Origin of the sequence: Pseudomonas sp. QLc11A (genome assembly GCF_052112305.1) — a bacterium.
GTDB lineage: Bacteria > Pseudomonadota > Gammaproteobacteria > Pseudomonadales > Pseudomonadaceae > Aquipseudomonas > Aquipseudomonas laurylsulfatiphila.
Window position 1 is genome coordinate 57,672 of record NZ_JAVAJJ010000018.1, and the last position, 57,247, is coordinate 114,918.

52 protein-coding genes and 2 pseudogenes (1 of these 54 running past the window's edge) are annotated in these 57,247 nt (G+C 53.7%); 35 read left to right on the forward strand and 19 right to left on the reverse strand.

Translation table 11 applies throughout. The features are described from left to right. Together Q8X48_RS23320 and Q8X48_RS23325 are read left to right on the forward strand one after the other, a co-directional pair. Positions 1–106 (forward strand): annotated as a pseudogene (locus Q8X48_RS23320) (histone-like nucleoid-structuring protein, MvaT/MvaU family); its annotated part reaches 68 nt to the left of the window's first position; the annotation flags it as partial. 145 nt (positions 107–251) lie between these two features. Then, a complete protein-coding gene (locus Q8X48_RS23325; protein ID WP_407801422.1) occupies positions 252–1,028 on the forward strand; it encodes an SDR family NAD(P)-dependent oxidoreductase in 777 nt (258 codons plus the stop codon). A gap of 151 nt (positions 1,029–1,179) precedes the next feature. On the opposite strand, the gene dctA is transcribed toward Q8X48_RS23325, so the two are convergent. Both dctA and Q8X48_RS23335 read right to left on the reverse strand, forming a co-directional pair. Next, positions 1,180–2,481 carry a C4-dicarboxylate transporter DctA gene (gene dctA / locus Q8X48_RS23330; RefSeq protein WP_407801336.1) on the reverse strand — a complete coding sequence of 434 codons (1,302 nt, stop codon included), beginning with the start codon at positions 2,479–2,481 and terminating at the stop codon, positions 1,180–1,182. A 71-nt stretch (positions 2,482–2,552) separates the two neighbouring features. Next, positions 2,553–3,908 (reverse strand): class-II fumarase/aspartase family protein, encoded by a 1,356-nt coding sequence (locus Q8X48_RS23335; RefSeq protein ID WP_407801337.1) that lies wholly within the window; start codon positions 3,906–3,908, stop codon positions 2,553–2,555. A gap of 116 nt (positions 3,909–4,024) precedes the next feature. On the opposite strand from Q8X48_RS23335, the gene Q8X48_RS23340 reads away from it, so the two are divergent. Beyond that, positions 4,025–4,765, forward strand: a complete 741-nt coding sequence (locus Q8X48_RS23340) for a GntR family transcriptional regulator (protein ID WP_015095466.1) — start codon at positions 4,025–4,027, stop codon at positions 4,763–4,765. 173 nt (positions 4,766–4,938) lie between these two features. Here the strand turns inward: Q8X48_RS23340 and Q8X48_RS23345 are convergent, their stop codons facing one another. Beyond that, positions 4,939–6,138, reverse strand: coding sequence for an MFS transporter (locus tag Q8X48_RS23345; RefSeq protein WP_407801338.1), 1,200 nt, complete (start codon positions 6,136–6,138; stop codon positions 4,939–4,941). A 179-nt stretch (positions 6,139–6,317) separates the two neighbouring features. Continuing rightward, the gene (locus Q8X48_RS23350; RefSeq protein WP_407801339.1) at positions 6,318–7,244 is read right to left on the reverse strand and encodes an alpha/beta hydrolase; all 927 of its coding nucleotides are present in this window, start codon (positions 7,242–7,244) and stop codon (positions 6,318–6,320) included. Between the two features lie 121 nt (positions 7,245–7,365). On the opposite strand from Q8X48_RS23350, the gene Q8X48_RS23355 reads away from it, so the two are divergent. The 5 genes from Q8X48_RS23355 (at position 7,366) to Q8X48_RS23375 (ending at position 13,079) form a co-directional block, all read left to right on the forward strand. After that, entirely contained in the window at positions 7,366–8,301 is a 936-nt protein-coding gene (locus tag Q8X48_RS23355) for a LysR family transcriptional regulator (protein WP_407801340.1), read from the forward strand. A 651-nt stretch (positions 8,302–8,952) separates the two neighbouring features. Then, the gene (locus Q8X48_RS23360) at positions 8,953–9,723 is read left to right on the forward strand and encodes an SDR family oxidoreductase (protein WP_407801341.1); all 771 of its coding nucleotides are present in this window, start codon (positions 8,953–8,955) and stop codon (positions 9,721–9,723) included. Positions 9,724–9,799: 76 nt separating this feature from the next. Continuing rightward, positions 9,800–10,891 (forward strand): glycerol dehydrogenase, encoded by a 1,092-nt coding sequence (locus Q8X48_RS23365; protein WP_407801342.1) that lies wholly within the window; start codon positions 9,800–9,802, stop codon positions 10,889–10,891. 47 nt (positions 10,892–10,938) lie between these two features. Next, positions 10,939–11,901 carry a cyclase family protein gene (locus tag Q8X48_RS23370; protein ID WP_027620510.1) on the forward strand — a complete coding sequence of 321 codons (963 nt, stop codon included), beginning with the start codon at positions 10,939–10,941 and terminating at the stop codon, positions 11,899–11,901. A gap of 161 nt (positions 11,902–12,062) precedes the next feature. After that, a complete protein-coding gene (locus Q8X48_RS23375; RefSeq protein ID WP_407801343.1) occupies positions 12,063–13,079 on the forward strand; it encodes a LacI family DNA-binding transcriptional regulator in 1,017 nt (338 codons plus the stop codon). 18 nt (positions 13,080–13,097) lie between these two features. On the opposite strand, the gene Q8X48_RS23380 is transcribed toward Q8X48_RS23375, so the two are convergent. Further along, entirely contained in the window at positions 13,098–14,045 is a 948-nt protein-coding gene (locus Q8X48_RS23380; protein WP_407801344.1) for a nuclear transport factor 2 family protein, read from the reverse strand. Next, positions 14,042–15,046, reverse strand: a complete 1,005-nt coding sequence (locus Q8X48_RS23385; protein WP_407801345.1) for an LLM class oxidoreductase — start codon at positions 15,044–15,046, stop codon at positions 14,042–14,044. Before Q8X48_RS23385 ends, Q8X48_RS23380 begins: the two co-directional genes overlap by 4 nt. 353 nt (positions 15,047–15,399) lie before the next feature. On the opposite strand from Q8X48_RS23385, the gene Q8X48_RS23390 reads away from it, so the two are divergent. From Q8X48_RS23390 to Q8X48_RS23425, 8 genes are all read left to right on the forward strand, one after another. Then, on the forward strand, positions 15,400–15,936 hold the full coding sequence (locus Q8X48_RS23390; RefSeq protein WP_105162269.1) for a 2,4'-dihydroxyacetophenone dioxygenase family protein: 537 nt from the start codon (positions 15,400–15,402) through the stop codon (positions 15,934–15,936). Positions 15,937–16,019: 83 nt separating this feature from the next. Beyond that, positions 16,020–16,946, forward strand: coding sequence for a LysR family transcriptional regulator (locus tag Q8X48_RS23395; RefSeq protein ID WP_407801346.1), 927 nt, complete (start codon positions 16,020–16,022; stop codon positions 16,944–16,946). Between the two features lie 391 nt (positions 16,947–17,337). Next, positions 17,338–18,726 (forward strand): MFS transporter, encoded by a 1,389-nt coding sequence (locus Q8X48_RS23400; RefSeq protein WP_407801347.1) that lies wholly within the window; start codon positions 17,338–17,340, stop codon positions 18,724–18,726. A gap of 65 nt (positions 18,727–18,791) precedes the next feature. Continuing rightward, complete coding sequence (locus Q8X48_RS23405) at positions 18,792–20,012, forward strand: alpha/beta fold hydrolase (RefSeq protein ID WP_407801348.1); 1,221 nt, start codon at positions 18,792–18,794, stop codon at positions 20,010–20,012. Positions 20,013–20,330: 318 nt separating this feature from the next. Continuing rightward, entirely contained in the window at positions 20,331–21,293 is a 963-nt protein-coding gene (locus tag Q8X48_RS23410; RefSeq protein WP_407801349.1) for a 3-hydroxyacyl-CoA dehydrogenase, read from the forward strand. 50 nt (positions 21,294–21,343) lie between these two features. Next, the gene (locus Q8X48_RS23415; RefSeq protein ID WP_407801350.1) at positions 21,344–22,270 is read left to right on the forward strand and encodes a 3-keto-5-aminohexanoate cleavage protein; all 927 of its coding nucleotides are present in this window, start codon (positions 21,344–21,346) and stop codon (positions 22,268–22,270) included. A gap of 114 nt (positions 22,271–22,384) precedes the next feature. After that, positions 22,385–23,755, forward strand: coding sequence for an MFS transporter (locus Q8X48_RS23420; protein ID WP_407801351.1), 1,371 nt, complete (start codon positions 22,385–22,387; stop codon positions 23,753–23,755). Beyond that, entirely contained in the window at positions 23,752–25,278 is a 1,527-nt protein-coding gene (locus tag Q8X48_RS23425; protein ID WP_407801352.1) for a UxaA family hydrolase, read from the forward strand. The genes Q8X48_RS23420 and Q8X48_RS23425 overlap by 4 nt, the downstream gene beginning before the upstream one ends. Positions 25,279–25,341: 63 nt before the next feature. On the opposite strand, the gene Q8X48_RS23430 is transcribed toward Q8X48_RS23425, so the two are convergent. From Q8X48_RS23430 to Q8X48_RS23450, 5 genes are all read right to left on the reverse strand, one after another. After that, positions 25,342–26,052 (reverse strand): GntR family transcriptional regulator, encoded by a 711-nt coding sequence (locus Q8X48_RS23430; RefSeq protein WP_407801353.1) that lies wholly within the window; start codon positions 26,050–26,052, stop codon positions 25,342–25,344. A 253-nt stretch (positions 26,053–26,305) separates the two neighbouring features. Further along, positions 26,306–27,094 carry an SDR family oxidoreductase gene (locus Q8X48_RS23435; protein WP_407801354.1) on the reverse strand — a complete coding sequence of 263 codons (789 nt, stop codon included), beginning with the start codon at positions 27,092–27,094 and terminating at the stop codon, positions 26,306–26,308. Between the two features lie 1,183 nt (positions 27,095–28,277). Further along, complete coding sequence (locus Q8X48_RS23440; RefSeq protein WP_407801355.1) at positions 28,278–28,520, reverse strand: AbrB/MazE/SpoVT family DNA-binding domain-containing protein; 243 nt, start codon at positions 28,518–28,520, stop codon at positions 28,278–28,280. A 53-nt stretch (positions 28,521–28,573) separates the two neighbouring features. Beyond that, complete coding sequence (locus Q8X48_RS23445; RefSeq protein WP_442085989.1) at positions 28,574–28,714, reverse strand: DUF7693 family protein; 141 nt, start codon at positions 28,712–28,714, stop codon at positions 28,574–28,576. Positions 28,715–28,823: 109 nt separating this feature from the next. Further along, a complete protein-coding gene (locus Q8X48_RS23450) occupies positions 28,824–30,647 on the reverse strand; it encodes an NAD(P)/FAD-dependent oxidoreductase (RefSeq protein WP_407801356.1) in 1,824 nt (607 codons plus the stop codon). 244 nt (positions 30,648–30,891) lie between these two features. Here Q8X48_RS23450 and Q8X48_RS23455 point away from each other — a divergent pair, with 244 nt between their 5' ends. Further along, a complete protein-coding gene (locus Q8X48_RS23455) occupies positions 30,892–32,787 on the forward strand; it encodes a sigma-54-dependent Fis family transcriptional regulator (RefSeq protein ID WP_407801357.1) in 1,896 nt (631 codons plus the stop codon). A gap of 102 nt (positions 32,788–32,889) precedes the next feature. Here Q8X48_RS23455 and Q8X48_RS23460 read toward each other — a convergent pair whose 3' ends face one another. After that, positions 32,890–33,021, reverse strand: coding sequence for a hypothetical protein (locus Q8X48_RS23460; protein WP_256585992.1), 132 nt, complete (start codon positions 33,019–33,021; stop codon positions 32,890–32,892). Between the two features lie 1,202 nt (positions 33,022–34,223). On the opposite strand from Q8X48_RS23460, the gene Q8X48_RS23465 reads away from it, so the two are divergent. Beyond that, positions 34,224–34,955, forward strand: coding sequence for a hypothetical protein (locus Q8X48_RS23465; RefSeq protein WP_407801358.1), 732 nt, complete (start codon positions 34,224–34,226; stop codon positions 34,953–34,955). Between the two features lie 396 nt (positions 34,956–35,351). Next, positions 35,352–36,533, forward strand: coding sequence for a hypothetical protein (locus tag Q8X48_RS23470; RefSeq protein WP_407801359.1), 1,182 nt, complete (start codon positions 35,352–35,354; stop codon positions 36,531–36,533). A 467-nt stretch (positions 36,534–37,000) separates the two neighbouring features. Here the strand turns inward: Q8X48_RS23470 and Q8X48_RS23475 are convergent, their stop codons facing one another. The 3 genes and pseudogenes from Q8X48_RS23475 to Q8X48_RS23485 form a co-directional block, all read right to left on the reverse strand. Beyond that, complete coding sequence (locus Q8X48_RS23475; RefSeq protein WP_407801360.1) at positions 37,001–39,940, reverse strand: DEAD/DEAH box helicase; 2,940 nt, start codon at positions 39,938–39,940, stop codon at positions 37,001–37,003. Positions 39,941–40,060: 120 nt separating this feature from the next. Next, positions 40,061–40,255: pseudogene (locus Q8X48_RS23480) on the reverse strand (hypothetical protein); the annotation flags it as partial. 92 nt (positions 40,256–40,347) lie between these two features. After that, positions 40,348–40,536, reverse strand: a complete 189-nt coding sequence (locus Q8X48_RS23485) for an AbrB/MazE/SpoVT family DNA-binding domain-containing protein (RefSeq protein ID WP_407801361.1) — start codon at positions 40,534–40,536, stop codon at positions 40,348–40,350. A 250-nt stretch (positions 40,537–40,786) separates the two neighbouring features. Here Q8X48_RS23485 and Q8X48_RS23490 point away from each other — a divergent pair, with 250 nt between their 5' ends. Further along, on the forward strand, positions 40,787–41,137 hold the full coding sequence (locus tag Q8X48_RS23490) for an ArsR/SmtB family transcription factor (protein WP_407801362.1): 351 nt from the start codon (positions 40,787–40,789) through the stop codon (positions 41,135–41,137). A 37-nt stretch (positions 41,138–41,174) separates the two neighbouring features. Next, complete coding sequence (locus Q8X48_RS23495) at positions 41,175–42,245, forward strand: flavin-containing monooxygenase (RefSeq protein ID WP_407801363.1); 1,071 nt, start codon at positions 41,175–41,177, stop codon at positions 42,243–42,245. Positions 42,246–42,298: 53 nt separating this feature from the next. Here Q8X48_RS23495 and Q8X48_RS23500 read toward each other — a convergent pair whose 3' ends face one another. After that, a complete protein-coding gene (locus tag Q8X48_RS23500) occupies positions 42,299–43,516 on the reverse strand; it encodes an MFS transporter (RefSeq protein ID WP_407801364.1) in 1,218 nt (405 codons plus the stop codon). Positions 43,517–43,638: 122 nt separating this feature from the next. Between Q8X48_RS23500 and Q8X48_RS23505 the strand changes: the two genes are divergently transcribed. The 11 genes from Q8X48_RS23505 (at position 43,639) to arsJ (ending at position 52,271) form a co-directional block, all read left to right on the forward strand. Beyond that, positions 43,639–44,136 (forward strand): MarR family winged helix-turn-helix transcriptional regulator, encoded by a 498-nt coding sequence (locus Q8X48_RS23505; protein WP_407801365.1) that lies wholly within the window; start codon positions 43,639–43,641, stop codon positions 44,134–44,136. A gap of 64 nt (positions 44,137–44,200) precedes the next feature. Next, entirely contained in the window at positions 44,201–44,704 is a 504-nt protein-coding gene (locus tag Q8X48_RS23510) for an arsinothricin resistance N-acetyltransferase ArsN1 family A (protein WP_407801366.1), read from the forward strand. A 14-nt stretch (positions 44,705–44,718) separates the two neighbouring features. Further along, positions 44,719–46,074: an FAD-dependent oxidoreductase gene (locus Q8X48_RS23515; protein ID WP_407801367.1), complete on the forward strand. Its 1,356-nt coding sequence runs from the start codon at positions 44,719–44,721 to the stop codon at positions 46,072–46,074. Between the two features lie 321 nt (positions 46,075–46,395). Further along, on the forward strand, positions 46,396–46,809 hold the full coding sequence (locus Q8X48_RS23520) for an arsenate reductase ArsC (protein ID WP_407801368.1): 414 nt from the start codon (positions 46,396–46,398) through the stop codon (positions 46,807–46,809). A 9-nt stretch (positions 46,810–46,818) separates the two neighbouring features. Continuing rightward, positions 46,819–47,190, forward strand: coding sequence for a metalloregulator ArsR/SmtB family transcription factor (locus Q8X48_RS23525; RefSeq protein WP_010455862.1), 372 nt, complete (start codon positions 46,819–46,821; stop codon positions 47,188–47,190). Between the two features lie 27 nt (positions 47,191–47,217). Next, a complete protein-coding gene (locus Q8X48_RS23530; RefSeq protein WP_407801369.1) occupies positions 47,218–47,688 on the forward strand; it encodes an arsenate reductase ArsC in 471 nt (156 codons plus the stop codon). A 17-nt stretch (positions 47,689–47,705) separates the two neighbouring features. Further along, entirely contained in the window at positions 47,706–48,779 is a 1,074-nt protein-coding gene (gene arsB, locus Q8X48_RS23535) for an ACR3 family arsenite efflux transporter (RefSeq protein WP_407801370.1), read from the forward strand. Next, positions 48,772–49,488, forward strand: coding sequence for an arsenical resistance protein ArsH (gene arsH, locus Q8X48_RS23540; RefSeq protein ID WP_407801371.1), 717 nt, complete (start codon positions 48,772–48,774; stop codon positions 49,486–49,488). The genes arsB and arsH overlap by 8 nt, the downstream gene beginning before the upstream one ends. A 12-nt stretch (positions 49,489–49,500) precedes the next feature. Next, positions 49,501–50,013 carry a cyclin-dependent kinase inhibitor 3 family protein gene (locus Q8X48_RS23545; RefSeq protein WP_407801372.1) on the forward strand — a complete coding sequence of 171 codons (513 nt, stop codon included), beginning with the start codon at positions 49,501–49,503 and terminating at the stop codon, positions 50,011–50,013. Positions 50,014–50,036: 23 nt separating this feature from the next. Then, complete coding sequence (locus Q8X48_RS23550) at positions 50,037–51,041, forward strand: ArsJ-associated glyceraldehyde-3-phosphate dehydrogenase (RefSeq protein WP_407801373.1); 1,005 nt, start codon at positions 50,037–50,039, stop codon at positions 51,039–51,041. Between the two features lie 9 nt (positions 51,042–51,050). Then, complete coding sequence (arsJ, locus tag Q8X48_RS23555) at positions 51,051–52,271, forward strand: organoarsenical effux MFS transporter ArsJ (protein WP_407801374.1); 1,221 nt, start codon at positions 51,051–51,053, stop codon at positions 52,269–52,271. Positions 52,272–52,505: 234 nt separating this feature from the next. On the opposite strand, the gene Q8X48_RS23560 is transcribed toward arsJ, so the two are convergent. Continuing rightward, positions 52,506–52,994 (reverse strand): GNAT family N-acetyltransferase, encoded by a 489-nt coding sequence (locus Q8X48_RS23560; protein ID WP_407801375.1) that lies wholly within the window; start codon positions 52,992–52,994, stop codon positions 52,506–52,508. Positions 52,995–53,247: 253 nt separating this feature from the next. Here Q8X48_RS23560 and Q8X48_RS23565 point away from each other — a divergent pair, with 253 nt between their 5' ends. Together Q8X48_RS23565 and Q8X48_RS23570 are read left to right on the forward strand one after the other, a co-directional pair. Beyond that, complete coding sequence (locus tag Q8X48_RS23565) at positions 53,248–53,652, forward strand: hypothetical protein (protein ID WP_407801376.1); 405 nt, start codon at positions 53,248–53,250, stop codon at positions 53,650–53,652. Further along, positions 53,649–54,104, forward strand: a complete 456-nt coding sequence (locus Q8X48_RS23570; protein WP_407801377.1) for a hypothetical protein — start codon at positions 53,649–53,651, stop codon at positions 54,102–54,104. Before Q8X48_RS23565 ends, Q8X48_RS23570 begins: the two co-directional genes overlap by 4 nt. A gap of 217 nt (positions 54,105–54,321) precedes the next feature. Here Q8X48_RS23570 and Q8X48_RS23575 read toward each other — a convergent pair whose 3' ends face one another. Beyond that, a complete protein-coding gene (locus tag Q8X48_RS23575; protein WP_407801378.1) occupies positions 54,322–55,104 on the reverse strand; it encodes a hypothetical protein in 783 nt (260 codons plus the stop codon). Beyond that, on the reverse strand, positions 55,104–56,063 hold the full coding sequence (locus tag Q8X48_RS23580; protein WP_407801379.1) for a hypothetical protein: 960 nt from the start codon (positions 56,061–56,063) through the stop codon (positions 55,104–55,106). The genes Q8X48_RS23575 and Q8X48_RS23580 overlap by 1 nt, the downstream gene beginning before the upstream one ends. 714 nt (positions 56,064–56,777) lie before the next feature. On the opposite strand from Q8X48_RS23580, the gene Q8X48_RS23585 reads away from it, so the two are divergent. After that, the gene (locus Q8X48_RS23585) at positions 56,778–57,047 is read left to right on the forward strand and encodes a helix-turn-helix domain-containing protein (RefSeq protein ID WP_407801380.1); all 270 of its coding nucleotides are present in this window, start codon (positions 56,778–56,780) and stop codon (positions 57,045–57,047) included. Positions 57,048–57,247 lie beyond the last annotated feature (200 nt).

Here is a 57,247-nt window from a genome sequence, read left to right on the forward strand (position 1 = left end):
TCACACCGGCGAAGTCGTCGAAACCAAAGGCGGCAACCACAAAACGCTGAAGGAATGGAAAGCTGAGCACGGTTCCGACACCGTTGAGTCCTGGCTGACCAAGTGATTTTGGTTTGAGTACAACAGGGCCCTTCGAGGGCCATTTTTTATGGGCGTGGCGAAGTCAGCGACCAAATACTCAACCGGCGTTTCCGGCTATCTGCTACATCTCCATTCGTGTGATTCGCAAACCTTCAACAGAGGCAAGGATGATGAATTCAAGCTGGGCAGATCAAGTGGCGCTTGTGAGTGGAGCGGGCAGTGAGCTGGGAATCGGTATGGCTATTGCCCATCGTCTTGGGGCTCAAGGGGCCAAGCTGATCGTCACGGCAAGCAGCGCACGCATCAATGAGCGGGTTGCGGAGTTACGCGCCGCCGGCTTCGAAGCAGAGGGTCGACCAGTAGACTTAACTCAGGAAACTCAGGTTCGTGAGTTCGTCGCTTGGGCTGAGGCCGTCTGGGGCCGCATCGATATTCTTGTAAATAATGCCGGTATGGCGATGCAAGGTAGTCCAGAACCGTTCGCCGAGTTCACGAATACGAGCCTCGAAACCTGGAATCTTTCCATCGCTAGAAATCTGACAACTGCGTTCCTGTTAACTCAAGGGGTGTTGCCTGGGATGCGGGCTAGAGGATATGGCCGCATAGTGAACATCAGCTCAACCACCGGCACACGAGCCAGTAATCCAGGAGAGGCTGCTTATAGTGCAGCAAAGGCCGGAATGGTAGGGATGAACATGAGTCTAGCTCTTGAGGTTGCTCATCAAGGTATCACTGTGAATTCAGTTGCCCCTGGTTGGATAGCTACAGGGTCGAGTACTCCTGATGAAGTCAAAGCAGCACGCTCTACACCTCTCGGGAGAGCGGGTCGGCCAGAGGAAGTGGCCGCAGCCGTTGTATTCTTGGCTTCACCTGAAGCGAGTTACATCACCGGTGAGTTGCTCGTGGTGGATGGAGGCAATTGCTTGGTTGAGAACAAAGCTAATTAAGACTTTTTTACTCCCTTCTGCGACCGTTCAGTCCTGGCTGACCAAGTGAGTTTGGTTTGAGTACAAGAAAGGGCCCCTTCGAGGGCCCTTTTTGTTATCGATTTTTAATCAATCTAGGGTGTTGGTATTTTCAGTTACCACCTTAGACCAGTTAAAGCGCTGCCTCCACATTACGCCCAAACACTCTGTTGTATTCGGCCTTGGCAGTCTGTTCGGTAAACTCCCCCGACCACTTCGACACCACAACGGTCGCTACGCTGTTGCCGATGGTGTTGCAGGTCGCGATGGCCATGGACATGAAGCGATAGACCCCGAACAGCAATGCCAGTCCTTCCACTGGCAGTACGCCGATTGCCGTCACCGTGGCGGCGAACACAACGAAACTCCCACCGGAAACCGCTGCTGCACCCTTGGACGTGACTAGCATGATGGCGATAGTACCCAGTTGTTGCTCCCAGCTCATCGGCACGCCGTAGGCGTTGGCGATGAACAACACGCAGAGCGACATGTAAATGGAGGTGCCATCGAGGTTGAAGGCGTAACCGGTAGGCAAGACCAAACCGACGCTCTGTTTGGAGCAACCGAATTTTTCCAGTTTCTGCAGCAGGCGTGGCAGGGCGCTTTCCGAGGACGCCGTTCCCAAGACAATGAAAATCTCATCCTTGATGTACTTGAGGAATCGCCACAGGCTGAAGCCTGAAATACGGCAGACGGCACCCAGCACCACGAAAATGAAGAATGCGACACAGACGTAGAACATCAGCACAAGGTTGGCCAGCGACATCAGCACCGCGCTGCCATTGCTGCCAACGGCGTAGGCTACCGAGCCGAAGGCACCCAGCGGAGCGAACTTCATGATCAAGTTGATGAACTCGAAGAAGCATTCGGAGACGCGGCTCAAGCCGTCCTCAATCACGCTGCGACGCTCGGGCTTGAGGGCCAGCAGGGCGAATCCGAATAGTACCGAGATCACCAGCACCTGCAGTAGTTGTCCGCCAGCGAAGGCACCGACAAAGTTGTCCGGGAAAATCCCGTAGATGAAATCCATCGTCGAGGCAGGTGCGTGACCCTTGGCGACTGCCGCACTGGCCGCCGCTGCTGTCGCGCTGCTCGGATGAGCATCGTGCATGCCAGAGCCGATGTTCAGCAGATTGCCCCACAGGAGACCGATGGCCAAGGCAATGGTAGAAACGATTTCGAAATAGATCAGCGCGCGCAAACCGACCTTGCCAACCCGCTTGATATCGCCTGCCGAGGCGATGCCATGGACGACGGTAAAAAACACGAGGGGGGCAACGGCAGTCTTTATCAGCTTGAGGAAGATATCGCCGAGGATCTTGAACTTGGCCGCCAGTTCCGGAGCCATGAAGCCGAAGGCAATACCCAGCACCATGGCGGCAATGACCTGGAAGGTCAGGTCTTTGTAGAACGGCTTTTTGTTGATAGTGGTCATGTCTGCGGTCTCGTTGTTGTTATTTGCGAGCGGTAGGCAGAAGGGCTCGATGCTGCCGAGCCCCGAAACAATCAGCGTTTGACGCTACCCTCACGAGCTAGGGCGATATCGACCATCTGCGGCGCAAGACCCAAATAGTTGGACGGGTCGGTCAGGCGCTTGAGTTCCTCGATATCCAGTTGTGCGGTGGCTTCTCCCTGGGTGAGCAAGGCATCGAGCAAACTGGTGCCTTCATCGTTAGCCATGCGGCAGGCGGCATATACCACGTCATGCGCCACTTGGCGTCCGAGCGCTGGGGCCAAGCCCATCATCACGGCTTCAGCCACAATCAGACCTTGGGTCATGTCGAGGTTTTTGCGCATGCGCTCAGTGCGGACTTCCAGGCCGGCGAGCATGAACTTCGCCTGGCCGAGGGAGGCCGCGCTCAAGGCGAACGCTTCAGGAATGGCGATCCATTCGGCCTGCCAAGGGCCGGTGGAACGTTCGAAGTCCTGAATCATTGCATCAAGCATCAGGCCTGCGTGCTGACGCACACCTTTGGCTGCGGCATACATCAATTCACAGGAGATCGGGTTGCGTTTCTGCGGCATGGTGCTGCTTGCACCGCGACCTTTGACGAAGGGTTCGTACACTTCACCCAGCTCGCTGGTCATCATCATCATGACGTCCAGGGCAACCTTGCCCAGGGAACCGGTGACCAGCCCGAGGAAGTTCAGGGTTTCAGCCAGGCCGTCACGTGCGACATGCCAGGTGGCTTGCGGAACGCCCAGACCCAGTTCCGCCATCAGGGCTTCCTGGACTTCCAAACCCTTGTCGCCCAATGACGCCAACGTGCCCGCCGCGCCGGCGAATTGACCGATCTCTACTCGCGGGCGCAATTCCACCAGGCGCTCGGCGTGACGGTCGAACATGCTTAGCCACACGGCACATTTGTAGCCGAAGGTGATCGGCAGTGCGTGTTGCAGGTGAGTACGGCCAGCCATCGGGGTATCGCGGTAGCGTTTGGCCAGGTCGGCCAGCAAGCCGCGTACAGCCTGGATGTCGCGCTCGACCAGTGCCAGCGCCGCGCGCACTTGCAACACAACAGCAGTGTCCATGATGTCCTGGGTGGTAGCACCCCAGTGAACGTAGCGACCGGCTTCACCACAGCTTTTCGACAGTTGTTCAACCAACGGCAGGATCGGGTAACCGACAATTTCGGTTTCGTGCTGCATCAGCGACAAGTCGAGAGAAGCATAGGTAGCGAGTTCGGCGATCTGTTCAGCGGCCTGGCTCGGGATTACGCCACAGCGTGCTTCGGCGCGGGCCAGCGCCACTTCCACTTCGATGTAGCGTTCGATCAGGGCTTTGTCAGAGAACACGCCGCGCATCTCGGCAGTGCCGAACATGTCGCGAAAGAGGGCGGAGTCGAAGACAGTGCTGGACATGAGGTAATCCTGATATGTTTGTTATTGAACGGACATATTTAATATGTCCGTACATAATTCTTACGTGCTCACTGATACACTGTCAACTCGGTGAACGCTCGGGACTGATGAAAGGTATGAACCAGACGCGCTATGCGGTCGTTGCAAAAGACTTGATGGAAGGGATTTCAAGCGGGAAATTCCCGGTCGGGACGTTGCTACCAACCGAATTTGAGCTGTGCGAGCTGTATGACGTGAGCCGCCATACGGTGCGTGCCGCCATCACCCAATTGCAGAACCAAGGGCTGGTGTCACGGCGAAAACGGGTGGGCACGCGGGTTGAGTCCGCCACACCAAAGGGCGGCTATTCGCAGTCGCTGGCCTCGGTATCCGACCTGGTTCATCTGGCCGAAACCCAAGTGCGCAGTATTCAGAGCGTGCAGCACTTTGTGGCCGACATCGCGTTGGCCAAACGCCTGGGCCTGGAACCTGGCGAGCATTACTTTTGTGTGTCGAGCATCCGGGTCGACCAGGAGAACCTGCGTGCGCCACTGTGCTGGACTGACGTGTATGCCCAGGATATTTACTCTGAGGTCATTGAATTGGCCGAGCAGCATCCTGACGAGCTGATTGCCGCTTTGATTGAGCAACATTTTGGTCGTCACATTGATGTGGTGGATCAGCAAGTGCGTGCGGTATTGCTGTCACCCGAGATTTCCAAGAGCCTCAATGCTGAAGCCGGTTCCCCGGGTTTGAACATACTTCGCCAGTACCGTGACGAGGAGGGGGCAGTGATGGTGGTGTCGGAAACCACTCATCCTCAGGATAGATTTACATTGGTTTCTCAGATGAGAAGAGAAAGGAATCTGCCCACGTAAAAGGTAGATTTTGACCGCAAGATCTGAGTCTTCAGTTTTATGACGGGGCGGCTTACCACGTAGCTGTTCTCATGATCGATTGTTGATGCAGCTCCGCAACTATCGAGTCCTGGCTAACCAAGTGATTTCGGTTTGAGTACAAAGAGCCCCAGAGGGCCCTTTTCATTAGTGCGTTACCAGTGCGGGCATCGGTCTACGACGCAGCCATTGCGCTGTTCGTAGCTGCGTTCGATTTTCCATCGGACACACAGCGCCAGAGCAATGAAGCATGCGCCGACCCAACCTACGGTACTAACGCCCACCCGATCGACAAGCAATCCAGTGATAACTGCACCGATGCCGATGCCTAGATTTATCATTGATACGTTGATGGCGTTGATCAACTGACCAGCTTTCCCAGCCCTTTTTAGCACGTCGATTCCGATAAGCAGGCTGACACCAGCGTGGCTGCTGGCAACGATGATGACGGCGAGTGGTACAGCCCATGTGAGATTGCCAAACACTGACAGGGCGCACATGCCGACGGCAATGGTCACCAAGACCCGTCTGAACAGGGGCTCAAGATCATCCTTCACACGTTTGGATAGGATCAAATTGCTCGCAATGTCTGCGACGCCGTAGAAGCATAAGATCAGGGTGACGCTCATCTCACCGAAGCCGGTCTGCCTTTCCAGGAAGGTAGCCAAGAAGTTGAATACCGAGGCTACGCCAGCAAACATTAAGCATGAACTGAGCAAGGTCATTGAGACGTCAAGCTTGAAGGCCACACGCACGGTGTCGCGCAGGTTTTCTTTCTGCCGTGCTTCCTCTGAGGGCCTGACCCAAATCCAGACGGCTAGCAGTGCCGTGCTGCTCAGCACCGTCATAATCCACATCGCCATCCGCCAGTTGGTCGCGTCTGCGATGAGCTTACCTACCGGGACGCCTACAACAGATGCGATTGAGATCCCCACCAAGACTCTACCAATCGCCATGCTTTGATTGCGGCCTTGTGACAGTGACTTCGCGGCCAGAGCAGCGTTCGTCCAGAAAACAGCGACACCGATCCCACCCAGCACGCGACCAGCGAGGATTACGTAGTAATCGTTAAACACTGCGGAAATCCCATTCCCGATAAGCAATGCCAAACAAGCGTATATGAGAAGGGATCGTTTCGAAGCCCGGTGTGCTATCACACCAATAATTGGCGCGCTGATGCCCATGCCTAAAGCAAAAGCAGTCACGAGCCCACTCGCCGCACCGATAGTGATGGCCAGCGATGTAGCAATTTGAGGCAGTAAACCTGCAACGATAAATTCAGAGGAGAGCATTACAAATGCAGTGAAGGTCAGCGCATAGACCCTGGGGTTAATCGTGCTGCGGTCTTGTGTCATCGGAAAAACCATCTTCTGAGTTCATTGGACACGACCTGCCAAGAAGGGCGTTTGGTGAAATTTTGCTTGGGTTGGGCAGGGCGCTTGCTCAGGTTCTCTGAATAGCCTGATGAAGCTTTTGTAGAAACAGGATGAGCAAAACCGCGATAGCCAGAAAGCTATCGCGGTTGTTCTGCGTTTTAGCGGTTAGCGTCGGCTAGGCCAACCTCAATGAAGCGAACGGAACTCTCCATAGCCTGCTGACCTTCTGGCAGCATGGTGGCGTAGAAGTGCCAGGCGTGGAACATCGCAGGCCATACTTCCAGGTTTACGCGAACGCGGTTATCAGCCAGGTGAGTTGCAAGGCGCATTGCATCACTCAACATCAGCTCGTTCTCGCCGATCTGCACCAAGATTGGTGGAAGACCGGTGACGTCCGCGAACACAGGTGAGGCCAGGGGATGATTGGCCAACGTGTCGCCTAAGAATGCTCTGGCGAGGATGTCCAGGACAGGCTTGGAGTTCAGAGGATCCAGACCTTCACGGTTGCTCATGGAAGCACCGGTGTGTTCAAGGTTTGCCCATGGCGAGATGGAGGAGCCAACCGCGGGCAATGAAAGCCCTTTCGATTTAGCCGCGACCATGACGCTGACAACCATCGCGCCGCCAGCCGACTCGCCAGAGAACGCAATTTTGTTAGCCGGGATTTTCTGCTCAAGCAGCCACTCGTAGGCGCGCAGTGTGTCGTCAATAGAGGCTGGGAACTTGTGCTCAGGGGCAAGGCGGTAGTCCGGCATGTACACACGAGCACCGAGCATCTTCGCGTAGTTGCCGCCGATGCCGTGGTAGCCGTCTGGACGACCTACAATGTAAGCGCCACCGTGGATGTACATTACTACTGCGTCAGTTTTGATCTCGTCCGGGGTAACCAGTGTGCCGGGTACGCCACCCATGTCGACTGCTTCGAATTTAACGCCAGTTGGCGCTGGATTTTGCGCGAGCATTTTTGCGTAAGAGTCTCGGATGTCGCTCATTTTTGTGGTGGTATCGATTCCCTTAAGAACGGGTACCAGATCGCTAAGGCTGTTGGCCCAGGTTTGGACGGCTGCTTGGACTTTAGTGTTCATAATGACCTCAATTGATCGTTGGGAGTGGATTAGCTAATTGAGATACTATGCCTAGTATTGGGGAATAGGGTTCCCCATAACAGGTGCTAAGCCGCCCGAACGTTGAGACCACTGAGGCCGCATGGAACTCCATAACCTGAATGATATCGCCGCGTTTGTAAGCTCGGTAAACGCTGGAAGCTTCACTGCGGCGGCAAAGCAACTTGGCCTTACGCGCTCTGCAGTGGGGAAGTCGATAGTCAGGCTCGAGGCTCGTTTGCAGGTACGTCTACTGAATCGCACTACGCGTAGCTTGAGCATGACGGATGACGGCCAGGTTCTTTATGAGCGCTGTGTGGGCGTTCTTCAGGATCTGGACGACGTGGAGGATGCCCTTGCGTTTCGTCGTTCAACACCCAGTGGACGACTGCGGATGAGTCTGCCAGTTGCATTGGGCAGACTTCATGTCCTTCAGCACATTGAGTGCTGTCTTAAGGATTGGCCCTCCCTGAGCGTGGATATCACCTTTTCTGACAGGCTGGTCGATCTGATCGATGAGGGATTTGATTTGGCCATGCGCATCGGGCCACCGAAGGAAGATTCTCGGTTGCTTACGCGCACCGTGGCCTACCAACAAATGATTACCTGCGCTTCACCCAAGTATCTGGCTGAGCATGCGGAGCCTAAAACGCCAGAGGATTTATCCGAGCACCAGTGCCTGCATTTCGTGAGCGGTGGGAGATTGCTTCCTTGGAATTTTCGAGTGAACGGGAGCTCCGTGCCCGTTACTCATGGTGGAAGGCTACAGATGGACAGTGCTGAGTCATTGCACCAGTCTGCTGTCGCTGGCCTGGGTATCGCGACTCTTCCTTCTTATGTGGTAAATGACGATTTGAGGAGCGGCAAACTCGTTCAATTGCTCGCAGGGTATGCAGAGGCCGCAGAGCCTATTCGGGTGATTTACCCTAGCAAGCGGCACCTCTCTCCAAAAATTCGGCTCTTCATCGATAAGCTCGTGGAGGCTTGGTCACCTCGCCCACCATGGGAGCATTCGGCGGAAGGCATTCACTCTGCCTGACCGTGAGCAGGCCCGCGCGTCTAGTCGATGCTTAGCATATGCATCGCGTATTCATCTCACTTGAGCATCAACTTCCAGGCGTGGGCACTGCGTCCGTATTCCGTGCATCTGCCAAAGAAACCAGTGGCTCAGAGGCTTAGTGCGCCGGTGTTTTCCACATCCTCAATATGATTGGTGCAGATGCTCATGACTGCGTTTCGTAGGAGCTATTGGCTGTCCTTGCGGGGGAGTGACCGTGCAGACGCTTGACAGCGGTCAAATATCCGATTAAAAATGAAGCGCTTCATAAATATCTCTTTCGAGAATAAATACAAAAAATATAGTCGTGAACATGTCATGGATTTTGTTGGCTTATGGCCGCAGGCTGTGAGCGTGAAACGATTCATATTTGCCGTTTTCCTAGGCAAGTCTGGAGATCATGATGGTCACTGCATCATTAGCCTGCGCTCGGTCAAGTACGCGGGCCGCCCTCGCCACTCTCTTATCTAAAGTCACCGACCGCTCCGCCACGGGGGCACTGGCTTCGCCACGCAAATCTCCTATCACCACCCGCTTACATGAGCCTGAAATTTTCGGTCAGCCAGTGCGGCATCGGACGCGTGTGAGCATCACCGCGTGTTGTTTCTGTTTTTTCAGCGCGGGGAATTTGGCATGACGAATCTTCGACATTCAGGACGCACAGTTCTCATTACCGGGGCAGGAGGGGGCATCGGTGCCTCGATTGCCCGGCTGTACTGCGAGGAGGGCGCGCGGGTTGCCTTGGTAGATTTCGACGAACAGTCAGTTTCCGAGCTTTCCCGGCAACTCAGTGCTGCCGGACATTTGGTGGCTTGGGCTAAAGCTGACGTATCAGATTTCGCTCAATGCAGTCGAGCGTGTCTGGAGTTTAGTGAGCAGCTCGGCCCGATCGACACCTTGATTAACAATGCAGGTATTTCACCCAAACACGAGGGCGCACCAGCGCCGATTTGGGAAATGGATCCTCAGGAATGGGATCGCGTCGTTGGCATCAACCTGACAGGCTCGTTCAACTTGGTCAGAGCTCTCGCACCAGCGATGGTCGAGCGCCGTTTTGGAAGAATAGTGAACATGTCTTCCGTTGCTGGCAGCGCTTACCTCCCTATCGTCGCGGCGCATTACAGCGCTACGAAAGCCGCAGTTATCGGTTTTACCCGTCACCTGGCAGGTGAGCTCGGGCCCTATGGCATTACGGCAAACGCACTGGCTCCGGGACGCATTGAAACGCCGCTTCTAAAAACCGTTTCTGTGCAAGCGAACCAGGCCGTCGTTGATGAAACTCCGTTGGGCCGTCTTGGAACGCCACTTGAGGTAGCTAAAGCAGCATGCTTTTTGACTTCAAACGACAGCGACTTCATCACGGGCCAAGTCGTGGATGTGGCAGGTGGCTGGTTGATGCGCTGATCCCGCCGGGCTCGTATTCAACATAACGATTTTATCTCACAGTTTTTCAGTAGCGGGTGGTGGCATGGTTCGAACAATGGGTTTTCCTGGCCGATACGAGCAAGGGCCAGGCGCGCTAAAGCAGCTTGGCAGAATCCTTTCGGATATGGGGCAATCGCGCCCTTTGGTGTTATGCGACGAGTTCGTCTCGAGGCATCTGTGGCCTGAGGTAGGGAATGCATTGTCAGAGCATGGCTTCGAGGCGAACAGTATCGTTTTTCCTGGTGAATGCACTAAAGCGGCAATTGCTTCGCTCTGTGAGCGATCCGCTGATTACAAACCCGACACCATTATCGCTCTGGGTGGGGGTAAGACAATTGACACGGCTAAAGGGATGGCTGCTCAGCTTAACGTCCCCATTGTCGTATGCCCGACCATTGCTTCCAGTGACGCACCAACCAGCCGTTTGATTGTGCTTTACGACGAGGCGCACAAGGTCGTTGGTGTCGAGTACCTGAACATGAACCCATCCGCAGTCGTCGTTGACACCGAAGTGATTGTCCGTGCGCCTGCAAGGTTTTTCGCCGCAGGCATCGGCGACGCCATCAGTAAAAAGTTTGAGGCGCAACAATGTCAGTCTGCCGGAGGCAATAACTCATTTGGTACTCCAGCGTTGAACACTGCATTGCTACTAACAGAGGCAGTGTTTACGACGCTTATGACCTACGGGTACAGCGCTTACCAAGCAGTAGGCCGGCACGAAGTTAATGATGATGTCGAGCGGGTTGTTGAAGGAACCGTCCTTATCAGTGGCGTTGGGTTTGAGAGTGGCGGCTTGTCGCTAGCCCATGCGCTTGTGCGAGGTCTTACGGCAATTCCTGCGATTACTTCCATGCTGCATGGTGAGCTTGTCGCATTCGGGACGCTGGTGCAGATGTCCGTCGAAGAGCGCCCGGACTCAGAGATCCTAGAGGTCGCCCAGCTTCTGAATGATGTGAATCTTCCCGTCACCCTCGACGGCCTTGGCCAGACGTCTCCGTTTACCTCTGAGGAACTGGACATTGTCGTCCAGGCAACACTGGGTGCGGTGTACGCGAAAAATATGGCGCCAGCCCTTACGGCTGAACGACTCATCCGAGGACTCGCTCGTGCTGACGAGCTGGGACAACGATTTGAACGTTTCAACTAACCGCTAAATGCAGCACAGCTAATCCAAGAATAAAAGAGGCTCAGAAAATGACAGACAAGACCGTTCCGCACATTCATGACTTGCTCAAAGACTCCCCTAAGAACTGGGGTAAGTGGGGCCCGGATGATGAGGTAGGCTCACTCAACTACCTTACAGGTATCGAAGTGCTCCAAGGGGTCAAAGAGGTCAAGCAAGGCAAGACATTTACTTTGCAGGTGCGGATGGCAGATCCTGCTGGTGACCCGGTCTGGCCTGGCCGCTCTCAGTCAAAACGCATGAATATCATGGATCGTGGTCACTACAACTGTGGCAAAGGCCCACATTTTCCGGGCTCTTACGAGTTCGCCGACGACGTGATGTTTTTTCATCTTCAAGGGTCAACTCAGTACGACGCCCTTGGGCATGTTTGGTACGACGATCAGATTTGGAATGGCTACAGCGCCGATACCACTATTGGCTCCTTGGCCAAGGCGAGTGTTGCTCCATTGGGTGAAAAAGGCATCGTTGGCCGTGGCATTCTGATCGACATAGCGCGCCACCGTGGTAAAGACGTGCTGGATGCAGGTGAAACTTTCAACCATGAGGATCTAATGGCTGCGGCCCGGGCTCAAGGCGTCTCTATCAACAAGCGCGACATTCTCATCATCCGCACTGGATGGATTGGCTCGTTTTATAAACGCGACCCGGAAGAGTTCTACAAAGACTTTATCGAGCCAGGCCTGACCTACAGCCCTGAGCTGGTGAAGTGGTTTCAGGAGATGGAAATTCCGAACATTGTCACCGACACCATCGCTAACGAAGTCACCGTCGATCCCGTGTCAGGGGTTGCGTTGCCGTTGCACAACGCACTCATGAGGAACTTGGGCATCACTCTCACTGAGATCGCTCAGCTTGATCCTCTCGCTGAGGACTGTGCTGAGGACGGTCAGTGGACGTTCCTGTACACCGCAGCCCCTCTAAAGGTCGTTGGCGGAACCGGCGCTCCTGTGAATCCGATCGTCATTAAATAAGTGTCTTTGCCTGGGGGCAGCAGAAACGCTGCTCTCAGGTTTTTCTCTCCAATTAACGGCTCCCGAACGGCAGGCTGTTGGCTTATCATCCTCTGCGCAAATCGAGGGCGTTCTTCTGATCGTCCTGTCTCCGCGCCACGATTGAGGATGCTGAATCTCCAATGAAAAAAATCGAGAAACCGAAGCTCAAGGATGTGGCTGAATTGGCAGGCGTCTCGATGGGGAGTGCTTCAAGAGCATTGGCTGTCCCGCACTTAGTGAAACCTGCAACGCTGGCCAAAGTACAAGCAGCTGTTCAAGAGCTCGGGTACGTGCGAGACGGGGCCGCGCGTGCTTTGGCATCCAGGCGCACGCACAGCATCGGAGCCGTTTTTCCTACTTTTAACAACCCTGCGTTTGCTGAAGCTGTCCAGGCCCTCCAGTTAAGGCTAACGGAGCTTGGGTATCACCTGATCATTTCTTCCCATGAATACGACCAGGCGCAAGAACTGGTAAACGTAAGGAACATGATTGAGCGGGGCGTCGAAGGCCTTCTATTGGTGGGTACTGAACACAGTCCTGAAATTTATGAAGCACTAACTGCCGCCCAATGCCCATTCATTCTCATGTGGTCGCTAGATGGTGCTCACGACCATCACTGCGTGGGGTTCAGCAATGAGGAGGGTGGTCGATTGATAGCCAGGCACTTGCTTAGCCTTGGTCATCAAAGTATCGCCATGATCAGTGGAGTTGTTTCTCACAACGAACGGGCAAAATACCGTCTGAAAGGAATCACCGCTCAGCTACTCGAGTCAGGGATAGAGCTTTCAAGTGAACGGATTATTGAGCAGCCATTCACGATTGAGGGAGGGCGCGCCGGGCTGCGGATTGCTATGGAACTTAATCCCAAGCCTACAGCCATTGTCTGCAGCACTGACCTCACCTGTATCGGAGCGTTGGCGGAAGCGCGCTCCAATGGGATCGACGTCCCCAAAGAACTATCAGTCAGCGGGTTCGATGATATCGAGTTCGCGGCTGCCTACGTGCCAGCCCTGACGACCGTCAGGGTGCCGACTTCGAAAATTGGTATCAGCAGCGCCAACAACATCGTTGCGCTGATCGAGGGGCGCCCACTTGCACGCCGCGAGCGCATACAAATCGAACTCGTCGTCCGAGATAGTACGGCGCCACGGCCTTAGAGCGTTTCCAGGAAGGGACTAAACTCTTGGTGCTTCATTGGCGTTGAACCAGCCTGGGCGGTACTCGCTCCAGGTCAGTTGCCAGAATCCCTCATGCTTACGACGAAGCCGCATCCGGTAATGCGCGCCATAGAGAGGCGTGCCATCTTGCGTGTGTGAGTTTCCAGGAATGACTCTGCCGACAATCATCTCCGCTACACCCTTTTCCTCGTCGGACTTGATCTCCAGCACGTCCGCGAAATGCTGCATCCACGGCCAGGGCCTGCGAAACTCTTTGAAGGAGCCGATGATCGCGTGGCGCCCTTCAATAAGGCCCATCGGTTGGAAATCACCAGCGGCGTCGTTGGTAAAGCAATGAGCAAGCAGCTGCATGTCAGCCTGATCCAGCGCCCATGAGTAACGAGCGTAGGTTTCAGCAATACACTCCGCACTGGTCACCGAAGCCGTTGAGTTAGGGAAAGCAAGCCATGGCGAATTCAGCTCGCTAACGATGGTCGGGGCTGGGTCGCCGATCCTCCATCCGTCGTCACCTGGTGGAAGCTGCCAGTGAATTGCAAGCGAGTAGTCCCCGGTTACCCAATTCAAGGCAATCAGCACGCTGTGGAGGCGCCAGGTGCCTGCTGCCTTTTTCAGAGAGCCTGTGACAGTCATTCCAAATCCGAGCGTGGCCGACTTTGTGGCTTTGCTGATATGGCCATAGGCGTAGAAACTGAAATTGGCATCGGTTTCTCCACCACCCACATAGTGATTGGTTGCCTTCACTGAAAAGCCATCAGCCTTGGCACGGTCTCGCTGGAAAGCTCTGACAATCTTGCGTCCACCCTCATGAACGGACATGTGGCTTGTTACCAGCTGGCAATTGTCAGTGAACATATCCCCAGCAGATTCCCAATTACCGCTCTCCCAGGCTTCTAGAAAGGTGGCTATAACGCCCTTAATGTCGGTGCGATCACTTGAGCCGGTCACTTGGTCACCGTCGAGACAGGTTGGCCAATTGGGAAGTGTGGAAGGACATACTCGGCCATCTCCTCCAGGACATCAGGTGCTGGGCGCTGTAGGGGTTTTATATTTAGGGCGACGTGCGAAACACCTTCATCCTGCTGCCGCTTCCAGAGATCTATCAGAGCATTACGTCCAATCCTGATGCCGTTGTAGCCGCGCCCCAACGGAGTGGTTGGGTCTTTTGCCAGATCGAAAAAGGTAGCGTAACCATAGGGTTTGAACGCACCACTCTTATTGGCTGATCGGAACTCCTGAATCAGAGCAGGGAGTCGAGCAAAGTCGCTCAGATGCCAAATCCAGGCATCGGCATTATTGGCTATCCACTCAAGCGTCTGACGGGCTCGGCCCACGACAATCATGGGGAGTCGAGGGCCAACTGGCTTGGGCACCATATCCAGGAGGCCTTCCAATTGTCCGAAAAGTCGGGTCGAGGCAGTGGGGAAACTGTTCTCCGTCACTGTGCGAATCAGCTGAAAGCCTTCCCTGTATCGCTCTTCTCTCGTTTCAAAATCAATGCCGAAGGCAGGATATTCGATGGGGCGATCTCCACTTGAGAGCCCCAACATGAATCGTCCACCGGTGAGCTGGTCAACCGAAACAGACTGTTTTGCAACGATCAATGGCTCGCGCAGTGGAAGAACAATTCCTGTCGTTCCTAGGGCAATTCTTTTTGTAACGGCTGCCAGATATCCAAGGTAGACGAAGGGGGCGATCATTTGCCCGGTGTCACCAAAGCTTGGATCGTAGAAGGGCACGTCCCTCATCCATAAACTTGCAAAGCCAGCCTCATCCGCGATTTGCGCAAGACGTTGATGATCCTGCAAGGTAGGGAAAGGTGAGTTTGGATAGCCTTCCAGAGGCATGATGTATCCGAAGGTGAGGCCTTCGGGCTGGAACACTCGCGAATAGGCCGGGTGAGCTGCAAGCTCGGGACTGAGCGCAAGAGAGGGACTGAGAGAAGTCATTGCTAAACCTCATGATTTCAAGCCGATTACTAATGCATAAGCGGCTTTCAGGTGAACAGGTCTGCATGGTAGTGAAGGTATTGGGGAAAATGTGTCCCCTCTGTTGGGGCGCGACCCACTGATGGCCGCGAGCCGTTGAATTAAATATCTGATGGGACAATCACTTGAACCCGTACGCAGTAGACGGTCTGGGATGAGTCGCAGCGTTCAACGGGATGAGCCTAATGCGCTATGACGAGTGGTCACAGATGGTGTGAATTTCTGAGTATTCTCCTGTACGAGAGCATCACCTACTCTCACTCAGCGATTGAAATCCTGGCTCGCTCGCCAGTCACACGTTGAGAGAAATTATAATGAATACGCCCGTTAAACCTGATGAACTTGCCATTCCTTATGCTTTGCCGCAGGTGCCTTTCATGTCTCCAGACATGGTGCATCCAGGCGTTATGACCACTTGGCTCGAAGACGATAATCTCTGGGTGCCTGTCACCAAGTCAGTATCTTTCAAACCTTTGCTGCTGAGCGTTAGCGGCGGGTACTACATCAATCTGCTCCGAGTGCGGCAGAGCGGAGTATTGTCACGTCATCGTCACTCGGGAGCAGTGCATGCGATCGTGTTGAAGGGGCGTTGGTTCTACCTCGAACATGATTGGGTTGCTGATGAAGGCTCTTTTGCGTTCGAGCCGCCAGGAGAGACTCACACTCTGTTCGTCCCTGAAGATGTTGAAGAAATGATCACTTGGTTCCACGTACAGGGTGGCTACACTTACGTTGACCCGCAAGGTGTCGCTGTTGGCTACGAAGACGTTTTCACCAAGCTAGAAGCTGCACGCAGCCATTACAAAACCTTGGGCTTGCCGGACGATTACATCGAGCAGTTCATTCGCTGATTTTGAGTAAAAAAAAACGCGCTACGGCGCGTTTTTTTGTGTAGATAAACAGGTGGATTCAGTCGCGTAAGGAGCGTACCGAAATGGATCAATACTCCCAAATGCTAGCGTTCATCTGGTCGACGGAGTGCGGAAGTTTTTCTGCTGCCGCTAGGGCGCATGAGATGACGCCTTCAGCCATCAGCAAACTCATTGCTCGGCTTGAGGATCGACTTCGCGTTCGTCTTTTTCAGAGGGGTTCCCGAGTCCTCACGCTGACGGAGGAGGGTGCTGCTTACCTACGCAGTGCGAAGGCGGTGGTCGAAGCAATGAGTGAGGCTGACTCCCTGGCAGAGGGACTTCCTTCCAGGGTAAGTGGCACGCTACGCATCCATACGATGACCTCTTTTGCGAAGCAGCAAATCGTGCCTTGGTTGCCAGAATTCCTCGACACTTATCCCGGTCTTGATATCGAGATTCAGTTAGGCGCTCAGTTCGTTGACCAGTTTGAGCAAGGGTTGGACATAGCAATTCACAGTGGGATTCTTCCGAGCTCTTCCAGAATCGCGAAGAAAATCGGCGAGTGTGAATGGTTGCTATGTGCTTCACCTGATTACCTTGAAAAATATGGTACGCCGCAGCAGCCGAAAGACCTGATGAACCATCGATGCTTCAATTTCAGTTTTGCCAGCCCTTGGAACAAATGGGCCTTTATCCAAGATGGCCTAGGTGTGACGACCCCTGTGAAGCCCCGGGGATCGTTTACCCAGGGTGAGCTGCTAAGAGACATGGCCAAATCAGGCGCGGGTATAGTCCGCCTCGCAGATTTTCACATTGGAAAAGACATTCAGGACGGGTCACTGGTGCTCCTGCTTGACGAGTACAAAGCGGAGATTTTAGAGCCTATTTACCTGCTCTACTCAGATAGAAAGCATCTAAGTCCTCGCATCCGAGTTTTCATCGAGTTTTTCCAAAAAAAATGGATAGCGCATCCATGGAAGGTCGTGAGAGGACTACCCGAAGCGACTTGATCGCCACTACGGCCCCTTCGCTAATTTCCATTCTAACCCCGCGCTAGCGTGCAACTTTGACTCCTGCACAAGTGAGCTACTGATCCACCTTGCCGGTAATTTTCCCGCCTGCTGTGTGCTCAACAGATCAATCAAAACTTGAGACCTATTCCCCAGTACTCACTTAGCCAAATGCTTTGCTGGCGCATCTCTCATGCTGTGCCACTGACCTGTTCCTGGCGGTCACAGCAGGTGTGCTCTGCCAGCTATATTCAGCCCTGAAATTGAGCCATAACCTCTGTCCATGGTGAGCAGTATGACGAGTGCTGATTCATCTCAGATGTTGGGGCGTACGTGTGCAAAACACGGATCCTCAGCCGGAGAACAAAAATAAATACCCGGAGATATTCCCATGGGAATTGCTCAAGACAAAATCGAAGTATTACCTGCGGTCAATCGCGTACGAAAAGGGGCAGGTGCAGCCTCGTGGGGTGCGATGGCTCTTTTGTGGCTCGTTTATGCCATGGATGCCAACTCCCGCCAGATGTTCTTCATGGTTTTGCCCTCCATAACGAGCGAGTTCAAGACAAGCGCTGAGCTTACTGGACTGCTCGCCGCGTTTATCACGATCGCGACGTCCTTGATTGCAGTACCTTGCATGATCTGGGCTGATAAAGGCGGTCAAGGATGGATGCGCAAATATCGCCACCTGCCAATAGTGATTGCCTACACGCTATTCACCTTTCTGACCGGTCTCAATTTCTTAACCGGCTCGCTGGGAGTTCTTGTCGCACTTCAGGTGATGTCTCATGCATTTGGTGGTGCCGGCGAAGCCATCGAAGTCACTTCCTTGTCCGAGTGGTGGTCTAAGGAACGTCGTGGTTTCGCGTTGGGGCTTCATCACACCGGATACCCTTGGGGCACACTGATCGGAGGCTTGGCGATCAGTGCTCTGCTCAATGCTTACGGCCCGGAAAACTGGCGCTTGGCCTTTCTGATATTTCCGGTTCCGATGATCATCATCTTTTCGATTTACTGGTGGTTCAGTACGAAGAAGCGATACGAGTCATTTGTTGAGCATGCTCAAGCTGTAGGCGAAACGCCACCGGCATTGGAAGCTGCCCAAGGCGTCGTAGAAGTACCCAAAGGTGCTTTCAAATCGGCGATGAAAAATCCAAACATCAGCACCATCGCATTGATCTCGATGTTTGCGATTGTGGGCTACTTCGGCATCAGCTTCTGGCTGCCCCAGTATCTGGCCTTTGTTGCTCATTACAACTTCGCGGAGGCTGCTGCTTACTCGGTGCTCTTCACTATCACCGGTGGCATCGGTCAGATCGTTTGGGGATGGATTTCAGATCGAGCAGGCCGAAAACTTTGCCTGGTGCTTGTTTTTGTGTGGCTTGCGGTGGGTATGTACCTCTTCAAATACTCATCCGTCAGCCTGACTTGGCTTATCGCGATTCAGTTGTTTGCTGGGTTCGCGATGAACGCACCTTACACGTTGCTGTATGCCATTGCGTTCGATTCTGCAAAGCAAGGCACGACTGGCTTGGCAGGCTCAATCGTCAACGTCGGTATTTACGCTGGTGGCTTCGGGCCTTTCGTCATCGGGATGTTCATCGGTGCAGGTGGTGGCTTTGAGCAGGCTGCCGGCTACAACTATGCGCTTTACTTTATCTCCGGCCTCATGGGCCTGGCGGCCATCATCACCATTTTCTTCACACGTGAAACTACCGGCTGGTTCCTTAAGTACGACAAGGCGCTGGTCTCGAAGCACTCTTGCAACATGGGTTTGTAATAAACCTATTGCACCTGCACTTACAAGAAAATCCCCTTGGGGATAGCTAAAGCTAGGAGAAAGTCATGATCCTTATTAATGATGCCAAATGGTTAAGCCAATTTGCCGACGAGTTGAACGGTGATGCTAATTGGACTGCCGCTGCTCGCTATTTTGATGGGCGCATTCAATTCAAGCACAGCACCGGCTTCTCAACGCTTGCGGTTCTCGCCGGTAAAGTCGTTGCGGTTTACCCGGAAGGAAGCCCCTTGGGCGCGGACATCATCGTGTCTGGTTCAGATGATGAGTGGCAACGCGTTCTTGACGGAAAGATCGACTGGTTTGAAGCGTTGTCCCCAGGGTTGGGAAAACTTGAGCTTGAGGGCAACGTGGTTGCCGCATGGCAGTACGTTGATGTGATGGCCCGCGCGTTCGACGCGATGAAGCGTGTGGGGAGCGTTAATAAAACTGCACCAATCTCTTATTCTCCTGGGCCCAAGCCGTCTGGCAAAGAGACGGTAGGACGGTATATCACCGTCGATGGAATTCGCGTTTACTACGAAGAGGCAGGGGAGGGGCGTCCGCTCGTTTGCTTCCATGCAGCATCACAAGATTCTCTAATGTACAGGCACGTATTGGACGGTCTCTCAGATGAGTTCCGGGTCATTGCAGTTGACGCCCCTGGGCACAGCAAATCAGAGCTACCCGAATCAGGCCCATTCCACAGCCTTACTCGCCATGCGGAGTTCAACGAGCATCTTATGGAGGCCTTGGGACTTGAGAAGCCCGCCATCATGGGATGCTCCATGGGTGGCAATCTGGTGCTGGAATTAGGGGCGCGTCGACCCGATGCGTACAGCGCGATCATTTCAGCTGAAGGAGCAGATTTTACCCCAACTGTTTCCGAGTTCTTCCTCGATATGTTGCTCATGAATGGGCCAGAGATCATCGGTGCCTGGTCTCGTTCGATGACGGGCAATCGCACTCCACCAGATCGCGCAAGGGAAGTGGTGTGGCAGATCTCGCGCACCACGCCGCAGGTTATGAAAGGTGACCTGACAGGCTATGCGAATTTTGATCAGCGGCAACAAGTTGGAAAGATCAAAGCGCCTGTTTTACTTCTGCGCGGTGACGCGGATTGGTTGGTGTACCAAGAGAAGGTTGAGGAAACAGCATCTCGCATTCCCGGCAGTAAGATCGCGGTGCTTGCAGGTACTGGCCACTATCCAATGACCGAAAACCCCTTGGAGTTCTGTGACACGGTACGCGCGTTCCTTCGTGAAGCGGGTCACGGCCACGCAGGCTGAAAGATGTGATTGAGAAGCCCGCTCTGCAAGCGGGCTTTTCTGCGTTTATTTAACGCGAAGGTTCAATCCGCAAAATCCATTCAAATTCCCGCTCAAAATCTGAAGCTCGCCGACCCACTGAGGCAGGCCGCACGCAAGTGCTATCTCGACCCTCAAATTCTGTGCATAGCCGATCGTCAGACAATCAGAATTTTTTCCTTGTGATCTGTGATCACAGTAGATAGCATCTGTTTCAAAGCGAACATCTGTGCGTCAGCTTTGATCACCAACCGCTCAAACGATTACTCCTAAACATAAATACAAAATTTGGAGAACATCATGCGAAGTACAGCTTCATCGGCGTCCAAGCGTGGCCCCATTGCAATCGTTGGCGCGGGTTTGATTGGGAGAGCTTGGGCGATTGTTTTTGCTCGGGCAGGACATCCGGTGCGTTTACACGACATGGATCTGCAGACAATGCAGAACAGCCATGCCTACATCGAAGCGAGACTTAACGAGCTCGCAGAATTCGATCTTCTCAATGACGCCCCCCTCACCGTACTTTCACGCATTACGTGCGTTCCCGACTTGGCTGAGGCGCTACGTGACGTAGTGCTCGTACAGGAAAACGTTCGGGAAACGGTGGAGGCAAAAATCGACATCTTCAGTCGAATGGATGCGTTGGCGCCTAAGGACGCGATTCTCGCCAGTTCAACTTCATGGTTACCGGCCTCTAAGTTCACCAAGGATCTTCTGGGGCGGGGACGCTGCGTAGTTGCGCACCCTACCAACCCACCTTACCTAGTTCCGCTTGTGGAGCTGTGCCCTGCGCCGTGGACAGAATCTGAAGTGATGATTCGAGCGCATGAGATCTACACCGCAGCAGGGCAGAGCCCTGTCGTTCTATCCCGGGAAATCCACGGCTTCTTGTTGAACCGAGTTCAAGCGGCAGTCCTCAACGAATGCTTCAAATTGCATGAGGAGGGTTTTGCTAGCTCGGAGGATATTGATCGGGTGCTTAAAGATGGGCTCGCCCTTCGCTGGTCATTTATGGGCCCCTTCGAAACTATCGATCTCAACGCCCCTGCCGGCGTATCGGACTATGCCAAACGCTACGGTCAGCAGAATCGCGAAACGATCCATTCGGAAAATGCTTTTGACTGGTCGGAATCAGCGGTTGCCCGAGTGCATGACGAGCGTCGCCAAAAACTTGAGCTCGAAGGAATTGCATTGCGTTCCGCCTGGCGTGATCGCCGCCTGATGGCCCTCGCTGCTCATAAGCGTCAAGCCCCAAATTCCTGACGGCATCACTTCGTCCTGAACACCAAAATAAAAGTAACCAGGAGATCACCATGGCTCGTAAAGTAATCATCACTTGCGCGGTCACCGGCGCAATTCATACACCTTCTATGTCCCGTTACTTGCCGGTAACACCAGGTCAAATTGCCGAAGCGGCGATTGGTGCTGCTGAGGCTGGCGCCTCAATTGTTCACCTACATGCTCGTAATCCAATTGATGGCAGCCCCTCTCAGGATCCGGAGCTCTTTAAGCAGTTTCTGCCTGCTATCAAAGAGGCTAGCGATGTGGTGATCAACCTGACTACAGGTGGCGCACCGACAATGTCTCTTGAAGATCGACTTCGCCCAGCACATCAGTTCAAACCGGAAGTGGCCTCACTGAACATGGGCACGATGAACATGGGTCTTTACCCGATGCTCAATCGGTTCAAGGAGTTCAAACACGCTTGGGAGGAACCATACCTCGCCGGCAGTCATGACCGCATTTTCAAAAACACATTTACCGATATAGCCCATATCCTCGAGTCATGCAGCGAGAACGGTACCCGTTTTGAAATCGAATGCTATGACATTGGGCATCTCTACACCGCTGCACATTTCATTGATCGTGGCCTCATCAAACCTCCGTTTTTGATCCAATCGGTTTTCGGCATTTTGGGCGGAATCGGTGGTCACCCGGAGGACGTCCTGCATATGCGGCGCACAGCTGATCGTCTCTTCGGAGATGACTATCAGTGGTCGGTTCTTCCAGCAGGAAAGCAGCAGATGAGCATTGGTGCTCAATCAGCCACGCTTGGAGGACACGTGCGCGTGGGTCTTGAAGACTCGCTTTGGGACGGGCCAGGCCAATTAGCACAAAGCAATGCCGATCAAGTCTTGCGCATGCGCAAAATTCTCGAAGGGCTTTCACTTGAAGTTGCGACACCTGCTGACGCCAGGGAAATCCTAAAGCTCAAAGGTGGCGATAACGTCAATTTCTAAGCGCGGGCACTCACCCCCCCCCGTAAAGTCTATCTAGAGGATATTTTTATAAATAAAGGTCGCGGCACAATACCCGCGCCTTAGCAACTTATCCTCATGAGGAGAACATGAATCATGTTAGCTACGACCCATACAAAAACACAAAAGGGACAGTCGCTGAACGCTTTAATGTTTCGCAAACTAATGCCGATGTTAGTCTTTGCTTACGTTATAAGTTTTCTAGACAGAACTAACATTTCACTTGCCAAAACACACATGGCAGTAGACTTGGGTATTTCCGCTGCCGCCTATGGTTTTGGTGCAGGGCTCTTCTTCCTTACCTATGCACTCATGGAGGTACCTAGTAACCTGATCATGCACCGGGTAGGTGCCCGACTCTGGATCACCAGGATCATGATCACCTGGGGGTTGTTGTCTGCCGGTATGGCCTTCATTACCGATGAGACTACGTTTTACATTGCCCGCGCGCTACTGGGCGCAGCTGAAGCCGGATTGTTTCCAGGTGTAATGCTCTATTTAACCTATTGGTTTGGTCGTGAGCAAAGGGCACGAGCCAGTGGCTATTTTCTAATCGGGGTCTGTCTCGCGAACATCATCAGCGGGCCGGTTGGCGGGTTGCTGTTAGAGATGGATGGAATCTTGGGTTGGCACGGCTGGCAGTGGCTGTTCTTCTTGGAGGGAATTCCAGCTGTTCTATTCTCCGTCGTGATTTGGCGAAAGCTTCCGGACGGCCCATCTACGGCAAGTTGGCTATCAAAGGAACAAGCCACTGAAGTAGAGCAAGTTCTGAAAAAAGAACATGATGAAGAAATCGCCTCCGGCAATGTTGGTCATTCTTTTAAGGGCGTTCTTAAAATCCCTCAGATTTGGCTTGCTATCGCGGTGTACTTCCTCCATCAAGTTAGTGTGTATTCGGTAATTTTCTTCTTACCGGGCATCATCGGCACGTATGGAGGCTTGTCATCGTTACAAATAGGATTGTTAAACTCAATCCCATGGATAGCCGCAGCACTCGGCGCAGCGTTTCTTCCGAAATATGCAACCACTCCAAAAATTTCACGCAAAATAATGTTCGGTGGGCTGCTCCTGATGTCAGCTGGATTGACTCTCGCGGCCTATACCACTCCGCTAATAGCACTAATAGGATTTACTCTTACGGCATCGATGTTTTTCGTTGTTCAGCCTGTGATATTTCTCTTCGCCAGTTCAAGGCTAGCGGGAGCAGGTATGGCGGCGGGCCTGGCGTTAGTGAATACTTTTGGTATTACTGGTGGTTTCTTCGGCCCTTCACTTCTGGGCTTCGTTGAACAAACTACTGGGAGTACGAAGAATGGGCTCATTATTGTTGCGGCTCTTTTAACGCTCGCCGCATTCCTGAGTTTGAAGCTACGTCAGGCACAAGAAGCGATTACTACAAAAACGCGGGACAACATTGTATTGCCCCAGACTGCGCCGTGTATTACTGATAATGCGAGGACAAAATGAAGAGCACATCGCTAGCACTTAAACTACATCCTGATGACAATGTTGCAATCGCGCGCGCTTCTATATCTCAAGGAACAGTGGTTACCGAGTTCGGCAATATCGTGGCGCTCGCCGATGTGCCCGCAGCGCACAAGATCGCCCTTGCACACGTAAACGCAGGTGAGCCTGTTCTGCGTTACGGCCAGATTATTGGCTTTGCTACGAAAGCCATAGAGCCCGGAGATTACGTGCATACGCACAATCTGGAGATGGCGACGTTCGAGCGAGACTACGCGTTCGGCGAGGATGCCGAAGTCGCGTCGCCTGCAGCCTCTCCTGTGACATTCCAAGGTTTCGTCCGCGCTGACGGGCGAGTAGCAACTCGAAACTACATTGGTGTAGTGAGCACGGTGAACTGCTCCTCCACTGTTACCAAAATGGTGGTGGAGCACTTCTCGCGAAATGGTGCGTTAGATGCTTATCCAAACGTGGATGGCGTGGTACCGATCACCCACAGCTTCGGCTGTTGCATAGAGCACAACGGCGAGGGTGTAAATCAACTGCGTCGTACCCTCGGCGGCTTTATCAAACATGCCAACTTCGCTGGCGTAGTCGTCATCGGCCTTGGCTGTGAAGCCAATCAGATGGGCGCGCTTTTCATGGCTCAGGGTATCGAGACTGGGAAGCTTATCGCACCTGTAGTTATTCAAGACGTTGGCGGTACTCGCAACGCAGCTGATGCCGCCATTGTTGCAGTGGAATCTATGCTGCCGGTTGCAAACGAGTGTCGACGCGAGCCGGTCTCGGCAAAGCATCTGACTGTGGCGCTCCAGTGTGGCGGCTCGGACGGGTACTCAGGTATTACCGCCAACCCCGCCCTAGGTGTTGCTGTCGATATGCTAGTAGCGCAAGGCGGAACTGCTATCTTGAGCGAAACGCCTGAGATCTATGGAGCCGAACACCTGCTCACTCGCCGCGCGGCTTCCCGTGAGATTGGCCAGGGCATTGTCGATCTAATCAAATGGTGGGAAAGCTACGCGGATCGAGAAAAAGGTAGCATCGATAACAATCCCACGCCGGGCAATAAGGCTGGTGGCCTAACGACCATTCTCGAAAAATCGCTAGGCGCAGTTGCTAAAAGTGGCTCTTCAGCACTTATGGGGGTTTACCGTTACGCCGAACCCATCACGGCCCATGGTTTGGTATTTATGGACGCGCCTGGCTACGACCCAATGGGCGCCACAGGCCAGATCGCCAGCGGCGCGAACCTGGTTGCGTTCACTACGGGCCGTGGCTCGTGCTTTGGTGCCAAACCTGCTCCATCGATCAAGCTCGCAACCAACACGAAGATGTACACCCGGATGAAGGATGACATGGATATTAATTGCGGGGACGTCATGGATGGTGATGCCACCCTTGAATCCAAGGGCAAGGAAATCTTCGAAATGCTTATTCGGGTGGCTTCTGGAGAAAAATCCAAAAGCGAAGCGCTGGGGGTCGGTAACGAAGAAACAGTGCCCTGGATGATTGGCGCGCAGATGTGAATTTACGTAGTAAAAGGCGACCTCTCTAGGTCGCCCGTCACTAATCGACGTATGGGCCGTTATTTAAAGTGCTGGCTTACCGTCTGAAACGATCAAAACACCCGTCTCAAGGATGAAGTCGGCCGCACTTTGAATGTCATTCTGGACTGATTTGCACGCAGCCACGGGATCGCGATCTCTAAGAGCCCCGACCATTCCCTCGTGGTGACCTGCTTGCACGCGCTGGACTACTCGCTCGCTACCGGATCGCAAATCGTAGTTCAAAATCGGGCCGATTCTCAGCCATAACGACTCGACTATGCCTTGCAAGATCGGCATATCGGCAATGCTGTAGATAGCGAAGTGCAACTGCTTATTCAGTGAAATCAAGCTGGATTCGTCAGGCGCAGCTTTAGCAAACTCTTTGCAGAAAGCGTTGTGAATGCTCTCGATCTCGACCAGAGCTGCAGGGCTTACCAACTCCGCAGCGCGCGCAGCGGCTTGCCCTTCAAGGTTTATGCGAATACTCGTGATCTCTCGGAACTGGCTGGCCGTCATGATTGGGACACGAATGTAACGATTAGCCGCCATCTCAAGCGCTTGCTCAGCTACGAGTCTATGAACTGCTTCACGCACCGGCATGACACTCACGCCTAGCGCTTCGGCCATGGATCGCAGCGACAGCTTTTCGCCAGGCATCATTCGTCCACTCATGAGCAAATCACGCAGCTGCGTGTACACGTCAGCGCTGAGAGTTTGCCGAGCCATTGGGGTGACGAGGGTAGATATATTCATGACTCGAGTATATGAGAAGTGGCTCGGTAAGCACAGACGTTCCCGAAATGTGTGATCACATTTTCGAGATAGCAGTTACCGCCACCCGCTAATACGAATCTCTAGCCGGTGTTTCCACCCAAGCTGGATATTTAGGTCTGGCCGACCTCAGAGATCTGGTTCCGAGTCGAAGCAGTTGGATGTCTTCGGATACTCCATAAGCAGCCTGCCTGCGGGATGGTTGGCAGACTGCATTAGCTATTGCGAAGTTCAATCAGAGATATTCGACATTGCCGTCGATGCTGATGGCCTGACCTGTGACATTGTGAGCGGCGGGAGAACAGAGAAATAATGCCATGGCAGCAACATCCTCTGGCGGCACCATTCGGCGTAGAGAGATTTTGTTTAACGTCTTTTGGAGCATCTCCGACTCGGAAATCCCTAGCTGCTTGGCGCGATCACTGATAACGCGATCTTGACGAGGGCCTTCGACGATTCCAGGAAGCAGCGCATTGACTCGAATGTCCCTTTCGCCCAGCTCGGCTGCCAAGGATTTCATTAGGCCTACTATGGCCCATTTCGTCGCCGCATAAGGGGTGCGCCAAGCGTACCCTAAGCGGCCGGCGACTGATGAAATGTGAATGATGTGAGCATGTTCTGATTCAACCAATAGGGGCACAGCGTGATGGGCGAAGCGATACTGAGCATTGAGATTGATGTCTATCGTTTGCTCCCATTCGGTATCGCTGATTCTGTCAATTCCGCCCGTCGGCCCTGCGATACCTGCATTGTTGATCAGAACATCGAGTCCGTTCGCCCACTCTCGCTGCATGTCAAAGACACGCTTAACTTCAGCAGAGTTCGAAACATCGGCCTGCGTAGCTAACGCTTCAGGGTAGCGCTCACGAAACGCTGAGACTGCCCGTTCGCTGACATCACAGACATGCACCTTTGCCCCGATCTCGAGATAGGCAGCGGCAATTACTTCTCCGATACCAGATGCTCCCCCGGAAATCAGAACCTTCAATCCGGAGTAGGGGGTGAGTCGTTTCAAAACGTTCATAGCTTCGTACCCTGTCTTATTTTTGTGTCGGACGTCCTTCCAAGTCTCGAATGTATGACTCAGAAATGCATGTACAGTGATATGTGATCACAGTTGGCTTGTCAAGGCAGGATCTATTTTGGCGATGAATGCTTGGTTCCACTTTGGAATGTGGAGCTTCACTTAGGTTTTCAGTTGACGCTGGCCTAGGCACAGCCCTACGGCAAAACGTCACCGTTGTGTCCTAATCGGTGGTTCGTCTCTCGGGAACCATCAGCACCGCGAAAGTCACGTTGACGCTTTTACTACGCTGTTGAATTCACACCCCAGCGCCGGTGCGTCGTCGTGACAGATTTTTTGGAAGAGTGAAGAGACCGGCGGTCAGGCAGCTCGAATGATTTCGAACTGCCATGCTCAAACGTCTATGAGACATCTGTTTCATAAGCTCGAATCCCATGAGAGGAAAGGCTAATGGCATCTATCGAAGATTTCAGGATCAAGTCTCATGCGCTTTTGATAGAGCTTGACGCCGCTACGATGGGAATGATGACGCTGGTTTCATCAAAATGTGTCTCAGGGCCCGAATGGGATGAAGCAGTTAAGAGACAGCACAACGCGTATGAACTTTGGGATGCATTTCTGAGTGATTCTATAGTCGCTCTATAATCGACTAAAAAGCCAAGGCCAGTGTCGATGACTGTCGCTCCTTCGGGTCTAAGCCCGGCTCGACCTCTCGTCTACATGTTGTGTGGCTCTAGACGACTCACTCCGAAATTGTGTCTTGATTGGGCGGTCTCATTTTTCCCCAGCGTTGCCAAGTGTGTCCGCAGTCCCTGCATTCACTGCTTGTCGCGTCGTGCGAAAATAAAAAAACACGTAGGATCTGGCTTAAGCGGAGTGTTCGAGATGGTGTTTACCTTCACCCTTAATTACCAACTGACGTCTGACGAGAGCGATATGGACACGCTTGTGGAACACTTGGCTGAAGAAGGCTGTGATGATGCGTTGGGCGGTGTCGGACAGCCAGGTCGCCTGGCGTTAGAGTTTGTCCGTGAAGCACCCTCTGCTCATGACGCTATTCAGGGAGCCTTGGGGGATATGCGTCGAGCCATACCTAACGCACGCTTGATAGAGACAGCTCTCGCGCCCACTGACTGCAGGCGGCCTTCCGTGAATGCGTCAAGGCGTGCGCTTTGCGGCTGTCTCATTTCTCCCGGCCATTCGCAGGCTGAACGCTATCCCAGGCTTCAGTGAGCTCGTCTATTCGATCCGCAATGTGAGGCGTTTTTGATAGGACAAGGCAGCGCGTGTTGCCGACAAATTCATCTATCAGGTACACAGCGTCGCCGACATCCAGTTCGAGCTCCTGCAGCGCTTCGTCTGGAATTCGAATCGCACCGTCACCATCCCATTCTTCGATGACGATTTTCATCGGTGGCTTTTTCACGTGTGGTCTCCATTGCTTTAAGTCGGCAATGGTAACGTGCTTTTGCGTGCAACTCAGAGCACAGCGAGTAAACGTTCGAGCTGTTCACGCTTCCAGGCACTCAATAGGTCGACTGGATCAGCTCCACCACGCTGCCAAGATACAAGTGTTCCGACTCGACCGTCAGGTGACCGGCAGTACTCGCAATAGTCCAAGTGTCACAGACATTGAAAAAAGTGAGCTGCCAGCCATCAATTTCTACGGGTAGGCTGCATCTGGGGGCATTCTGGAGAGGCGCCCAACCACGGCTGGGCGCCATTTGACTCAGCCAGTGTGGTGACTCTCGGCAAGGCCATAGACGGATGTGTCGATGCCTTCGAAGCGCGCCTTTAACTGCAGCGCCAGATACAGCGAATAATGCCGTGACTGATGCAGGTTGCCACCATGGAACCAGAGGTTTTCCTGCTGCGTTGGCTTCCACATGTTCCGCAGTTCGCCCTCGTAGGGGCCAGGATCATTCGTGGTTCCAGAACCCAAGCCCCAGCAGCGGCCGACCTTGTCAGCTACTTCCTGGGAAATCAGCTTCGCCGCCCAACCATTCATTGAGCCATAGCCCGTGGCGTAGACAATCAGATCTGCCGGTAGTCGGCTGCCATCGTTGAGTACGACGGCATCTGCTTCGATGCGTTCCACACCCAGGCCAGGCGCGCTCTTGAGCTTGATCGTGCCATTAGCGATCAGTTCGGAGGCGCCGACGTCGATGTAGTAACCAGAACCACGGCGTACGTACTTCATGAAAAGGCCAGACTCGTCGTCACCGAAATCGAGCATGAAGCCGGCCTTGGCCAAGCGCTCGTAGAAGTCCTTGTCACGCTCCTTGATCGCGTCAAAGATGGGTTGATGGAAGCTTGGCATAACCTTGTAGGGGATCGAGGCGAACAGCATGTCGGCCTTGTCCGTGGTCAAACCCGTCTCCAAAGCGTCTTCAGAGTAGAGCCCGCCGAAGACGAGATCCATTAAACTGTCGGAACGCACGATGTGGGTGCTGGAGCGTTGCACCATGGTCACCTCGGCGCCGTTCTCCACCAAGTCGGCGCAGATATCGTGAGCCGAATTGTTTGCACCGATGACCACCGCGCGCTTGCCGCTCCAGGCGTCTCCGCCGGGATGGCGGCTGGAATGATGCTGCTGGCCATTGAAAACCTCGGCACCCGGATAACTAGGAACATTGGGTACGCCAGACATGCCTGTGGCGAGGATCAACTGGGTAGGCTGTAAAGTCACACGCTCGCCATCGCGCTGCACTTCAACCTTCCAGGTGCCACTTTGCTCGTCAAAGCTGGCGCTCACGCATTCTGTACGCGGCCAATAATTGAGCTCCATGACTTTGGTGTACATTTCCAGCCAGTCGCCAATCTGGTCTTTTGGGGTGAAGACTGGCCAGTGATCGGGGAAGGGCAGGTAAGGCATATGGTCGTACCAGACAGGGTCGTGTAGGCACAGCGACTTGTAGCGACTGCGCCACTGATCGCCAGGACGCTCGGCTTTGTCGACGATCAGAGTTGGCACGCCCATTCGCTTGAGCCGCGCAGCGAGCCCCAGCCCACCCTGGCCGCCGCCCACAATCAGGCAGTAAGGTTGGGTGGTGATGCCCAGCGAAGCTTCTTCGTCACGACGGCGTTCCAGCCAGTTGCGTTTATCGGTATGGGCGTGGCCATGATTGGCACCCATTGGACGCCGCCGGCCCCTGGGTTCTTCAAAGCCCTTGAGCTCGCGCATGGTCGTCAGCAGCGTCCAACACAGGCCCTCCTTCAGACGCACGTAGCCTTTACCCCGCGCAGCATCGGTTTCCAGGCTGATCCAACCTTCGAGCACACCGTTATTCAGCGTCGCCTCACCTTCAAGTTTCCATCGCCCAGGACGAGTCTGGTCGAGGCGCGTTTCGAGCATGTCGCGGATGGCAGGCTTGCCTTCCAAGGTCATCAGGTTCCAGCTGAAAAGTAGCAGGTCACGCCAGTGACACTCTTGCGCAAACAGATCCAGCGCGCCGTCCAGATTACGTTGGGCGAGACGCTCGCCGAGGTTTTCTACCCAAGCCGCGAGCTGAGAAGTTGGCGTTTGCAGAGGTGTTTCGATAGCAATGTTCATGGGGCCTCTCCCGATCTTGTTGTTTTGGTAACAACTGCCCTTGAGCAAGGCCCGGGCCATCTTCATGAAAACCCTGTTGCAGAGCGGCTGCCGCACTGCTGTTCAGGCTTTGACTCGGATTCATGTCACGATTCCGGGAATGGCGGATGACAGAGTGTCACGCGGTGCAAAAAGCGCTCGTTACGATCTTTTCATATAAGCTTCGAACAGCCCCGTGTCCTGACCGTAACGGAGAACAAGAACAATGAAGCCGGCCTTGATCAACGCCCATGCCCAACAAGTGCTCCAAGCCGTGCAGGGCACTCCCGCCAGCCACGGCCATACCACTGACCTGGCTATCACACGGTCTTGGCGTCGTTGCCTGGATCAGCATCAGCTCGATCCCGCCAGCCGCCGCGCACCTAATGTCGTTGAGCATCCACGCTTACAGGATCACCGCGCGCCACTGGAAAACATCATCAGCGTGGCGCACTGGCAGATGAGCAGTTTGCACCAGCAACTCGGGCGTGACGGCCACGTGGTGCTACTCACCGATGCTCGCGGTGTGGCGATTGACAGTGTGTTTAACGAATCCGAGCGAGCCGTATTTCAGCGTTCCGGGCTATGGCTCGGCTCGGTATGGAGTGAAGATTGTGAAGGCACCAACGGTGTAGGCACCTGCTTGGTCGAGCAACAGCACGTAACCATCCGTCGCGACGAGCATTTCCGTGGCAAGCACGTCGGTCTGACCTGTTCGGCTAGCCCGATATTTGATGCGAGTGGAGAGTTGCTAGCCGTGCTCAACCTCTCTTCTGTAAGGGATGACCACGGTCTTCAGCAGCACTTCCAGGCCATGGCATTGACCGACCTGTCAGCCAAGTTGATAGAGAGCTGTTTTTTCCTAGGGCATGATCCACAGCGATATTTGCTGCGCTTCCACCCTGAGGCAGGCTTCGTTGGGCTGCTGGGTGAAGGCCAGCTCAGTTTCGACGAGAGTGCCCGTATCTGTTCGGTCAATCAGGCAGCGCTGGGTCTGCTGGGCCTCAGCCGTGACCAGGTGGTTGGGCAATCGCTCTCGATGCTGCTGGAAACACCTATCGATCAGGTGATGTGTCACGCCAGCTCTCAGCCGAGTGTCTGTTGGCCAATGCGTCTGGTGGACGGACGCCTGCTCTACGGACAGTTGCGCGAACCCTTGCGTCAGGTACCCTCAGTCACCCCTGCAATCCCCAAAATCAACGACGTGCACGTGTGCCTGGAAGACCCGCGCCTGCAACGCAGCTTTGTTCGCGCATTGCGTGTTTTGGAGCGTGACGTTCCGGTGTTTTTACAGGGCGAAACCGGTACCGGCAAAGAAGCTTTTGCTGCCGCGCTGCATCGTGCCAGCTCCAGAGCGAGCCAGCCGTTTGTGGCGATCAATTGCGCGGCCATTCCAGAAACGCTGATCGAGAGCGAGCTGTTCGGCTATCGCGGTGGCAGCTTCACCGGTGCACGCAAGGACGGGATGATCGGTAAGCTGGAGCAGGCCCATGGAGGCATTCTATTTCTCGATGAGATCGCCGATATGCCACTGGCGTTACAGACTCGCCTGCTGCGTGTGCTGGAGGAGCGTCAGGTGGTGCCGCTAGGCGGCGCGACCGCACGTCCGCTCGACGTACGCCTTATCAGTGCCAGCCACCAGGATCTGCACGCCTGCGTGGCCGAAGGGCGTTTTCGCGAAGATCTGTTTTATCGAATTGCTGGGTTCGCCGTGCAGCTCCCGCCGTTGCGTGAGCGTTCAGACAAGGGTCGCTTGCTCGACCTATTGCTGCGCGAGGAGGCAGCAGGGGCCAGAGTTCGGCTGGAGGCGGGTGTCAGGGAGCGCTTGCTGGCGCAGCCTTGGCCTGGCAATGTCCGGCAGCTGCGTACGTGCCTGCGCACACTGGTAGCGTTGGCGTTGGAGGGGCGTGTCACCCTGGACGATTTAGCGGAGTTGCTGCCGGCAGTGCCAGCGACAGTTGCGCTGGCCGAAAATCCGCTGGGCGTATCCGAGCGGCAGACACTGCTCACATTGATTGAGGCGGAACACTGGCATATCGCCCATGTTGCCGCCCGCCTAGGAATCAGCCGAAATACGCTCTATCGCAAACTGCGTCATCACGGTATTTCACGACCTGGCTGAGTGCAGAAGACATCGTCGCTTTTCCTGCCACTGTGGGCCTGGACTGAGGCGATAGAGGTCGAGCAGGAGAGGGCGCGCGCCCTCCGCTGACACTGTTGTCCATCACTTGCGGGGTTTGCCCGCATCGCTCCGCTTGTCACGAATTTGACCATCTTGGTTGCGAGATCGAGGCTGTTCACCACCGCCTGGCTTCGGAACGTTGACGTCTTTGTTGATAGGACGACGATCTGTCATACGAAATCTCCTTCATTGCATTGAGGATCTTACGGACGTGCATCGGTAGGTCACAGCCGCAACAGTATTCAAATCACCTTATATGGTGTTTCATGTTGCGCCAAGACACAACATAGTGGGTTTTATTGCTTCTGCAAGAGTTTTGGATCCCATATTTAATGCGTCGAATCAAAGTGGGATTAAGGGTGTCTCGATCAGTCATGCTTCTCCGTTCGCGACCAGCGATGGGGGGCTATTGACCGATTTCGCCTGGTTTGACGCGCCTGGGCCCGCTTGCCAAACAACTTACGAACTAGCGATTTCGAGGGCTTGCCTGATTGAGGCTGAGACCTTGTTGATTTGGCAGCCATGGCGCGAAGGTTGTGCCGCCCGCGTGGCTATCCAGCTGGCGATGGCGGTACAGGCAAGGGGCACAAGTTCAGCTTGCACTGCAAAGACATGCCGTAAGCATTTCTCAGAAGAGACTAGCGAATCTCCCATTGCCTTGTGCCCATGACTGATTGCTGGCGCCTTCCATTTGCGCGAGTGCCAAGCGCGAGTCCTTGAGTCGCTTGCGTACATCGCGGCCGCTGAAAGGGGAGGTTGTGTTCAAATCATTCTGCGTTCGAGTCATCGCTTGCCCATAGCTAAGCTGTGGAGGGCTCCAGAGTTTTAGGGGGTGAAAGTGTCCGCAAAACGCGACGGTGACACAGTGGACATGGAAGCTTATGAACATGTCTCACATAACACTTGATTTTACAAGTAGGCGATGTTCAGTGTTCATGAGCAACGCTATACCCAATCACCATGGGAATTTTATACGGTCTCTGGAGCTTAATGTTCACAGAATTTTGTTCATGACGAGCCTCCTGTGTCGACGCTGATGCGATTTTGACCCAGGCGGCTGATATTGACTGACCCATAGGCAATTTCTGAGACCACTCGCACGACTATTGTTTGCGGAGTATTGGGGGCGGGCAGTGAAATTCGGCAGCCTGGGTCAAAATCGCATCAGCGCCTACAGGCATTGGCTTGTGGTGGTCATGCACAAGAATGGATATAGTCCGGCCTATTCGCGCAGACTGGACGGTCTGAAGGCTGCCAACGCATGGCTTACCTCGTCCTGGATTGTGTGCAGAACGGGGTGAATGAGCACGAGATCGAATAAGCTTGCGCCTCAGTATATGAGATGTGAAATCAGCCGGGGAGTGGAGCCTAGCCACATGGAGAAGTACACGTTTATTGATCGGTATTTTCACAGCCAGCGCGAACTGTTGGACATCAGGCATTCTGAAGAGCGGGACATCAACACGCTGTTTACCTACCTGAATAACCTCCACTCTACGGCTGATAAGCTGCTTGAACTATTCAACTGCAGCATCAAAACTGCTCCAGAATTCAAAATGCTTCGGATTATCAGAAACTATTTTCACCATGTCGGCGACGTCGACGAAATTCGTCTGCATGTCAAGGTCGAGGAAAATGTTCTCGTTAGCCATTCGCAACACCTTCTAATACCACTAGAAGTGCTCGCAAAAAGCGTAAAATCATTTATCGACAACACGATACCTGACGAAAAAAACAAAAATTACAAAACCAAGTTGCGATTCGTGCAGAAGGAAATGAGTGACATCGCTGAGATCTTCGACTACGTGGCAAATCTCATGAAAGATCTCGAAATATTCTGCCAAAAGCCTAGCCTAAGACTTGACGGAAAGGTCTACGAGCTCGGATTCGATATGTACAAATTCGTTTTCAACATTACGAATACTATTGCAGACAAATGCCGAGAAATCCCAGAGCTTCGCGAAAAGAAGGTGATCCAGGAGCTCGATTGGTCTTATCGTGCTGAAAACAACATAGGCAAGCACGACGTTTTTTGCAGCCCGTTCAACGTACCAATTACCACCACCGAAGGCTTCGTATACGCCAAGGACATTGACCTGGTGCGTTAACTTGCTTGCTGTGAACCGCCTGCTTTCACTTACAGGCGGTGGTTCGCTACAGGGTGCGGGTAAAGGCATATAGGGTTCTGCCAAGTTGTCTATACGCCCGGCGCTGGTAGTTTGTCTACCCGTGGCCTGTCACCGAGCTCATCCAGGAAATGCTTCGTCCTAGAGTAATCTACCCGGTTGACTATGTAGAAGAAGGGGAGTCCGGAGCATATATGGCATGATGATCATTCAGGCTGACATCTGGCGCACGCTGATCTGGAAGGCTTTCGAAATCTGCCCTTTGGAAACTTTTCCCCCAGATCTGCTGGAGTTTCGCCTGTAGCGCGACCTAGGCCTCTGATCTTGCAGTGCCGAAGCCCGGAGCGCGAGGAAGCAAAAAAGACAAGGAGCAACACATTGTCAGCTGAAAACCAACCATCAGAACCCGAAAACCAAAACGAACAAAGCGACTCAATCGATAAGCCTAAAAAGGCCTTCGTGCTCACCGACGAGGCGCGGCGGCGGATGGCGGAATCGGAAAAAGAGCACCGTCGTTACAAGCGTCGGGAGAAGCGGTTTGAGTTCAGCTGGATTTCCTGGTTTTGCGATGAATTTCCGAATGAAGAGGTCAACAGGCCAGCCCTGGCTGAGCGACGCAACACGCGCCAGGAAATGGCGTATCACCGGTTTCGACAAATGACGAGCTGGTCGTTCTGGTCGCGGATGAAGTCTGGCGCCGGAATCAAGCTCGCAGCGGTGGGGGGCTTGGTTGCCGCATTCCTTCAGGCAGCTCCATCGCTGAAAGGCGCGGAGGCGGCGGTCGGGCCCTTGAGCTGGTTGCTGGTCGGCGGGGGCTTCTACTTGTTGGCGGTGATCTGGTTCGAGTGGAAATGTCCGGTTCTGCTAAAACGCACGCTTGCCGGGAAGGATGAGTACCTTGGCATTGAAGGGCGGCGCTGGTTGCTCGCGCTCGTTGAGGATGAGCTGCGACGCTGGTGGAGCGTTAAACACTATGAGCTGGATGTGGGCAGAATTAAGCCAGAGTCCAATAAATACCAGCTTGCGCTCGCAATCACTCAGCATGGTGACATTCCAGCCTACGGTGGCTTTGGTGAATTCGCATCCGCACGGATAGAGTATGCACTTCATGAGTACGCCCAGCTGACATCTACAACGATCTGGCGAGAGGATTCCAAGCCGAACGAGTTCCAGGAATTCATGCCGGGACACCGAATTTGCCCACTCAATACACCTCTGCGTAACATCCATTTGAGTGTCATGAATGGGAGCGAGGTGAAAATGGCTAAGGTAGGCAAGGAGGGCGATTTAGTGGTGCGCTGGTTTGACGGCTCGCTGGATTTCCACTCGGAGCTACCGACGCATCGAAATCTGATGGTGTCTGCCTATGCAGAAGGGCTCATCTATCTGTTTCGCACCGACGCCTCTGCGCTGACATTCACTCGAATTATCGCGCAGTGGCAAAACACGATGCGCCCATTAAGTCGGTTTGTACTTATCAGCTTGTTCTTGGCCAGCGGAGGCTGCTTCGTATGGTTTGTTTTCCTTCAGCTGAAGATTCTGCTGCCCGGCCTTTTGTGAGGTGCTGGCTGATGAAGTTCCAGGCCTGGGTGCATGATTGAGCGCCCCATGCCAAGTTTCGGGCGGCAGTTGAGAACCTGTTGTTCCACATTCCCAGCACGGAATCACGCTCAGGCTTGAGGCGTCGTTGGGGTAACCGGCGAAAGCATTCTCCCAAGAAGCTTGTTTCGTGATTCGCCATGTGGCCGCAGACATATCACGCCGTGGCGCACGCTGCCCACACCCGTTCACCTGTCTGGCCTATTCGTAGTGAAGCTCGCCAAACAATCCGATCATCAAATCGCCGTCCAGAACCTCGAAAGGAAGTTCAAGATCGTCCGATGGCGCGCGGGGTATGGATTTTCCGTCGTGAGGGGCGTTTTTTGTATAGCCTTGCACGCACTCGCTGATTGCTAACCGAGGGGGCAGGGCGTAGGTATTCGACGTGATGTCAGCGCGCCCTTGACAGCTCCGCTGACAGCAAAGCGCTATGGGCTAACGATTACCTTTATGTCCGATCCTGAAATGCTCTTGATGTATGAATAGCTCGTTCCTAAGACAGCCAGCTGCTCGTTCGATATTTTCTGACTTGAGATCGCTGGCTGTACGATCACAAACTTGAAAATCAGCTCGTGGTCGTGACATTTATTGCGCAGTATCTCCAGCTCGAGTGGTGTTCCTTTGAGGATTCTATCGAAGCCTTTGGGAAGCGATTGTTGGTAGCGATCCATCAATCGATCAAAGAATTTTTCGCCGGTGGATAGCCATTTCACTGATCTGGAGGCTTGCCCGCACACCTCATAGACGTCACTGACGCGAGCCCTAGGCGCGGCCACCCCATCCGTCTGAGGGCAGTACTTGCAGTGGTAGAGGTCGATGTAGATAGCATCTTTGCTTTCACGAATTGCGACCAAGTCAGCAATTTCCCCCTTCCCATCATCGTTGAAAACGATTGTGTACTCGTCAACAATTTTGCCGTAGGTGAAACCTTGCACGGTGTCCATGCGTTGCTCCGCCCGCATGGATTCTTGGTAAATTTTTGTTGCCCCCCAATTCCACGGTTCGAGCAGGCCTACAGGCAATCTGATGTCCACACTGTTGGGTGAGTAATGGCGGTAGTTCCCATAAACCATTGACCCGTCTACTCGTAACAGGACAAGCGGCTCCGCATCTAGATAAGAATCAAATGGCATCTCTTGGGAAAAAAGAATTTTCAAGCCAGGGCAGGACGTTTTGTACCCGTCCTCCAGCAGTTTGATGGAGATTGTCGTGAGGCGACGTTCTTCGTCGTCGACGCCGGCAACATATACCGGGATGGCCAAGGTCAGCGCATCCTCGTACTCAGGTTTACCTAGCTCGACATCCAGCAGGTTGAAGCTTTCCCCCTGGAAATACAGAGCGATCTTTTGCTCGTTCTCGATCGCGATAGACTCAGGCCAGTCCGCGTAAAAAAGCCCTCTCGGCCAAGCGTCTTCAATTTTTTCAGCCCGCATGACATTTTTGAGCACGTCGCCCGGGTCTATCGTTGCATCGTTGAGCTTGACCGAAATGTGTCTGCACCACTCGACCCAGTAATTGATTGCGGAGGAGTTCATTTCCCAGATCTTGCCTTTGTACGAGCAGCCCACGGTCGTTCGTTCTCCCCCCTCGAATCCTGTCGCGAAAATATTGGATTTCTTGGCGTTACCTTTCTCAATGTCGCTGATCACCTGGTTGATATCGCGCCCTACATGCATCGTGAACCGAAGATCTTTACGGGCACGCGATAAACCTACGTTCTGCAGTTTCATGAGTTTGATATCGTGAAGTGTGCGGAAGACTGGTTCACCATGGATGCGACGAGGCTCTTTGGCCACAAGATTCAAAAAGCGTGTCGCCTGGCTGTCATCGCCAGAGGTATGGATGAATAGGGTTTTCTGGGCTTCATTGAAGAAAGCCAGGTACAAGACCCAGTTGGTATCGACGATTTCCTCGGTTTGCGCCCATCCAACCAACGTTTCTCGCCGTGTCACCGCAATGACCGTATCGGCTTCGTCGTTGATCGAAATGTAGTGGAGCGCCTCCCTGCGCCCGTCAAGGCTGCGCGCTCGCTCAGGGTTCCACTGCTCGGCAGAAATGTGATAAGCCACCGCGCTAATTTTTGGGTTTGGGTTGAGCCCGAAAATCACATGCGCATCATCACCATCGGTAAACTGCTCGGTGAAGACTTCCTTCTCGATTTCATGGGTGACTTTTTCCTGGCTCACGTCACGGATAACTGCCCCCCAGTCGGCACTCTCTTTGTAGAGCGCTGCCATCTGATGGTCAGTCTTCTGATTGGCGATATTGGCAACGAACTTGGCGTCCCCTAAAGCAGCATCAACCCTTGTCAGCCGGCCAATGAACTGGAGCGTGACAGCTGGACTGCGGTGTTGGTCATGAATTGCGGCGATTTTCAGTTCTGGCAGATCGAAACCTTCGCCAAGCATGTCGACACAGACAATGATCCGATATTTTTTCTTGACGATCTCACCCAGAACCTTGGCCTGGTTCGGTACCTTACTGTGGATCAGGACGGGAGACAGGTCGGCGTGCTGCTTATAGATCTCAAAAAGGTCTGTTGCACGTTTTTGAGATTTGGCCCGTACCAGCATCAGATGGTCGTATCCAGCCTGTAGGTCTGCCCTAAGCAACTCAACAGCCTTGTCAGCAATGGCCTGATCGGACAGATCCAGGTTGTATTCTCGCACCGGGTGAAACTCGATGCCTTTGAAATAGCCATCGAGCTGAGCGTCCCGAAGAGGGTAGCTATAGATGATCTTGCCTTCCAGGGCCAAGCCATCCTCTCGAAATGGCGTAGCCGTAAATTGGATACAGGGTTTATCCTTGAAGGCTGTTTTGATTCGACTCCAGCTGATCGCGGCAACGTGGTGGGCCTCATCGATCATAAGGTGGCTGCATGTTTCCACCAACATGCCTAGCGCGGCCTCGTCGAACAGTAACAAGGCTTGGGGAGTAGCCACAATGATGTTCGCGTATGCCAGTTCAGCAACCTCGACCCCAGACATTTTCGAGCAGATGGCAGCAACGATTGGATTGCGCGCAGTGTCAGACACAGCGCCCACTGTACGAAGCGTCTTCATCTCCGTGCACTTACCCACCAGTTGAGTCCTGAGGGCATCCGAAGGAACTAGGACTAGCGTTCTTGCCATTCTTGCGGCGATTACCAGCGCAAGCATGGTGTCGGTCTTCCCGGTGCCCGTTGGCATTACCACGGTTGCGGTAGAGTAGGGATCAACCACCAGATGACCGAGGGTTGCGTAGAGCGCAGCAAGTTGCGGCTTTCGTAGCCCAGGTGCTTTTGTCGCGGGGTCGTCAAGACTGAAATTGAAGAGATGGTCTTGCCAGCTCTGGTACACATCCGAATGCGTTACTACTACGTCGTCCATGGCAATTACCTGAAGGCAGAGAGGCTGCTAGGGTAGGGTGGCGATATGGTAGCACGCCTCCAGCAATGGCATGAGTTGCCCATCCTCAGAGGACTGCCAATCACCTTTCGGACATGGGCCAGCCAGAATCGCCTCAAAGTGGCAGGCCAAGATGGCGTCATCGATATCCAGATCTCGACTTTTGGCATAGGTGTAAAAAGCCTGGATAGCACGTAGGTGCGCTGCGGCTGTGTTGTATGCACGGTGCCTGAGCTTGAGTTGGACGTAGATGAATGTTTGTCGAATCAGTGGTTTAGACGGCTCATAAACAACTATGACATGACCTGTCGTTTAGTTCGATCGTTGCCGCTTAGATGTGCTGTTCGCGTATGCCCGTTTGAAGACTAGGTAAAGCGCGCCAGTTCGATTCAGTGTGTAGCTGAGTGGTTCGACTTCGGCGTCAGAACTATCGCGCCGTCGATCACTTCTATGGTCAGTACGTCGCCGACGCTCAATCCTAAACTGGCGAGTAGTTCAGGTGGCAAGTCGACGATGACGTCGCCACTTCCATCCGCAGGATCTTGGCATTTCACTGTCCAGCGTTGGGCTTCGGTCATGATGTTACTCACATGCGGGGATGACTCATTATGCTCGCAATGTCTTTGCCGGTTGAAGCGTGCTGCTGACTGGTGATGACTTGTCCTGGCCGTTTGCTGCCTGTCACAAAGGGCAGCAGTCGACCCAAAGCTGACGTTCGAATTCATCATTCTGGAGCTTGCAGGCATTGATCAGGCGCTATTGATATCTGTTGTTGACGCTCATTCGGACAATTGACGCGTGCATGGATATGCACATATAGTCCTCCGCATGACAAACCGAATCTCTACACGTTCCCGTGCAATTGATGCTGCAATCGACTCTCTCGATGGAGCCTTCTTCAAAGCTCTGTGCGAGCCGTCGCGGGTAGCTGTGCTCAAGCGAGTCATGCAACTGGGGCGTGCGGATATCGGCGAGATCGCTGAAGGATTACCTCAAGAGCGTTCAGTGGTGTCCCGTCATCTGCAAGTGCTATTAGAAGCGGGCATCGTCCGTGCTAACAAGGTCAGTCGGCAGATGTTCTACGAGGTGGATGGACCGGCGGTGGTGACACGGCTCGAAGCCATTCTCCAACACATGAAGGGTCTGGCCCCTTTTTGCTGCCCTGGTGCGCCAGAGTAGTTTTTTGTTGTTTTAATATATGCATGAGTGCGCATACATGAGCATAATTAATGAGCCCACGGATGTCATCGTTATTGGTGCGGGCCAAGCTGGGCTCGCGTGCGGTTGGCATCTGCGGCAGCAGAACCTCAGGTTTCTCATCCTGGATGCCGAGAGCCAGCCAGGTGGAAACTGGCGAAATTACTACGACAGCCTGAGACTTTTTTCCCCTGCTGCTTACTCATCGTTACCTGGGATGCCCTTTCCAGCTGAAGCCAAGCATTATCCGCTACGCGATGAAGTCGTACGTTATTTGGAGCAGTACGCGGAGGCTTTCCAGTTACCCATTCGGCAGAACATACGAGTCCAGAATGTGCGAAGGGAGGATGGACTCTTTTTGCTTCAGGCATCTGATGGTCAGCGTTTCTGCTCAAAAGCATTGATCGTTTGCACTGGCGGATTCAATCAGCCGTTCATCCCTGACATTCCAGGGCTGGAGAGTTTTCGCGGGCAACGTTTACACAGTGCTGATTACCGAAATGTCGACGGCTTCAGTGATCAACGAGTAGTGGTCGTAGGTGCTGCCAACTCAGCGGTACAAATTGCCCATGAGTTGGCTCAAGTCAGCAGCGTCGTATTGGCGACAAGGGAATCGATTCGATTTTTTCCGCAAAAGATCCTCGGTGTGGATTTTCATGCTTGGCTCAAGTGGACAGGGATGGAGAAGACTCGTTGGCTGAATGACCAAAGTACTCCTGTACTGGATGATGGCACCTATCGTCGAGCCATGAAGCAGGGACTTTTTGAGCGCAAGCCGATGTTCACCCAGGTAACGTCAACGGGCGTGCTCTGGGCCGATGGTCAGCACACCGAAGTGGACAGTTTGGTTTTCGCGACCGGATTTCGTCCAAACCTGGGTTTTTTGGCAGGTCTACACATGGAGGCCAATGGGAACCTGGCTCCGCGAAATGGGCAGGCGGAGCACGTACCGGGTTTGTATTTTGTGGGATTACCGAAGCAGCGCAACTTTGCTTCGGCCACCCTTAGAGGCGTTGGGCCGGATGCTTCTCACATCATCCCTAGCTTGATGCGCTTCATTCACAATGCATCACACCCCGTGTTCGCTTGATGCCGGGTATCGACTTTCTTCTGCTCAACACTGCGTCTACCGGAACATCGTAATTACCTGCCTTTTTGCGTAGTTGGCAGACGCCAAGTGGCGATGAAACACAGCAACAGAAGCCCGCACATCAGGCTAAGCAGTACCGATGCTCCGAAGCTGTCCAGTACGTAAGCGGCGGCGATGGGGCCGCAAGCTTGGGCGACAAGGACGGGCCTTGCGAGCAGTCCCATTCGTACGCCATATCCTTGAGGCCCGAACAGCGCCAATGGAAGAGTCCCGCGAGCGATGGTGAGGATGCCGTTACCGGCTCCGTAAAGTGCTATCGCCACAAAGGCCAGCCAGGGCAGGCCTGAGATCAGCAGTCCAAGCCCGATCAAACAAAGCAACATGCCGGCTCGTGCGGACCAGGTTGGATGGAGGTTCCTGCCTATGGAAAACTCAGCCACCCGTGCTAGGACTTGCGAAGGACCAATCACCATGCCGATGGCCAAGGCCACAGCAGTCGCGATCCCCAGTTGCTTGAGGACATTGAGCAGGTGCACTGAGATACCTGATACCACCAGCGCCAGTATCGTCAGCATGGCGCCAATCAGTAAGAACAGATGATTGGTGGTGTCGGGGTGAAGTACTGATGCATTGGGTGTTTCTGTAATGACGGGGTGAGGCGGTTGTTTTGTACTTCCAGGAATCAACAGGGCATGAATAGGGAATCCGATTAGCAAGTGAGCTGCAGCGATGGCAAAGCAGGCGCTCCTCCAACCGATCCAACTCTCCAGCCCCGCAATTACCGGCCAACCTATGGTGCTGGCGAGGCCACCTAACAAGGTCAGCCCGGTAATGGATGTTCGAGCCCCTTCGCCGAAAAGACGTCCCAGGGTTGAGAAAGCTGCGTCATATAAACCCGCCGCCATGGCAACGCCGATCAGCGTCCAGGCGACATAGTAGGTGGCAACGTTGCCCGCCAGCCCCATCAGTAGTAAGCCGAGAGCCAGCAGCAGTGAACTGGCGGCAAGGACAGAGCGTCCGCCATGGCGATCAATCTGGCGGCCAACAGATGGCGAGGAGGCTCCGGCTACCAGCAACCCCCAGGACAGGCCGCCCACCACACTGGTGATGGACCACCCCGTCTCTTTGGCTATCGGAGCTGCAAGAACTGCGGGCAAGTAATAGGTCGAGCCCCAGGCAAGAATCTGAGTAAATCCCATTCCCCATACGAGCCTGGAGCGATTGATCGGGGGATGAATCTGCTCTGGATGTGTCACGACTGGCGCGCTCATTTTTAGTTGTCAGTAACAACAAGCTAGCGCCTTCCTCTGGGGACCGTCAACCTGAAGATCGGTGTTGACGATTCTAAAATACGAGGATTATTGTTGCAGCTAACAACTAATTTGTGGCGGTTATGACGAAGCTTAAAAACGATCAACTGACCCAGGATTCCGAAGACTTGTACGAGGCTTTGAACCAGCTTGTTCGCGTCTATCAGTTCCGTGATCGTGACCGGATCTGCTGTTACGACGTGTCGGTGACCCAGTGCTATGCCGTCGAAACGCTGGTTAAAAGGGGCGCATTGCGCCTTCAGGTCTTGGCGGAAGAGATGTTCTTGGACAAGAGTACGGCGAGTCGAGTGATCGATACCCTGGAACGCAAAGGGTATGTGTCCCGCGTTGAGGATGATGAAGATCGGCGCGCAGTGCGAATCCAGGCAACGGATGCTGGGCGTGAGTTATACGAAAAAATCAGGGCAGACCTGATTGCTGAAGAACGAGCGATGATCGAGAACCTCTCGGCCGAGGCCAGACAGGGAGCGTTGAGTTTGCTCAGGCAGATTACGCGGGCCACAGAAATTCGCTGCGGGCTCGCGAGCGAGTGCTGCCCAGCCGTGAAGAACAAGGATTGAAAAGGGAAGAATTTCCCTTTTTTGCCAATAATGTTGTTACTGCCAACGTAATGGGCCTCCAACGATGCGAGTTCGTTTAGCTGAACCCAAGGACACCGTTTCTATAGCAGCCATCTACAACCAGGGCATCGAGGAACGTAGCTCTACGTTTGAAACTGCCCCTCGAAGCCCGGCGGACATGCTTGATCGCATCAACGCAATGGAGCGTTATCCAGTGTTGGTCATGATCGATGAGGCGGATCAGGTTGTTGGCTGGGCTGGACTCAGTAGTTATCGCGGCCGTGCCTGTTACGACGGTATTGCGGATTTTTCCATCTACCTGGACCGCAGCGTTCGCGGCCAGGGACTCGGCAAACAGTTACTTCAGTCACTGCTGAAAGAAGCCGAAGTTCGCGGATTCTGGAAAGTCCTTTCACGCATTTTCACCTTCAATCACGCCAGCCTCGCATTGTGCGAAACCTGCGGTTTCCGCCAAGTTGGGGTGTATGAAAAACACGCCTGCCTTGAAGGACGCTGGCTCGACTGCGCGATTGTCGAGCGCCTGTTCCCGAACAATCAGCCAACCTGAAGAAGGAGTTGATCATGGATAACGCTCACCTTCCCGTCGCCATAATCGGTGCCGGTCCAGTGGGACTGGCGGCAGCTGCTCACCTGCTGGCGCGAGGTCTCACGCCGCTGATTCTGGAAGCGGGCCCGAAAGCGGGGTCCAGCATTGAAAAATGGGCGCATGTGAAGATGTTCTCTCCGTGGCAGTTCAATGTGGACAAGGAGGCGGCCAAACTTTTGCTGGCCGATGGTTGGACTCCACCACCGGAGAGCGAGTATCCAACGGGCCGTGAACTGCTGGATTGCTTTGTTCGACCTCTCGCGGACCTCGATCAGATCAAGCGTCACTTGCAGCTCAATACCCGTGTTCTGGCAGCCACTCGCGTCGGTCAGGATGTGATGAAGACTCAGGGCAGATCAGCAGCTCCTTTTTTACTGCGTGTCTCAGGGTCAGCGGGTGAAGAGAATGTGCTGGCCAGTGCTGTCATTGATGCCTCGGGCACCTACCTGACACCAAACTGGATGGGCGCCCATGGCATCCCAGCCTTGGGCGAGATCGAGCATGCAGCGCACATTGCATACGGCATTCCGGATGTGCTGGGTCGTGCGCGGAATCGCTATGCCAACAAAAGAGTGCTGGTGGTGGGTGGTGGTCACTCCGCGTTTAACGCCCTACAGGATCTGGTGCGTCTGATTCAGGAGGCACCGCAAACCAAAGTGCTCTGGGCGATCCGTGGTAATTCTCTTGAGCGCATTCTGGGTGGTGGTGCGAATGATCAATTGGTAGAGCGCGGAAAGCTCGGCCTGAAGATTCGCCAATTGCTAAGTGACGGCGTGATCGAGTTGTTCAAAAACGTCGCTATCGATCAGGTTGTAGGCAATGGCCAAGGGTTGGTTGTGAAGGCGGGAGACCAGATACTTCCACCAGTGGACCAAATCATTGTGGCGACTGGATTCCGACCTGACATGAGCCTGCTCGCCGAGTTGCGTATCGCACTTGATCCCGCAACTCAAAGCGCAGTGTTGCTCGCTCCAATGATCGATCCCAACGAGCACAGCTGCGGTACGGTCAGACCTCATGGCGCAATAGAACTTGCCCATCCTGAGGAAGGTTTGTTCATTGTTGGAATGAAGAGCTACGGTCGGGCGCCTACGTTCTTGTTGATGACGGGGTATGAGCAAGTTCGCTCTGTCATCGCGGCGCTGGCGGGTGATTGGGATGCGGCCAAAAGGGTTGAGCTGATCCTCCCGGAAACGGGCATTTGCAACTCGGATTTCGATGAAGTCGAGGATCGCTTGAAAGCTTCGGCAAGTCAGACGTCTGGTTGTGGCACCGCAAAGACAATCCTTGAGGCCGCGCCTCGTACCTCGCCGGTTTGTTGCAAAGCCTAGTGCGCAGCAACTTAACCCGCCCTCGATGACCGGGGCGGGTTAAGGGCAACCTTATTATTTTCTTTTGCACGTCCAGGTAGTCCTTGAGCCAAGGAGCGACCTATTTCTGCGTGAGTGACAGATTCATTACAGAAACCATATATACACCGCCGCAGATATTTGAAGAGACACGGAAGGCTGGCTAGCGCCTTAATACACAGCTTTCATTGAAGGTGCTCGACGGAGTTCAATCGTTTTGATGGATTAATGGGTCGTTGGCTCTTTACCTTGTATGCGGAAAAACATATATTCGTTAAACCGCATATGAGCTGAGGGTGCAAAATGACCAGCAAAGCCCGTGTCCTGTTCGTCTGTACTGCCAACGCTGCACGCTCCCAGTTGGCTCAAGCGTTGCTGAGGCATACCGATTCGGAGCATTTCGAGGCGTTCAGCGCCGGCACAACTCCAACTCAGGTAGATCCGCGCACCTTCGAGGCGCTTTCACACATCGGTGTGAGCACCGAAGGATTACGTAGCAAGTCGATAGACGAGTTCCGTGGTGAGCATTTCGATTACGTCATCACCTTGTGTGATAAAGCAGCAGCGGAATGCCTGTCTTTACCTGGAGCGGGTGAGGCATTGGCCTGGAGTTTTGAAGACCCGGTCACCAGCACCAAACCCGATGCCTTCCGTCACACCCTTCACGAAATTCATGAGCGCATCAAGATGTTCGTCTTGGTCAAAAACAAACACTGAGAAAACGATATGGCTGACCATCTGACACCGACCACTGTTTTCAAATGCCTTGCTGACGACACTCGGGTCCGCACGATGATGCTCATCACCCGTGAAGGAGAGCTTTGTGTTTGCGAGCTGACCTGCGCGTTGAACGAGAGTCAGCCAAAAATCTCCAGGCACCTAGCGCAACTGCGTACTTGCGGTCTGTTGTCGGACCGTCGGCAAGGCCAATGGGTGTATTACCGACTGCACCCGAATCTCCCTGATTGGGTTCATCAAGTGCTGACCACCGTGCTGGAAAGCAACAAGCACTGGTTGAGCCCTGATGCCAAACGCCTTGATGAAATGGGTGACCGTCCTGAACGGGCAGCCGTGTGCTGTGAAAGCAAAATCGCCTGATTCCGCCTTCGACTACGAGATCGCTCGATGAAAATCCTGTTCCTCTGCACTGCCAATAGCTGTCGCAGCATCCTTTGTGAGGCGGTTTTCAATCACTTGGCACCGGCAGGCATGAAAGCCTACAGCGCGGGCAGTCAACCCAAAGGCGAAGTGCATCCGCTGAGTCTCAAAACTTTGGAAAACGCTGGTATGTCGACGCTCGGGCTGTTCAGTAAGTCCAGCGATGTCCATGTGAATTTGGCACCCGATTTCGTCATCACGGTGTGCGACAAGGCAGCTGGTGAAGCCTGCCCGGTATTTTTTGGACCCGCCACCAAAGCCCACTGGGGGCTGGCTGACCCTTCGGAATACCACGGGACTCAAGAAGAGATCGAGGCGGCTTTTGAAGCCACCTTGGAGCAGATCAAAACCCGTATTGAAGCTTTCTTGGCTTTACCGCTTGCCCAACTGAGTGCCGAACAGCTCAAGGCAGAGCTGGCCCTGATTGGCACGCTGTAACCACAGGAGCAATGACCATGAGTAAAAGCCGCCTTTCCTTCCTGGACCGATACCTGACCCTTTGGATTTTTCTCGCCATGGCCTTGGGCATCGGTTTGGGGAGCCTGTTTGAAGGCTGGCCGCAGTGGCTCAACAGTCTTTCTGTGGGCACAACCAACGTCCCCATCGCTATCGGCTTAATCGTGATGATGTATCCGCCTCTGGCCAAGGTTCGTTATGAGGAACTGCCGGAAGTCTTCAAGGACAAGCGCATCCTCGTTTTGTCTTTGGTCCAGAACTGGGTCATCGGCCCGGTGCTGATGTTCGCACTGGCGATCATTTTCTTGCGGGACCAGCCGGAATACATGACGGGCCTGATCCTGATCGGCTTGGCTCGCTGCATCGCGATGGTGCTGGTCTGGAATCAGATCGCAGGTGGCAACAATCAGTACGTCGCCGGATTGGTGGCGTTCAACAGCATCTTCCAGATCCTGTTTTTCAGTGTGTATGCCTGGGTCTTCCTTGGTCTGCTGCCGCCGCTGTTTGGGTTGGAAGGCAGTGTGATTGAGACCAGCTTTGTCAGCATTGCCGAGTCCGTCCTGATCTACCTGGGTGTGCCGTTCCTGGCAGGCTACCTTACTCGCAAGATCCTCATTGCCCGTAAAGGTGAAGCTTGGTTTCAGGAGCGCTTCATTCCAAAGATCAGCCCGCTGACACTGGTGGCACTGTTGTTGACCATCGTGGCCATGTTCAGCCTCAAGGGTGATGTGGTGCTGCAATTGCCGCTGGATGTAATGCGTATCGCGATCCCGCTGACGATCTACTTCGTGGTGATGTTCTTCATCAGTTTCTGGATGGGCAAGCTGCTCAAGGCTGACTATCCACGCACCACCGCACTGGCTTTCACAGCCGCAAGCAACAACTTCGAACTGGCGATTGCTGTCGCCATTGCCACCTTCGGCCTGGCTTCCCCGGTCGCTTTCGCCACGGTGATTGGCCCGTTGGTGGAAGTGCCGGTATTGATTTCTCTGGTCGGTGTGGCCCTTTGGCTGAAACGCCGCTGGTTCGATGAATCCAAGAGCGCCGTGGCGCAGGACAAAGACTATGTTTGATGACCCTATCCCCCAACTCAATACCCAACTGGTTGATCTCCCATCGACAGACAAACTCGGTATCGAAAAAACCTCCATCCACAAGCCGCGCATTTTGCTGCTGTACGGATCGACCCGTGAGCGCTCCTTCAGTCGTTTGCTGGTAGAGGAAGCCGCTCGGTTGCTGGAGCACTTCGGCGCCGAGGCGCGGATTTTCAATCCGTCCGGTTTGCCGCTGCCAGACGACGCTCCCGACGATCACCCCCGTGTGAAGGAACTGCGCGAGCTGATGCTGTGGTCCGAGGGGCAGGTCTGGTGCTCTCCAGAACGTCACGGCTCCATGAGCGCGGTGTTCAAGGCGCAGATTGATTGGGTGCCACTGGCCATGGGCGCGGTACGCCCGACCCAGGGAAAAACCCTCGCGGTCATGCAGGTATGCGGTGGCTCGCAGTCGTTCAACGTGGTCAATCAGCTGCGAGTGCTGGGACGTTGGATGCGCATGTTCACCATCCCCAACCAGTCCTCCGTGCCGAAGGCCTATATGGAGTTCGACGATAACGGCCGGATGAAACCTTCTCCGTTCTACGACCGTGTCGTTGATGTGATGGAAGAGTTGGTGAAATTCACGCTGCTGCTTCGCGACCGTCAGGACTATCTGGTTGATCGTTATTCCGAGCGCAAAGAGTCAGCGGAAGAACTCATGAAACGTGTCAATCAGCGCTCCATCTGAGGATTTTTCAACGTGCAACAACACCCATACTCCGTACTGCCCCTGGCACAGTTCAATGGCCAATTGATCTTCACCCCGTGTCCAGGCACGAAGGGCACCAAACCTTTCGAGGCGCTGCAAACCCTCAAGGACGCGGGTGCATCGGCGCTGCTGACGCTGATGCCGACCGAAGAGTTGCTTCAGAACGAGATCGACCTGCTGCCCGAAGAATGCCAAATGCTAGGCATCGAGTGGTTTCACCTGCCAGTAGAAGACGATCAAGCGCCTGGCGAAGCATTCAAAGCCGCATGGGAACAGCATCATCCGCGACTCCAGCAGTTGCTGACCGAAGGGAAAACCATTGCCATCCATTGCAAGGGCGGCTCGGGCCGTACCGGTTTGATCGCGGCTCAACTGTTGATCGAAAGCGGTGTGCCATTCAGCGATGCCATCCGCGATGTTCAGTCGTTGCGTCCGCGGGCCATCCAGCATCCAGCCCACATTGAATACATCGGCCAGTTCGACACTCAGTCGAACTCTCACTGACAGCAGATACAGAGCACAACAACATGACTATCAAAGTTGGCATCAATGGTTTTGGTCGGATCGGTCGTCTCGCTTTGCGAGCCGCCTGGAGTTGGCCAGAGTTTGAATTCGTGCAGATCAACGATCCGGCAGGTGATGCGGCGACCCATGCGCACCTGATCAACTTCGACTCGGTGCATGGCCGTTGGAACAACGAAGCCAGCGCTGAAGGCGACAGCGTCGTCATCGACAGTAAGCGGATCAAAGTCACGGCCAACAAGGCGATTGCCGATACCGACTGGTCAGGCTGCGATCTGGTGATCGAGGCCAGCGGCAAGATGAAAACCGTGGCGGTGTTGCAAGCCTACCTGGATCAGGGCGTTAAGCGTGTGGTGGTTTGCGCGCCGGTGAAGGAAAAAGGGGTGTTGAACGTCGTCATGGGCGTCAACCATCAGTTGTTCAAACCGGCTGAACATCGCATCGTTACCGCCGCTTCGTGCACCACTAACTGTCTAGCGCCCGTGGTGAAAGTCATCCACGAGAAACTGGGCATTCGTCATGGCTCGATCACCACTATCCACGACCTGACGAACACCCAAAGCATTCTCGATCAACCGCACAAGGATCTGCGTCGTGCGCGTGCTTCGGGCATGAGCCTGATCCCGACCAGCACCGGCTCGGCCACCGCGATTGCCGAAATCTTCCCAGAGCTGCGTGGGCGCCTAAACGGCCACGCCGTACGCGTGCCGCTGGCCAACGCTTCACTGACTGACTGCGTCTTTGAAGTCGAGCGTGCCACCACTGTTGAGGAGGTGAATCAACTCCTCAAGGACGCCTCCGGGAACGAGCTGAAAGACATCCTCGGTTTTGAGGAGCGTCCGTTGGTGTCCATCGACTACCGCACCGACCCGCGCTCATCGATCATCGATGCACTGTCGACGATGGTGATCAATGGCACTCAAGTGAAGATCTATGCCTGGTACGACAATGAATGGGGCTATGCCAATCGCGCCGTCGAACTGGCCAAACTGGTCAGTCTGGCGGACTAAGGAGCGGTCATGAAAGCGTTGTCAGCCCTCGCTCCGGAAGTGCGGCAGTACTTGCTCGTCACGGGCAACTATTGGGCCTTCACCCTCACCGACGGTGCCTTGCGCATGTTGGTGGTGTTGCACTTTCACGCGTTGGGCTACAGCCCACTGCAAATCGCTGCGTTGTTTCTGTTCTATGAAATCTTTGGCGTGATCACCAACCTGGTGGGTGGCTACCTCGGCGCCCGGCTGGGCCTGAACCGAACCATGAACATCGGGCTGGGGATGCAGGTTGTGGCGCTGCTGATGCTGACGGTTCCGGTAGCCTGGCTGACCATCCCGTGGGTGATGGGCGCTCAAGCACTGTCCGGGATCGCCAAAGACCTGAACAAGATGAGTGCCAAAAGCTCCATCAAGCTGCTGGTTCCGGATGGGCAGCAGGGGCAGTTGTACAAGTGGGTAGCAATCCTCACTGGCTCGAAAAACGCACTCAAGGGTGTCGGCTTCTTTCTGGGCGGAGCCTTGCTGGCATTGATCGGCTTCAAAGGCGCCTTGCTGGCCATGGCGAGTGTTCTGGCGTTGATCTGGATCAGCAGTTTGATCCTGTTGAAAAAGGATCTGGGCAAGGCCAAAGCCAAGCCAAAATTTCGCGACATCCTGTCCAAGAGCCGGGCGATCAATATCCTCTCAGCGGCGCGGATGTTCCTGTTCGGTGCCCGCGATGTCTGGTTTGTGGTGGCCTTGCCGGTGTACCTGAGTAGCGTGTTCGGCTGGGACTTCTGGGAGGTTGGCGGCTTCCTTGCGGCCTGGGTGATTGGCTACGGCATCGTGCAGTCGTTTGCGCCCAACATCACTGGCAAGAAACGCGGCCACGTACCGGATGGTAGGGCGGCATTTCTGTGGGCCATTGCACTGGCGGGGCTGCCTGTGGCAATCGCTCTCGGGCTGAACACCGGGCTGTCGCAACAGGCGGTGCTGTTGGGTGGATTAATGGTCTTCGGCGCGTTGTTCGCGGTGAATTCGTCGCTGCACAGCTATCTAATCGTGTCCTACGCCAAGGAAGATGGCGTGTCGCTGGATGTGGGTTTTTATTACATGTCGAACGCGATGGGGCGACTTATCGGCACAGTGCTCTCTGGCTGGGTTTATCAGTTGTATGGGCTGGGTGCGTGTTTATGGATATCGAGTGCATTTGTGCTGCTTGCAGCTTTGATTTCGATTGCATTGCCTCGTCACGCATGCGGTGAATGACTGCTTTTGGCCGATTGTGTTGAAAAAGTCGGTACTTCCAGACTGCCCGCGTACCGACTGCTGAAAATGCCTTTTTTGCGCGCAGCTACGCGAAATCTGAGCCCGGAATCCTCTGCACAAAGTAAAGATTTCATTCTCAAGCGCTTACTTTTCTGCGGTGGAAACCATGGCCGACTTTTTCAACAGAATCGGCCGTTTTCTGCCTGTCATCCAAGGTAGCAATCGATGGTGTATTCAATCTGTCGAGCTTCTGCTGCGCGTCATGTGTATGAGGGCCGATCGGCCGTTTCCCAAAAAAGGTCGCTCCTCAATGGCATAATGCACAAACCCAAGCTTGGGGTAGAGCAGCAGGCCTGCCGTGTTTTTGTTGAAACAGGAAATCTGCACCTCCTTGACTCCGTAACGCTCGAATGCCAAGCCGGTCATCGTCTCCACAATAAACGTGGCCACTCCTTCGCCCCGAGTGCTCGGCGAGACGATGACATTGCCGATACAGCAAACGCCATTGCGTTCAGCTTGATAGAAATTGGCAAACCCAACGACAGTCTCATTGATCTCCACGACGGTAGAGTCGAAGCGTTGGGAGATTGCGGCATTCAACTGCGTTTCCGTTAGCGGGAAGTGCGCCTTCGGAAACATGAAAAACAACTCTTGAGCATTCTGAGGAAAGCCGCAGATCATTTTTACGTCGTTAGCCTTCACTGGCCTGTGGTTCAGTTTCATTGCTGGTCTTTAAGTTCCATGAGTCAGTACTTTAGCGGCTAGCTCAGGGTGATGGAAAGCAATGGCATGTGCGCAAATGGCTGATGGCTGCCCTTGGTGAGAAGCAGCTTGTGGCCGAAAGCGGAGACTTCGGCTGCAACATTTGGTGAAAGAACCGGAGTTCAGACGGGCACATTAATTGGATCGCCATTGCGCATCTGAATGTGAGGACTAACATCAGCTAAATGATTGGTGGCTGAATATGGGGATTTAAATGGACCTATTTCTCGCAGGTCTGAAGGAGATCGCCGGAGCTTCCTCGCAGCTCACTACCTGGGCGCTGGCCATGCTCGGCGGCTCGGTAGCTGTCGTTATTGGATCGTCGCATTACAGCCCTGCTAACCGGAGGTGGCGTAGCTTCTACTTTTTCCTAGTCCCAGCCTGGATCTCCCTGCTGGTATCCGTTCGGGCGGGCAATGAGCTCTCGCGAAGCTACCTAGCTGCGTTGTTTACCAAGGGGGCTGCCCAAGATGAAGCGTTTAATCAGATTAATGCCTACTTTCAGGCCCAACTGGATTACCTGTTCTATGGGGTGATTGCGCTCGCACTTTGGCTCACAGCCTATCTTCTTTGGTGGGTGATTTTTCGCAACGTTGACTGTGGAGAGGGCGACGCATGAAATCGAACCGGGTTGTTGGGATGCTGCTTTGGATGGTTGCTATGAACGTTTCTGCGGACGTCACCTGCAAGTGCGAGTCCTTTCCATTTTTGCCGTCGCCTCCTTGTCCAAAGGTCTGCAGAACCCTTCTATTCGAAAAGGCGGACATTGGCGCGCTTACAAAAAGCCTTGAATTGTCGAACGACGAAGCCCAAGCAATTGAGCGATATCGCGTACGCTTTGGGTTTACCGATACACCTAATCAACCGATTGATAGAAATGTGGAGCTTACGTCTGAAGAACTTGCCGATATCACGAAGGTAAAGCAGAAGGTCGTCGACCTCGATAGACAGCAGATTAAGCCACTGATCAAGACAATCAAACCGGCTGATCGAACGGTCCCCTACTCTGAGTGGGTAGAGCAAAGACAAGAGTTTGAGGTACCGATCGATCTTAAGAATGGTCTGAAATAGCCTAGTATTTTTGACTGATCACTTCTGGCCGTTTTCTGCCTGTCGCGAGTGGCAGAAAACGACCCAAAGCGAACGTTCGCCAAGCAATGATTTCGGCCAAAAGCAGCCACTAAGAAACGGCATACACAGCCAATAGCTACCGTTGTAAGCGTCCGCATCCGCCAGAAGTGTGGGACGTTGAAAACCAATAGGGAGTCGAAGTCAGAGCCAGGAGGGATCATTCCTCTGGCCAATCATTGGACTGGTACCCGGAGCTTGTCGCCTGTGAAAATTCGGCCTCGAATTTGCGGATTGAATCAAATAGTTCATCATCACCAAAAGCCTTTGCTGTATGGCAAAAAGCTATGATTCCGCGATAGAAGTAGTTCCAAATGTCTGCTCTGTGCTCCGCTTGCCTCTGGGTTCCCTGCATGCCGCGCATCTGGAACTGTGGGGGGTTACCTCCATACATATCCATGATTTGAGGTGACGCGGCATGGACGTAGCCAGAATATGCCTTGCTGACAGTTCTTAATGCGTCCAAATTTTTGCTTGAGCCTTTTGGGCCGCTTACGCTTCGATCCAGGTACGACCGAATCTTTTGCCTCGGAACCATCCCCCGGTCCTTGGACGACACGACAACTTCGTTGGGATCAAACTCCTCCTGAAAGAACCAATCTAGGTAATTTTTATGTAGCGGAGTTGAATCTCCAAAAATTACCGAGAAGGAAAGAAATGAAATATCTTCGAAGATTTCGTCTAGAATTCTTTGTTGAGCAGCCTGCTCTTGGAGGAAACCTGCGTCCAAGAGAAGCCTTGCGGCGTGGAGCCCGCTTACCACTCTAGCGAGTTTCTGCACCAGCGCTTGATGTACCGTTTTCTCTGTATAGCGATAAACAAAGGAGTTCTTGTACGGCGCAAGCTTTGGCGCAGATACGCGCGATGCGAACACATTAACCGTGCGCTCCATATGTTCTAACGCTTTCTCGTAAAAAAGGCATTTTTCGTAGGGAATTGACATCAGGTAGGATTACCAGTGGCAGGTGGGATCGTTGTTGTATTCGTACGATTACTGACGTAATGCCGCGAAAGATTTGATTTTCTCATGTTCTTATTTTGCAATTTAATTCTAATATTGTCCCACTCGAAAAAGATCAGTACAACCTCTTCCGGGGTGTCTTGAGTAGCTGAATAACGGTTGGCGTGCACCATCTTGGTTGGTGATGTACACTGGTCACTATAATTTTTAAGCGTTTCCTCAAGTGAGGCGCGAGCAGCATCAACTGATGTTTGAATTCTATTGCGAATTTTATCGTGTATTCGAGAAATGCAGCCGATGTAAACCCTGATCGCTGTTGTTAGCTCTACCTTGTCAGGCATTTTATTCAGTACAAATTTCTTAAATTCTGGATTCCCCCCGAGCAGTTTTTTATCGGTGAAGACCAGAGTGCGGTTTTCCCATAGACGTCCCCCGTCGTCTACCGGATAATTTCTGTTGTCTAATGTTACTTGGCTAACGCATAGGCCTGCGTGCTGGAGATGGTTTCTCAAAGCTTCGAGGAAAGCATATTCAAAGTATGAGTCGTATTCCCCGTGCGTGAGCCCCTTTAAAAACAATTCTAGTTTAGCTTTGTCCTCGGCTGGCAAGCATTTTCTCAAATGTCTCGGCATGTGATCCATGTACATGCGCGTCGAAGTTAATATGTTTGTTATTCGTCTGTTGAATTTCGTAATTTCATCGAACATGTCAATATAGTCAGCTGAGAAACGCAATTGATGCGCTAAGGCGCAGTTCAAAAGATCTTGCTCATATTCAACGTAGTTGCAGGTGATAAGCTCATACTTTTCTTCGACAGCTAATGCAGCGCTTAATGTTGCAGTGCATTGCTTAATATCCTCAAATTTTTCCCTTGATATTTCAATTTCGGGATTTCGATCAAGGATGTTAATCGTTAAGCAATATCTATCTTGACTAAGCATCGTGCATCCTTTTGCAACTGATAAATCATTAATACTATCAAGAGTCCATTATCCGTGCTCGCCAGTTTGACCGTCTGCTCTTGGCAGATGGCTGTCTGTCATGAAGGACTGAAAACGACCCAAGCGGCGAAACCGTCCGGCCAATCGGGCGGGCTGATGCCTCAGGCGCGCGACGGGCGAACCAAATGGCATAAATCAAGAGCCCAGCGAGATTACGACCCTGCTGATGTTACCTTGCTCGACCTCCAGTCCAGGGTCACATGGGTTGGTGTAAACCGCACCCACTTCGACCTTGAAACGGTAGTGACGGACTGAGCCCTTTGACTTCGGAACGTATGCTATCTCCGTAAGCGGCTCCATTAACCATCTTTCCGTCCCGTTCATACCGGGCGGCGAGGCTAGGAGAATTGACTCAATTGCCACGCTCGATGACCCGGCCAAGCTCAACTCCTCCAAAGTTAGGACGTCAGAAATCATAAGCATGTGACGCGAAGATGAATCGCCACCGCGTTTGAGGGCTGTGAGATAAAACCAAGGCAGTGGGATAATCTGCTCCACGCATGACCACAACTGGAGATCTGGCTCCAGCCGTGACGAGAGGGTCATTGCGTCTCGTCGATAGGTTCTGAACATAAAAGCCTCCCAATGAACACTATAGATTGTAGCCCTATAGTGTTCGAAAAGGCTTCATCTTTCCATTTGCGAGTAAAGCAAATGGAGTTGAAACAAGCCTTCGGATCAGCGCTTCGCGCCTTGCGTATCAGCAGAGGTCTAACCCAAGAGGATTTTGCTTTAGTCAGCAGCCGCACGTTCATGAGCTCGCTGGAGAGAGGTATCAAAGGCGCGACCTTAGAGAAGATCGACGAGCTAGCAGGTACAATTGGAGTGCATCCAGTATCCGTCATCGTCGCCTGTTACCTTAAGAAAGACCCAGACATTAAGCTCGAAGATATCCTTGAGCAGGTCCGCAACGATCTCAGGTAGTACGCAACTCTCATGTAGGGATTTAACTTACTGATGCCGGTGCGCCGCGCCGAGGGCATCGACGTGACCAAGCTGCAGGGCTGCTGGTTCGCGATACTAGGAAACGGCGGTACACCAAACGCTAGAAAGCAGTGAGTCCGAAATCGGAAAGTTTTGCCTCACCTCCGGTTGTGCCCATAGCAGTCTGAAACGTTCAAATA

Coding starts and splice junctions, on each gene's coding strand:
- Q8X48_RS23325 (WP_407801422.1), top strand. CDS start 252: ATGAATTCAAGCTGGGCAGATCAAGTGGCGCTTGTGAGTGGAGCGGGC.
- dctA (WP_407801336.1), bottom strand. CDS start 2,481: ATGACCACTATCAACAAAAAGCCGTTCTACAAAGACCTGACCTTCCAG.
- Q8X48_RS23335 (WP_407801337.1), bottom strand. CDS start 3,908: ATGTCCAGCACTGTCTTCGACTCCGCCCTCTTTCGCGACATGTTCGGC.
- Q8X48_RS23340 (WP_015095466.1), top strand. CDS start 4,025: ATGAACCAGACGCGCTATGCGGTCGTTGCAAAAGACTTGATGGAAGGG.
- Q8X48_RS23345 (WP_407801338.1), bottom strand. CDS start 6,138: ATGACACAAGACCGCAGCACGATTAACCCCAGGGTCTATGCGCTGACC.
- Q8X48_RS23350 (WP_407801339.1), bottom strand. CDS start 7,244: ATGAACACTAAAGTCCAAGCAGCCGTCCAAACCTGGGCCAACAGCCTT.
- Q8X48_RS23355 (WP_407801340.1), top strand. CDS start 7,366: ATGGAACTCCATAACCTGAATGATATCGCCGCGTTTGTAAGCTCGGTA.
- Q8X48_RS23360 (WP_407801341.1), top strand. CDS start 8,953: ATGACGAATCTTCGACATTCAGGACGCACAGTTCTCATTACCGGGGCA.
- Q8X48_RS23365 (WP_407801342.1), top strand. CDS start 9,800: ATGGGTTTTCCTGGCCGATACGAGCAAGGGCCAGGCGCGCTAAAGCAG.
- Q8X48_RS23370 (WP_027620510.1), top strand. CDS start 10,939: ATGACAGACAAGACCGTTCCGCACATTCATGACTTGCTCAAAGACTCC.
- Q8X48_RS23375 (WP_407801343.1), top strand. CDS start 12,063: ATGAAAAAAATCGAGAAACCGAAGCTCAAGGATGTGGCTGAATTGGCA.
- Q8X48_RS23385 (WP_407801345.1), bottom strand. CDS start 15,046: ATGACTTCTCTCAGTCCCTCTCTTGCGCTCAGTCCCGAGCTTGCAGCT.
- Q8X48_RS23390 (WP_105162269.1), top strand. CDS start 15,400: ATGAATACGCCCGTTAAACCTGATGAACTTGCCATTCCTTATGCTTTG.
- Q8X48_RS23395 (WP_407801346.1), top strand. CDS start 16,020: ATGGATCAATACTCCCAAATGCTAGCGTTCATCTGGTCGACGGAGTGC.
- Q8X48_RS23400 (WP_407801347.1), top strand. CDS start 17,338: ATGGGAATTGCTCAAGACAAAATCGAAGTATTACCTGCGGTCAATCGC.
- Q8X48_RS23405 (WP_407801348.1), top strand. CDS start 18,792: ATGATCCTTATTAATGATGCCAAATGGTTAAGCCAATTTGCCGACGAG.
- Q8X48_RS23410 (WP_407801349.1), top strand. CDS start 20,331: ATGCGAAGTACAGCTTCATCGGCGTCCAAGCGTGGCCCCATTGCAATC.
- Q8X48_RS23415 (WP_407801350.1), top strand. CDS start 21,344: ATGGCTCGTAAAGTAATCATCACTTGCGCGGTCACCGGCGCAATTCAT.
- Q8X48_RS23420 (WP_407801351.1), top strand. CDS start 22,385: ATGTTAGCTACGACCCATACAAAAACACAAAAGGGACAGTCGCTGAAC.
- Q8X48_RS23425 (WP_407801352.1), top strand. CDS start 23,752: ATGAAGAGCACATCGCTAGCACTTAAACTACATCCTGATGACAATGTT.
- Q8X48_RS23430 (WP_407801353.1), bottom strand. CDS start 26,052: ATGAATATATCTACCCTCGTCACCCCAATGGCTCGGCAAACTCTCAGC.
- Q8X48_RS23435 (WP_407801354.1), bottom strand. CDS start 27,094: ATGAACGTTTTGAAACGACTCACCCCCTACTCCGGATTGAAGGTTCTG.
- Q8X48_RS23450 (WP_407801356.1), bottom strand. CDS start 30,647: ATGAACATTGCTATCGAAACACCTCTGCAAACGCCAACTTCTCAGCTC.
- Q8X48_RS23455 (WP_407801357.1), top strand. CDS start 30,892: ATGAAGCCGGCCTTGATCAACGCCCATGCCCAACAAGTGCTCCAAGCC.
- Q8X48_RS23460 (WP_256585992.1), bottom strand. CDS start 33,021: ATGACAGATCGTCGTCCTATCAACAAAGACGTCAACGTTCCGAAGCCA.
- Q8X48_RS23465 (WP_407801358.1), top strand. CDS start 34,224: ATGGAGAAGTACACGTTTATTGATCGGTATTTTCACAGCCAGCGCGAA.
- Q8X48_RS23475 (WP_407801360.1), bottom strand. CDS start 39,940: ATGGACGACGTAGTAGTAACGCATTCGGATGTGTACCAGAGCTGGCAA.
- Q8X48_RS23485 (WP_407801361.1), bottom strand. CDS start 40,536: ATGACCGAAGCCCAACGCTGGACAGTGAAATGCCAAGATCCTGCGGAT.
- Q8X48_RS23490 (WP_407801362.1), top strand. CDS start 40,787: ATGACAAACCGAATCTCTACACGTTCCCGTGCAATTGATGCTGCAATC.
- Q8X48_RS23495 (WP_407801363.1), top strand. CDS start 41,175: ATGAGCATAATTAATGAGCCCACGGATGTCATCGTTATTGGTGCGGGC.
- Q8X48_RS23500 (WP_407801364.1), bottom strand. CDS start 43,516: ATGAGCGCGCCAGTCGTGACACATCCAGAGCAGATTCATCCCCCGATC.
- Q8X48_RS23505 (WP_407801365.1), top strand. CDS start 43,639: ATGACGAAGCTTAAAAACGATCAACTGACCCAGGATTCCGAAGACTTG.
- Q8X48_RS23510 (WP_407801366.1), top strand. CDS start 44,201: ATGCGAGTTCGTTTAGCTGAACCCAAGGACACCGTTTCTATAGCAGCC.
- Q8X48_RS23515 (WP_407801367.1), top strand. CDS start 44,719: ATGGATAACGCTCACCTTCCCGTCGCCATAATCGGTGCCGGTCCAGTG.
- Q8X48_RS23520 (WP_407801368.1), top strand. CDS start 46,396: ATGACCAGCAAAGCCCGTGTCCTGTTCGTCTGTACTGCCAACGCTGCA.
- Q8X48_RS23525 (WP_010455862.1), top strand. CDS start 46,819: ATGGCTGACCATCTGACACCGACCACTGTTTTCAAATGCCTTGCTGAC.
- Q8X48_RS23530 (WP_407801369.1), top strand. CDS start 47,218: ATGAAAATCCTGTTCCTCTGCACTGCCAATAGCTGTCGCAGCATCCTT.
- arsB (WP_407801370.1), top strand. CDS start 47,706: ATGAGTAAAAGCCGCCTTTCCTTCCTGGACCGATACCTGACCCTTTGG.
- arsH (WP_407801371.1), top strand. CDS start 48,772: ATGTTTGATGACCCTATCCCCCAACTCAATACCCAACTGGTTGATCTC.
- Q8X48_RS23550 (WP_407801373.1), top strand. CDS start 50,037: ATGACTATCAAAGTTGGCATCAATGGTTTTGGTCGGATCGGTCGTCTC.
- arsJ (WP_407801374.1), top strand. CDS start 51,051: ATGAAAGCGTTGTCAGCCCTCGCTCCGGAAGTGCGGCAGTACTTGCTC.
- Q8X48_RS23560 (WP_407801375.1), bottom strand. CDS start 52,994: ATGAAACTGAACCACAGGCCAGTGAAGGCTAACGACGTAAAAATGATC.
- Q8X48_RS23565 (WP_407801376.1), top strand. CDS start 53,248: ATGGACCTATTTCTCGCAGGTCTGAAGGAGATCGCCGGAGCTTCCTCG.
- Q8X48_RS23570 (WP_407801377.1), top strand. CDS start 53,649: ATGAAATCGAACCGGGTTGTTGGGATGCTGCTTTGGATGGTTGCTATG.
- Q8X48_RS23575 (WP_407801378.1), bottom strand. CDS start 55,104: ATGTCAATTCCCTACGAAAAATGCCTTTTTTACGAGAAAGCGTTAGAA.
- Q8X48_RS23580 (WP_407801379.1), bottom strand. CDS start 56,063: ATGCTTAGTCAAGATAGATATTGCTTAACGATTAACATCCTTGATCGA.
- Q8X48_RS23585 (WP_407801380.1), top strand. CDS start 56,778: ATGGAGTTGAAACAAGCCTTCGGATCAGCGCTTCGCGCCTTGCGTATC.